The organism is Marinobacterium arenosum (assembly GCF_019795155.1).
Taxonomy (GTDB): Bacteria; Pseudomonadota; Gammaproteobacteria; order Pseudomonadales; family Balneatricaceae; genus Marinobacterium_C; species Marinobacterium_C arenosum.
This window is the reverse complement of sequence record NZ_JAILYN010000008.1, coordinates 1-57671: the sequence shown is the minus strand read 5'-3', so window position 1 is coordinate 57671 and position 57671 is coordinate 1. Positions and strand designations below refer to the sequence as shown.

Below are 57671 nucleotides of genomic sequence, written 5' to 3'. Positions count from 1 at the left end.
TAGTTGCCATTCCAACGGCGGGGCCAATCCGAGCGCCCTGTTCCTGGCGGCCAACGGCTTCGAAGCCGGCCAGTTCAATATGAACCTGAATATCGGCCTGCAGCGGATCAGCGAGACACTCGGCCGGATGATCGCGCCGGATGCCAACCCACCAGACGAAGGCTTTGGACAGGCCAGTAACGGTGACGGCTTCGGCGACGGCACCTTCAACATTCCACGCATCGTCGAAGCCGCCGACAGTGCCCCTTACGGCCATGACAACAGCTTGCTGACGCTGGAATCCTTCCTGGCGTTCTACCTGTCCGACGCCTTCCAGGCATCGCCCGCCGCCGCTCAGCTGAGCCTGGTCGACCCCATACCCGGCACCCAAGTTCTGACGGTGGATAACAGCCAACTGGCGTCGATCGCGGCATTGTTGCGGGTGCTCAACGCCGCAGAAAACATCCGCCAGGTGATGGCAAGCATGGCGACGCTGCCGGATATCGACGACCCTGCCGCTCATGAGCGCGGCCTTCGGGCAACCCTGGCCAATATCGACGATGCGATCGAGGTACTGACTGCGGCCGGGTTGCACCCCAACGCCGTCGAGGCGCTACACATCACCCGAGAGTACGTGGTCGAATCTCAGGGCAGGGACAGGGGAGCGTTGCGGCAGGCGATCAAGCACGCCAAGCTGGCCGGCGAGCTGCTGGTTTTTTAACGGCGCGGCAGAGCCGTTGGCTGAACGTTACAGAGCGGGCCCTACTCTGTCTGCGGTAACGTCGGAGCTGCACCCCGCCGGGCTGCAGCACTGCTGTCGAACCCGCCCAACGCCCGCTGCAACGCCGTCATCAGCGGCTCATCCGGCTGCCAGTCGGTGGCGGACAGCCGCAGCTGCTGGTTGAGTTGCAGGCGCTGCTCCCGCTCCAATCCCCCCTGCAGCTGGCCGACCATCGCCTGCAACCGTTGCCGGGCCGCTTCGCCTGACGGCCCCCTTAGCAGCAGGGCGAACTCGTCGCTGCTGATTCGGCCCAGCAGGTCCTGCGGGCCCAACTGCGTTTCCAGCTGGCGACAGAGCCGGAACAGCATCTCGTCGCCGATCGCATGACCCAGCTGCCGGTTGATCCGCTTCAGCTGGTCGAACTCCAGCACCGCCAGCAGATACGCCTGCGATGGGTCGCGCCGCGACAGCTCGGCCCGCCGCAGGAAGCTTTCGCGGTTGAGCACCCCGGTCGACAGGTCGAGATTGACCAGCCGCTGCTGGGTCTCCTCCGCCTGCTTGCGTTCGGAGATATCGCTGATGGCGGCGAAGATGCGCGGCTTGTCATCGAGGGTGATGGTAGTGGCCGAGAACAGCCCCCAGAAGGATTCGCCCCGGCTGTTACGCAACAGGCACTCGAAGCCCTGCACCTGCACGTTGCTCTGCAGCAGCCGGATCACCCGGGCCCGGTCTTTGGTATCGGCGTAGAAGTCGCGGGCGTTGTAGTTATCGAGCTGGTCGATGCTGAGCTGAAACAACCGCATCGCCTGTTCGTTGCACTGCACCAGGGTGCCGTCGTAGCCGGTGATCACGAATGCCAGCGGCAGTGCCGCCAGGGTCAGATCCAGCCGTTGCTGCTGGCCGCTGATCAGCCGGTGCTGCTGCTTCAACTGCGCCTGCAGGCACTGGTTCTGCTGTTCCAGCCACTGCAGCCGGCAGCTGTGCTGGTAGGCGACGACGAACTGACCGGTGAACACCTCCAGCTGTTGAACCACCGGCTCGCCGAACAGACGATCGCTGTGCTGACTGTCCAGATAGAGAATCTGTTCGCTGTCGTCGATGCCGGTCAGCGGCAGACATAACAGCGAGCGCGGCCGCTGCTGCTGTATATAGGGGTCGGCCATGAACTCGCGCTGGCCGCTTCCCTCATCCAGCACCAGCAGGGCCCGGTTACGGCTGACATAATTGAGCAGCCCGGTCGGCACAGGCTCCTGATGCGACTGTCCATCCTCCGTCAGCTGCCCCTCGATCAGGCTGGCCTGTGGCAGCCAACGCGCCTCGGCCGGCTGCCAACAGAACAGGCAGGCTCGCTGTGCACCGCTGAATTCCGCCACCCGCTGCAGCAACCGACCGATCAACGCCTGCGGCTCGGTGACCAGCAGGCTGGGCCAGTCGCCGAGCCGTTCGTGGATCTGCAACTCGCGCGCCGCCGGTTGTTGCTGCGCGTTGAGGCGTCGCTGCAGCAAAGCCGCCTTGCCCCGCGCGCCCCAGTCACGATAGATATCGACCGCTTCCTGCAGGTAAGCGCCGGCAATGCGCATGTTGCCGCGCCGTTGCCAGAATTCGCCGCAACGCTCGTTGGCCAATGCATGCAACAGCGGAAACTCGGCCTGGCGTGCCTGTTCGATGGCACGGTCATAGTGCACCAACGCCGGCTCGACCTTGCCCTGCAGCTGGTACTGCTCCGCCTGTAGCAGCGAATTGGCCGAGGCGAAGTTGTCGGGACAGTGACTCTGCCAGCGTTTCAGCAGTTTCTCGCCCTCGGCCAGATGCTGCTCGTAACGCTCGCCACAGTACTGCGGTGAGCGGATCTTCAACGCCACGATCGACAGGCAACTGAACAGCGTGAATACCGCCTCGTGAAAGATGCCTTTATCCAGATCGCCCGCTGACAACTCGGGATCCAGTGCGATCTCCAACCCCTGCAGGTAGTGGCCGTCAAGGTAGCTCTGCAACAGCCGGCCGACGATGCGCTCATAGCGGCCGGACATGTAACGGTGCTCGGTAAAGTGGGCCAGCGCGCCGGCCTCGAAGCCGGCCTGATGATCCAGGGAGTGGGGACTGTCCAACTCGCCCTGCAGCCAGAGCACCAGGTTGCGCTGCAGGGTACAGAGATAGACCTGGGCCGGTTGCTTGATCCGTTCGCAGAGTGCGATCAGCTGATCGCAGTTTTCCCGCAGCCGGGCCAGCCGGGGGCTGGTCAGCAGGTCGGCATAGAAACCGAAGATCAACGCATGGATCGCCCAGTAGTGATCGCCCAGTTCCAGGCACTCCTGATGCGCCTGATAGCGCATCGGCACCAGGCTCTGCAACGGCTTGTGCCAGGTCATGATGAAGTTGGCGTAGATCATATGGTAACGGCCGAGCAGCTGGGGATTGGGCAGCCGCTCGTCCATCCGGATCGCTTGCTGGGCCGCTTCCCGGGCGGTGGCGTAATCGCCCAGCCGGCGGGTGCAGAACAACGCATAGCCCATCAACGCATAGGTGGAGTAGCGGTTGTTGCCGTGCTCCATGATCAGCCGCAGCTGGTCGAGCACGGTCAGCGGATAGAGCAGCGAGCCGGCCGTGTAGCAGGCCGGCTGCATTGCCACCAATACCTCCAGCGCCGCCAGCACCCGCGGGTCGTCGGTTTCCGGCTGGTCCACCAGCCGCCGAAACGGTCGGAACCGCAACGCCTGGCGGACCTGGCTGAGTGCCCGCTCCAGATCCGGTTGCTGCGGGGCTTGCGGCAGCGGCTCGCCGAGCCGGCGTAATGCACCAAGGCCATAATCGATGGCGCTTTCCAGCTTGCCCAGCCGGGTCAGCTGGGTAATCAGGATCAGGTCGAGCCGGGTGTGCGCCGACCAGTCATGGCAGTAACTCCGGGCCCGGTTGGCCAGCACCCGGGCCTGCTGAGGCTTGCCCAGCAGATAGCGCACCTCGATCCGGTCCAGCATCAGTTCGAACGCCAGCCCCGACCGCCGCCGGCCGATCGGCAGCAGCAGCCAGCCCCGTTCCAGGTAGTCTCGCGTCGACTGATAGGCGCCTGTTTCCTTGGCTTTCCGGGCCGCTAGCAGGTTCAGCCGCGCCAGTTGCAGCTGCTGTTCGCGCCGTTCGATCAGCGAAACGGCGCTGTTGAGGTGGTCGGCGATATCGAAGCAGTGGTCGTCCAGTTCCTCGACCGTGGTCTCCTGAAGCAACTGATAGCCGATCTTCAGATGCAACCGGGCCTGCTGTTGCTGACTCAGCAGGCCATAGGCCGCCTGCCGGACCCGGTCATGCATGAAGCGCAACTGTCGCGGCGGGCTGCTTTCCTCAACCGGCAGCAACAGCCCCAAGTCGAGCGCCGGCTGCATCCGCAGCCAGACCGCATGGCGGGAGATGCCGCTCAAGCCGCTGAGCAGGCCGAGTGAAAACTGCGGCCCGATGCAGGCCCCCTGCTGCACCAGCTGCCGGCTGCTGTCCGGCAGTTGCTGCAACTTATGCACCAGCAGCCGGACCACGTTGTCCGAGATCCCCTGGCAGCGAATCTCGTCGATCGACCAGTACCAGCAGCGCCGCTGGGCATCGAAGTTAAGCAGCAGCTCCTGGTATAAGGTGCGCAGGAACTGGATCACGAAAAACGGGTTGCCGGCGGTCTTGGCAAAGATCAGCCCGGCCAGTTCGTCCACCTGCTCCGCCGGCTGATGCACCGTATCGGCCAGTAACGCGGTCAGGTCAGCCAGGCTCAACGCCCGCAAGCGGATATGGCTGACCGGCAGCACGGACGGCTCAGCCTGTTGCAGCAGCGGCAGCCGCGCTTCAACCGGGTCTGCCTCGCAATCGCGATAGGCGCCCAGCAGCAGGCAGTGATGCAGCTCGGGTTCGCTCAGCAGCCGCTGCAGCAAGTTCAGGGTGGCCTGATCGGCCCACTGCAGGTCATCAATAAACAGCACCAGCGGCTTGCCGGTATCACAGATCAGCTGCAGGAACTGCACCAACACCCGGTTGAAACGGTTCTGGCTCTCCTCGGCCCCCAGGCTCGTTAGCGGCGCTTGCGGGCCGGTCAGCAGGCGCAGCTCCGGCAACAGCTCCTGCAACACCGCAATGCCACTGCCCAGCTTGAGCTGCAGTTGTTCTCGCCAGCGGGCCAACTCGGCATTCGGCAAGGTCAGCAGGTGACGCAGAAAACCACCCAGCGCCTGCAGCAGCGCACTGTAGGGCTGACTGTGCAGGTACTGGTCGCATTTGCCGGCGATAAAAAGGCCGTCGTTGGTAATAACCGGCTGCTGAATTTCGCGGATCAGTACCGACTTGCCGATACCGGATTCGCCCGACACCAGCAACAGTTCGGCAGCGCCGTCGGCAGCCCGGTTCAATGCCGTCTTCAACTGACTCAGTGGCGCGTCGCGGCCATAAAGTCGACGCGGAATATGCAGTTGGTCGGCAATATCCTGTCGGCAGGGTTTGAAGCTCATCGGCATTGGCTGGCCGGTCAGCAGGCAGGCCAGGCAGTGACGCAGGTCGGCCACCACCCCGTGGGCGCTTTGGTAACGCTTGTCGGGGTCTTTCTGCAGCAACCGCAACAGGATGCTGTCCAACGCCGGCGGCAACAGTGCCCGCTGCGCCACCGGAGTCGGCCGGCGAACGAGGTGGGCATGAATCAACTGGCTGCCGCTCAGCTCGGCAAAGGGCGGCTGGCCGGTGAACAGCCAATACAGAATGCAGCCGGCGGCGTAGAGATCGGTGCGGCCATCGACCGGCTGGCTCAGTTGGTGGGTCTGTTCGGGCGCTATATAGTGCAGGGTGCCGCCGGTCAGGTAGCCGCGGTGGCTGCCCAGCTGACGCAGCGGCTGGTGCAGTGCGTTGCTGAAATCCAGCAGGCAGACCTGCTGACGCAGGCTGTCATAGAGCACCACCTCGGGTCGCAATGCCAGATGAAACACGTTAGCGGCATGCAGCCGTCCCAGGGCCGACATCAGCTGGATCGCCAGGCTCAGCTTGGCGCGCAGATCGGCGGGCTGACACAGCCAGTTCGGCAGCGGTTCGGCGGCGATATCCTCGAAGCAGAGCTGTTGATCGACAATCAGCGGATCGGCGGAAAGCAGACGCGGAACATCGGTTCCGGCCAGGTGCTCCAGCAGCATCGCTTCATGTTGCAGCAGTTCATTGACACGGCTGGGAGGGTAACGGCGGGCCACGCTGCGAACCAACCGGCAGCTGTCGTCCGGCAACCTCTGCCGGAACAGCTGAAACGTCCCTTCCCGAACCACCAGCACCTGCTCTGCCTGAGACTGAGACATCCGGAAATCCTCTCTCTACATCGGCAATTAGGGAAGGCCGGCCTCTGGCCATGAGGCACTGAGCCTGTCGGACGAGTAGAACTCCGACCGCAGCTAAGCCGGCAAGCGACGCTCTATGGTTCAACCTCCCAAAATAGACTTACATTTTATAAGTAATTCAGCACAATACAGAACCGTGTCGATCAAACATAGCTCAAATTCGACGATCCGTCGTTTTTTCATCGGCCTGATGTTGCGCGTCCATATGGGCGACGAAGTGATCCACCAGCACCGAGGCGCTGTGTTTCAACCCGTCGACCGCGCCGATGGCGCCGATATCACGCAACAGCTGGCGGTGCTGCTCGCTGGCGGCATAGACGAAGACCGGCAGGTCCGGCGCCACGGTATTGACCGCCTGGGCCACCAGTATGGCGCGCCTTTCGTTGCTCATCGCTATGATCACGGCACTGGCCTGACCAACCAGCAGTTTTTCCAGCAGCTGCACCCGGGCGGCATCACCGAATACCACCGGCTCGTCCGCCTCGCGGGCGCTGCGATAGGTGTGTCCATCGTGCTCGACGGCAACGAACGGCACCGTCATCTCGGTCAACTGGCTGGCGACCTCCTTGCCCAAGGCGCCATAACCACAGATCAACACGAACGGCGTGTCCGCCGCGACGCGGTCGACCTCGACAGAGTTATCCGGCACCTCTTCCACGGTCGGCAGCAGCCAGTCGATCAACTGGTCGAGATAGCGGAAGATGAACGGCGTCAGCATCATCGTCAGCACCACGGCCATGATCAGCACCTGGCCCCGCTCGGGGTTCAGGAACAGCCCGTTCTGCTGCGCCATGGCGAAGATCACGAACGAGAACTCGCCGGTCTGCGCCAGCAACAGGGCGGTCTTCAACGCGGTACGGGTGCCGTTGAACAGCCGCAGCAGCGCCAGCAGCACCAGCCCCTTGATCGACAGGATCAGCGCCATCGCCGTCAGAATTTGTGGCAGATGGGATACCAAGAACAGCGGATCGAGCTGGATGCCGACGCTGATGAAGAACACCCCCAGCAGCAGGTCCCGGAACGGCGTCAGGTCCGCCTCTACCTGATGCTTGTAGGGCGTCTCGGCGATCACCATGCCGGCCAGGAAGGCACCCAGCGAATAGGAAAAATCGAGCACGTGGGCTAGCTGGGCGGAGCCGACCACGAACAGCAGCACCCCGGTGACGAACAGCTCGTTGGAGCGGGTACCGATCACCTGGCCCATCACGTGCGGGGTCAGGAAACGGCCGCCAAGGAACAGCAGCAGCACCACCACCAAGGCATCCAGCGCGGTATCCAGCAACAGCGAGCCGAGCCCCTGCTGGCCGCCGGCCAGGATCGACACCATCAGCAGGATCGGGATCACCGCGATATCCTGGAACAGTAAAACACCGACCGCGTTGCGGCCGTAGCTGCGATTGATCTTGCGGCTGCGGGTCAGCAAATTCAGCACGATGGCGGTCGACGACAGCGACAGCGCCAGGCTGACGATCAGGTTGATCGAGCGTTCGGCCTGAAACAGCCACTCGCCGAGGGCGAAGAACAGTACGCTGGTCAGCAGCAGCTGGCCGCTGCCGTAAAGGAACACCTCGCGCTTCATCAGGCGCAGTTTCTCGGGCGAGAACTCCAGCCCGATGGTGAACATCAGGAAGGCGACGCCGAACTCGGCGATGGTCTGCAGGGCCGGGCTCTGCTGCAGATGGAAGCCGAAACCGACGATCATGCCGGTCAGGATATAACCGATCAGCGATTCCACCCCGAACCGCTTCAGGAACACGTTCAACGCCAGCGACAGGCCGGCACAGATCAGGATCAGGGTAATCAGATTATCCATTCAGACACCTCTGCGCAGATGCGGCAGCGGGCGGCGCCTCAGGACGGGTCGGAGGTCTCCAACTGCTGCCAGACCGGATTACCCCATAATGGCACCGTCGACATCGAGTGTTTATGGCTGCCCTGCACTTCCTTGGTAGAGTAGCTGATGTAGATCAGTGTTCGGCTCTTCGGGTCCCAGATACGGCGTACTTTCAGCGACTTGAACAGCACGCTCTTGGAGGTTTTGAACACCAGTTCCCCACCCTTGGACTTGTCGATCCGGTCGAGCATCTGCTTGGTGATCGGCCCGGTCTGGCGGCAGGCGATGCCCATATCGGACGGGTCGGCCAGGTCCAGGTTGGCCTCGATATGGCTGATATGGCAGGTCACCCCGCTGACGATCGGATCGTCGACGATCTCCACCTTGATATCCTTGGTGGTAAACAGACCGAGGCTGACATCGCCCACCTCGTTATCGGAACAGCCGGCCAGCAGCAGGGCTGCTGCCGCCAATACAATCTTACGCATCGTCCTTCTCCTTAAATCAGCGCAGCACCTACCAATAAGACCGTTTCCACCAGTTCCACCAGGGCGCCGGCGGTATCGCCGGTGGTGCCGCCAAGCCGATGCTGCATGATCCGTCGCAACAGCAGGTAGGCCAGCCCGACCAGCAGCAGCGGCAGCCAACCCAGCGGATTGAGCGCTAAGGCCGCCGCCAGCCCCAGCAGGCCGATCAGCAGTATCTCCAGATAGCCGGCACGGCTGCCGCGCAGCGCCACCAGCGCCGCGCCCATGCCGTTCTCGCGCACGTAATCGGTCTGCACGAACAGTAACAATAGCAGGGTACGCGCCAGCAGCGGCGTCAGCAGCAGCCAGCCCCAGTGTTGTTTCTCGGCCAGGGTCGCCAGCGCGGCGAACTTCAACAGCAGCACCGCCACCAGCACCACCACCGCCGCCGGACCGCAACGCGGGTCCTTCATGATTGCCAGGGTACGTTCACGGTCGCCGAAACCGCCCAGCCAGGCGTCGGCGCTATCGGCCAGCCCGTCCAGGTGCAGCGCGCCAGTCAGGCCGATCCACAGGATCAGCAGCAGCGCCGCCAGCAGAAGCGGTGGTGCAGCAAGCGTTTGCAGACCGCCCGCCAACAATAGCAACAAACCGCCGATCACCAGCCCAACCAGCGGGTAGTAATAGGAGGATTGGGCGGCGCGCTGGCGGTAGAGTTGATCGTCGATCGGCGCGCTGGCCGGCATCGGCAGCCGGGTCAGCAGCGAAAAGGCGATCTGTAGCGGGGTCATCGCGGATTGCCTTCCACCAGCTGGTCGGCAATCGCCAGCGAGCCGTTCAGCCAGACCAGGTTCTGGCCCACCTGCGGATTGCCCTCCTGATCATGAAAGCGGCTGATCCGCACCCGGCTGAGGCCGGCATAGGGCACCTCCATCCGCAGCATCGCGCTCAGCGGCATCCCCAGCAGACGGCCGAGGATGGTACGGATCACCCCGCCGTGGCAGATCACCAGCAGATGCTCGCCGCGGTGCTGCTCCAGCAGCGTCTGCCAGGCATTCCAGGTGCGGTCGCGGAACTCTCGCAGCCCCTCTCCGCCGGGGGCGCAGTGGCTGACCGGGTCCTGCCAGAAGGCTTCCAGCTGGCCCGGAAAGCGGGCGATGATCTCGGCGGCGGTCAGCCCCTCCCACTGACCGAAGTGCAGTTCGCGCAGGTCATCATGCAGGCAGAGCGGCACCTCCAGCTGTTCGGCGACGGTAGCGGCAAAATCCTGGCAGCGGCGCAACGGCGAGCTGATCACCCGGTCCCACTGGCGGTAGTCGCCGACGCTGGCCTGCATCTGCTGCCAGCCGTTTTCGCTGAGTGGATCGTCCAGGCTGCCACGGAACCGGTTGCCGCCCTCGGGCTGGCCGTGGCGCAGCAGATCCACCATTACCTCGTTGAATTCAGTCACCCCTATCCTCCCTGCGGGTGCTAATGCTGATTGGAGACGCCGGCCTCGTGGAAGGTCGCCATCCCGTTATGAATTGCCAGCGCGGCATCGATCAGCGGCAGGCAGAGCACCGCCCCGCTGCCCTCACCGAGGCGCAGTTCCAGCGCCAGCAGCGGCTCGGCGCCGAGCGCTTCCAGCAGACCGGCATGGCCCTGCTCGGCCGAGCGGTGCGAGAACAGCAGCCAGTCGCTCAGCGCCGGCTGCAATCGGCTGGCGACCAGCGCCGCCGCGCTGCAGATAAAACCGTCCACCAGCGACGGCACGCCGTGCTGGGCGGCGCGCAGGTAAGCGCCGACCAGTGCGGCGAGCTCGAAACCGCCGAGCCGGCGCAGCAGTTCCAGCGGATCGTCAACGCCGCCGTGCAGCGCCAGTGCCCGCTCGATCACCGCCGCCTTGTGGTTGATTCCGGCGCCATCCAGGCCGGTGCCGGCCCCGCAGAACCGCGCTGCCGGCTGTTTCAATAGAGCACAGGCCAGCGCACTGGCGGCACTGGTATTGGCGATCCCCATCTCGCCGCCGATAAACAGCTGCAGGCCGTCGTCGACCAGTGCATCGACCACATCGCGCCCCACCGCCAGCGCCTGGCCGCACTGCGCGGCGCTCATCGCCGGTTGGCGGCTGAAGTTGGCGGTGCCGGCGGCGATACGGGCATCCAATACGCCGTCCAGCGGCTCCAGTTCGGTCAGGGTGCCGACATTGACCACCTGCAGCCGGCAGCGGTGCTGGCGGCAGAGTACAGAAATAGCCGCCCCGCCCCGGGCAAAGTTGCGCACCATCTCCGCCGTCACCGCCTGCGGAAAGGCCGAGACGCCCTCGTCGGCGATACCGTGGTCGGCGGCGAAGATCACCGCCGCGCGCCGTTCAAGCTGCGGCCGGACGGCGCCCTGCCAGCCGGCGAAGCGGATCGCCAGCCGCTCCAGCACGCCGAGCGAGCCGGGCGGCTTGGTCAGCTGGTCCTGGCGCGCCCGGGCGGCGTCGGCGGCCACCTGGTCGACGCTCGCCAGCGGCGCCTGCAGCCAGTCGGTGGCGCTGTTCAACTCGCTCATCGGGATACTCCTGCCGCGGCGGTCTGCGGGATGCTATTGTCTTTCAAAACGTTTGGAATGCCGGCGGTCACGAAAGAAACCCGTTCGCAACGGGCCGCCAGCGCCTGGTGCAGGAAACCGGCCTCGTCGACGAAACGGCGTGCCAGGGCATTGTCCGGCACGATGCCCTGGCCGACCTCGTTGCTGACCAGCAGCAGCTGGCCCGGCAGCTGCGCCAGGCAGTCAAGCAGCGCCTGCCGCTCGCTGGCGAACTGCGCTTCGTTCTCGGCACAGAGCAGGTTGGTCAGCCACAGCGTCAGGCAATCGACCAGCAACAGCTGCCCGGACCGGGCTTCGTGCTGCAGGGTATCCGCCAGATTCAGCGGCGCCTCAACAGTGCGCCAATGGTCCGGCCGATCATCGCGGTGACGCCGGATGCGGGCCGCCATCTCGTCGTCCCAGGCCTGCGCCGTGGCGATGTAGGTCACCGGCAGACCGGAGGCTTGCGCCTGCTGCTCGGCGAAGCGGCTCTTGCCGGAACGGGCGCCGCCCAGAATCAGATGTTTCATCGTTTACTACGTCCACTTCAATGGCTGGCAGTGTACCAGAATTCCGCCGGCCGGCTGCTTCTGCTATGGTGCCTGCCATCTGCCGAAACCGGGCCCACCATGAGCCAGTACCAGTTCAGCGCCGACGAACGCGACGCGCTCTACAAAACCATCTTCCAGCGGCGCGACGTGCGCGGCGAGTTCCTGCCCGAGCCGATCCCCGACGAGGTGCTGGCCCGGCTGCTGCAGGCCGCCCACCACGCGCCCTCGGTCGGTTTCATGCAGCCCTGGGACTTCCTGCTGATCCGTTCAACCGAGGTGAAACGCCGGATCCACCAGGCGTTCCTGCGGGCCAACGCCGAAGCCGCCGAGCAGTTCGACGACCAGCGCGCGCTGCACTACCAGCGGCTCAAGCTGGAGGGCATTGTCGAGTCACCGCTGAACATCTGCATCACCTGCGACCGCGAGCGCGCCGGGCCGGTGGTGCTGGGCCGCACCACGATGCCGGAGATGGACCTGTACAGCAGCGTCTGCGCGGTACAGAACCTCTGGCTGGCGGCCCGCGCCGAAGGGATCGGCGTCGGCTGGGTCAGCATCATCCACCCCGAGGCGCTGCACGAGATCCTGCAAATTCCGGACCGGATCGTGCCGATCGCCTACCTCTGCCTCGGCTACACCAGCCACTTCCACGACCAGCCGGAGCTGCAGCTCAAACGCTGGCGGCAACGGCTGCCGCTGAGCGAACTGGTCAGCTTCGAGCGCTGGCAGGGTGAGCCGCAAGAGCCGCAACAGCAGGCACTGCTGGACCGGCTGGCCGAGCCGCCATTCTCAGTCGACTGACAGCCGCGCCAGTACCTGCGCCAGGCGCTGCCAGTCGGCCTCCCTTGCCGGCAGACCGAAGCGCACCACCCCAGCCTGGTCGAACAGCCGCGTCAGTATCGCGTTCTCCGCCAGCTGCCGATGAAGCTGCCCAGCCCGCTCGGCACAGTCGAAGCTCAGTGTGCAGAAGTAATCGGTGCCGCTCAACTCGACGCCGTACCAGCCCTGGGCACTTAAAAGCGCCTGTAACCGTGCGCCCTGCCCGGCCAGCCGCTGGCGGGCCTCGCGCTGCCAGTCCCGGTCGGCCAACGCTTTCCCGGTCAGCCACTGGGCCGGATGGCTGACCGCCCAGGGGCCGAGCCGCGCGGCCATCCGCTGGCGCAGCTCTACGCTGGCGAACATGAACCCGCTGCGGATGCCGGCCAAGCCGAAGAACTTGCCCACCGAGCGCAGCACGATCAGCCCGTCGGGCCAGTCGCCGTCGATCCGGGCCAGCAGTGACCCGTCCGGCCGGCTGTCGATAAAGGCCTCATCCACCAGCAGCCAGCCGCCGCGCGCCGCCAGCCGCCGATGCCACGCCAGCAAACGCTGCGGGCAGTAGCGCTGGCCTGTCGGGTTGTTCGGGTTGATCAGCAGCAGCACGTCGAGCGCAGCCAGCGCGGCGTCGATCTGTTCCGTAGCCAGCTCGACCAGTTGATGACCGGCCTGCTGCCAGGCCTTACGGTGCTCGTAATAGCCCAGCGCCGCCAACCCGACCCGGCCCGGCGGGCGCAGCTGCGGCAGGGTCTGGATAAACGGCTGCGAACCGGCACCATGCAGCAAGCTGGCGTTGCCGTAGTAATCAGAGGCCGCCCGTTCGAGCGACTCGCTCGGTTCCGGCAGCCGGTTGAACACCTCGGCCGGGATCGGCGGCACAGGCCAGCCGAGCGGGTTGATGCCGGTGGACAGGTCGAGCCAGTCGGCCGGCGCAATGCCGTATCTCTCAGCGGCCGCCCGCAGCTGACCGCCGTGCTGGTGCTGCATCAGAGCGTCCCCCCGGAGAGCCACGGCAGACTGAACAACGCCACCGCTACAAGCCAAAGCACCAGGCTACGCCGCAGCAGCCGGATCGCCCCGTCGATCGCCGCGCCATCGGCCCAGCGGCCGCTGCCCATCGGCGGTTTTTCCACCGCCTTGCCGTGATAGATCACCGTGCCACCAAGCTGTGCATTCAGCGCGCCGGCGCCGGCGCACATCACCGGGCCGCCGTTGGGGCTGGCGCAGGCCGCGGCCTGATCGCGCCAGCAGCGCAACGCCGTGCGGGTATCGCCGGCCAGCGCATAGCTCAGCGCGGTCAGCCGGGCCGGCAGCCAGCCGAGCAGGTCGTCCAGCCGCGCCGCCGCCCAGCCGAAGCGGTGGTAGCGCTCGGTCTTGTAGCCCCACATCGCATCCAGCGTATTGACCAGCCGGAACAGGATCACCGCCGGCGCTCCGCCGATCAGGCACCAGAACAGGGCCGCGAACAGCGCATCGTTGCCATTTTCCAGCACCGACTCCACGGTGGCGATGCTGACCTGGCGCTCGTCCATCGATGCGGTTTCGCGGCTGACGATCCAGCCGACCCGTTTGCGCGCCGCCGCCAGATCGCCCCGGTGCAACGGCACGGCCACCGCTTCGGCATGTTCCACCAGCGAGCGGCCACCCAACGCCAGGTAGAGGCAACCGGCCGCCAGCAGCGCCTGCAGCCACGGCTGCCCGGCCCACTGCAGGTGCAGCCAGAGCAGCAGCACCGGCAACGGCAATACCGCCAATAACAACGTCAGCACGCCGATCAACCGACCGCCGCCACGATTGAGCCGAGATTCCAGCCAGCCGGCCAGCCGGCCGAAACCGACCAGCCAGTGCCAACGGCGCGGCTCGCCCAGCCAGCGGTCCAGCAAGACGCCGAGCAGCAGGGTTGGCAGTAGCAGTTCAATCGGCAGCAATATCCGTTCCTATCTATCCATTTCTAGCCATTGGCCGGTGCGCGCGGGCATTCATTATCGATGCGATACGCAGCGGCTTGAGCGTCCAGCAGCCGGGCCGCAAAAATCGCCCCTTAAAAAAACCGGGCCTAAAAAAACCGGGCCTCAAAAAAACCGGCGGCAGTGTGCCATTTATCCGGCAGCGCTTGAACCGTCGCCAACCGGCAAATTATTCAGCCAGCGATTAATACTGTTCAAGTGAACGCGAGCAATACTCCTTTGCGAATGACAATCGCCCTGCTACCATCCGCTCGTTCGGGTGTCAGGGCTCCATTGTTCCAGCTCTGACTTAATTGGGAAGCAGGTGCGCCCAGCGCTAATCCTGCACTGCCCCCGCAACGGTGAATGACCGGCTAGCGCCGGTACGAAGTCCGATACCAGCCCGACAGACGTGGCCGCGTCCGCTAGACAAGCCGGCCGAAATTTAATCCTTGCATGTGCGGGTGGGCACAGAGGAGATCTATTCATGTCAGTCGCTACCTCCCAAGGCAGCAGCGCCAGCGAAGCGCGCCGTCTTTCTTCCTCGTTCCAGTTGATCGCCAGTGCGGCGCTCGGCCTGTTTATCGTGCTGGCTGTCGGCATGCTGCCGATGGATGCGGTGCATAACGCCGCCCACGATACACGCCACAGCGCGGCCTTCCCCTGCCACTGAACCCGGTGACGGCCGGATTGGCCGCAGCCACCTGATCAACAGGACAAAACCATGCTTTTTCGACGCACCATTACCGCGGCGCTGGCCGTGGGCATCCTGGCCGGCCTGCTGCTGGCCAGCCTGCAACATTTCGCGGTCACCCCGCTGATCATCGAAGCCGAGGTTTTCGAGCTGCCCGAAGCGGCACCGACCAAGCATCATCATGGCGAAGCCGCCGGACACAGTCATAGCCACGGCAACGACGAAGCCTGGGGACCAGCGGATGGCGTCGAGCGCAGCGGCTACACCTACCTGACCAGCAGCCTGCTGGCGATCGGCTTCGCCATGGTGCTGGTCAGCGCGATGAGCGCCCGCCGCCACCAGCAGCTCAAGCAGGGACTGCTGTGGGGGCTGGCCGGTTTCATTACCTTCTTCGGCGCCCCGACTCTGGGGCTGGAACCGGAACTGCCCGGCATGGCGGCCGCCGAACTGGATGGCCGTCAGCTCTGGTGGCTGCTGACCGTGGCACTGACCGGCGCCGGCCTGGCCTGCGCCGCTTTCGCTCCAGGGGCGCTCAAGACGATCGCCCTGCCGTTGCTGGCGCTGCCGCACCTGCTGGGCGCGCCGCAGCCGGCGGAACACGGTTTCCCCGGTCAGCCGGACAGCGCGGTAACGGTGCTGCACGGCCTGCACAGCCAGTTCATCACCGCCACCACGATCAGCCATCTGCTGTTCTGGCTGGCACTGGCGCTGCTTAGCGCGCTGGCGGTGAAGTTCTATATCAAACCGCAACAATACTGAGCGGTCGGGGCGCGGCATGACCAATACCCATAGCCAGCCGACCTTTCCGTTCAGCGCCATCGTTGGTCAGCCGCACCTCAAGCAGGCGCTGTTGCTCTGTGCGGTCGATCCGAAGATCGGCGGCGTGCTGATCAGCGGCCCACGCGGCGCGGCCAAATCCACCCTGGCCCGCGCCTTGGGCGATCTGCTCGATCAGCCTGACGCGGCTAAGAGCGAACGCACAAGACCGTTCGTCAACCTGCCGCTGGGCTGCAGCGAGGAAAAACTGACCGGCTCGCTGGATTTCGACCAGGCGCTGACCGAACAGCGGCTGCAGTTCAGCCCCGGTCTGCTGGCCCGCGCCGACGGCGGTCTGCTCTACGTCGACGAGGTCAACCTGCTGGCCGACGGGCTGGTCGATCTGCTGCTGGACGCCAGTGCCAGCGGCATCAACCATGTCGAGCGCGACGGCATCAGCCACAGCCACCCGGCCCGCTTCGTGTTGATCGGCACCATGAACCCGGACGAGGGCGAGCTGCGCCCGCAACTGCTGGACCGCTTCGGCCTGTTCGTCGACAGCGGCGGCCCACTGAGTATCGAGCAGCGACTGGAAGCCACCGAACGGCGGATCGCCTTCGACGACGATCCGGCCGGGTTCTGCGCTGTCTACCAAGATCAGCAACAACAGCTGCGCGATCAGCTGCGGCGGGCCTCGGTGCTGTTGCCGGAGGTGGCGGTGGATAGCGACAACCGGCGGCTGATCGCCGAGCGCTGCGCCGAGGCCGGGGTGGACGGCCTGCGCGCCGATATCTGCCTGTGGCGGGCCGCCCGCGCCGCCGCCGCGCTGGCCGGCGCAGTGCAGGTTGACGAAAGCCATATCGAGGCGGTCAGCGAGCTGGTGTTGGCCCACCGCCGCCAGTCGACGGATCAGCCGGTGCCGCCAAAACCGCAGCAACCGCCCTCAGCGGATGCTGCGCCGGATAGCTCGCCCGATAGCGGCGACAGCAACCCTCCGCCGAGCAACGGCAGTCAACAGCAGAGCGCAGGCGACTGGGGCGCACTGCCGGCCGAGCCCGCCGCTGCTCCGCAGCAAACCGGCCAGCGACCGCAGTGGCAACCGCAATGGCAGCGGGAGGCCCGTGCGGCAAAAAAGCGCTGAGCCCGGCGGCCGGTAACGGCCGGGCAAGTCGTAGCCGCAGCGGAAGCCCGAGCCGGCAATGCGGCGACAGAGTTGGCGATATTAAAAGGATTGATTGGCCGGCGACCTTGTCGGCCGCTGAAAACCTGCGCCAGCGACAACTGGTGCAATTGAAGAAACGGCGTCAGCGCCCGGCGCCGCAGCGGCTGCACCTGCTGTTGCTGGACAGCTCCGGCTCGGCCGCCGCCAGCCTGCCGCTGGCCAAGGGGGTGATCGCCGAGCTGAGCCGGCACTGCTACCTGCAGCGCGAACAGCTGACGCTGTTCAGCTTCGCCGGCGAGCGGGTCGAGCGGCGGCTGAAACTGCAGCGGGCGCCGAAACGACTGGCACCGCTGCTGCAACGGATCGGCGCCGGCGGCGGCACCCCGCTGGCCGAGGCGATGAACCAGGCGCAGCGGTTTATCCGCCAGGCCCGCGCCCGCCAGCCGGGCTGCGAGATACAACTTTACCTGCTGAGCGACGGCCGCAGCCGGGCACTGGACCAGCTGCAGCCGCCCGAAGCGCCGCTATTGGTCATCGACACCGAATGCCAGCCGGTGCGGCTGGGCCGCTGCCGAACGCTGGCCGCGCGGCTGGGCGCCGACTACCGGCATATCGACAGCCTGCAAACGGCGACCGGCGCCACAGACAATCAGGAGACAGAGAATGAGTGACCAGGAATACGACAGCCCCGAAGCGCGTGAAGAGCGCTACCTGAAACGGCAGAAGAAAAAGAAAGAGATCGTCGATGCGCGGATCGCCTCCGCCACCGAGGAGCGCGGCGTACTGCTGCTGCTGCGCGGCAACGGCAAGGGCAAGAGCAGCTCGGCGTTCGGCATGCTGGCGCGAGCGCTGGGCCACGGCCAGCGCTGCGCGGTGGTGCAGTTCATCAAGGGGCGCGGCAGCACCGGCGAATACAAGTTCTTCAGCGAACTGCCGCAGGTCGATTTCCACGTGATGGGCCACGGCTTCAGCTGGGAGACCCAGGACCTCGACAAGGACCGCGAAGCCGCCCGCCAGGCCTGGCAGCTGACCCTGCCGATGTTGCAGAACCCGGACTACAACCTGATCGTGCTCGACGAGCTGAGCTACATGATCAAGTACGGCCACCTGGATGCGGCCGAGGTGGCCGAGGCGCTGGCCAACCGCCACCGGATGGTCAACGTGGTGGTGACCGGCCGGGTGATGGCCGACGAGCTGCTGGCAGTGGCCGACACCGTCAGCACCATCAAGGACGACGGCCACGCCTTCCGCAAGGGGGTCAAATCCCAGCCGGGTATCGACTGGTAATGAGTTGCGCCACGGTGCCGAGTAGCCGGCTAGCCGGCCAGCTCGCCGTTGAAGATGTCGGCCACCAGCTGCGGCGCCGAATCGAAGTAGCCGTGCAGGTAGGAGGCGGTGATTGCGCCGTGCCGGTAGATCGGCTCGCCGGCGGCGCCGTTGCGCCGGCGGATGCAGTGCGCCAGCGGCGGCAGATCGGTGTCGAGGCGCGAGTGGTGGAAGCTGTGGCCGCGCAGTGTCTGACCGTCCAGGCTGAGTTGCTGCAAGCCGATCGCCTGGAAGCGGGGCTGCATCGCCGCCCGGCCCCGCAGCAGACCGCACATCGGCCATTCCTCGCCGTCGGCGGTCTGCAGGCTGTCCAGCAGGTAGAGCAGCCCGCCGCACTCGGCGAGGATCGGCAGGCCGGCCTGCGCCGCCGTGCGGATGCTGTCGCGGCTGCGATGGTTGCCGCTCAGCAGGGCGGCATGCAGTTCGGGATAACCGCCCGGCAGCCAGAGCGCATCGCACGCCGGCAGCGGTTGGTCGGCCAGCGGCGAAAAGCCGACCAGCTCGGCGCCGAGCCGTATCAGGCACTGGCGGTTGGCGCGGTAGATGAAGCTGAACGCCAGGTCCTCGGCGATGGCGATGGTCTTGCCGGCCAGCGGCCGACCGCCATCAAAATCGGCCAGCGGCGCGCCGGCGCGGAAATCGACCGCCGGCGGCAGCTGCGCCAGCCGGCTGTCCGCCAGCAACTCGGCGGCGATATCCAGCTGGGCGTCCAGCTCGGCCAGCTCGGCGGCGTTGACCAATCCCAGGTGGCGCTCCGGCAGCTGCAGCCTGGCATCGCGTGGCAGCGCCGCCAGCAATGGCAGGGCCCCGCTCAGCGATTGCTGCAGCAGCTCGACATGGTGGCCGCTGCCGACCCGGTTGGCGATCACTCCGTGCCAGTTCAGCCCGTCGCGGAAACCGTGCAGGCCGTGGGCCAGCGCGGCGAAGGTCTGCGCCAGCCCCTGGGCATCGATCACTGCGGCCAGCGGCAGCTGGAAGGTTGCGGCCAGATCGGCGCTGCTGGGGTTGCCGTCGTACAGCCCCATCACCCCTTCGATCAGCAGCAGGTCGTTGTCAGCGGCGGCCTCGGCCAGCAAGCGGCGGCACTGGGCCTCCCCCAGCATCCACAGGTCGAGGTTGTAGACCGGCTGGCCGCTGGCCTGGCGATGCAGGGTACCGTCGAGAAAATCCGGCCCGCACTTGAACACCTGCACCTTGCGGCCGGCGCGTCGGTGCAGCCGGGCCAGCGCCGCGGTCAGCAGTGTCTTGCCCTGGCCGGAGCCCGCCGCGCCGATCATCAGCGCCGGGCAACGGGCGTGCAGGTTGGTCATCGGGTTCGCCGCCTCATCGGTAAAAAGCAAAACGTCAGTATACCGTTTTGTAGTGTCACTTATTCGATTTTGACAGGCGATCGGCCCGGCGCCGACGCACAAGGAACAACAGCATGAACCTGAATAAAGTCCCCGCCACCATCGTCACCGGCTTTCTCGGCAGCGGCAAAACCACCCTGCTGGCCAACCTGCTGAAGCAGGCCCAGGGCAAGCGCATCGCGGTGATCGTCAACGAGTTCGGCGAGCTGGATATCGACGCCGAGCTGATCCGCTCCTGCCCGCTGGACTGCCCGGAAGCGTCCGCCGCCGGCGACGGCGAGGCCGGCAAGATCTACGAGCTGGCCAACGGCTGCATCTGCTGCACCGTCGAGGAGGAGTTCCTGCCGGTGATGCAGCAGCTGGTCGCCCGCCGCGACGAGCTGGACCATATCCTGATCGAGACCTCCGGGCTGGCGCTACCGAAACCGCTGGTGCAGGCGTTCAACTGGCCGGAGGTGAAAGCGCACTGCACCGTCGATGCGGTGATCACGGTAATCGACGGCCCGGCGGTGGCCGCCGGTCGTTATGCCGCCGATCCGCAGCGGGTGCAGGCCCAGCGGCTGGCCGACGACAGTCTGAACCACGACCCGAGCCTGCGCGAACTGCTGGACGACCAGATCGACTCCGCCGACCTGGTGCTGGTCAGCAAGAACGACCTGCTGGACGGCGAGCAGCGCGGCCAGGTGGAACAGCTGGTGCGCGAGCGGGTGAAACCGTCGGTGAAGATCGCCCATATCGAGAACGGTGCCATCGACAGCGAGCTGATCATCGGCCTGCAGGCGGCCAGCGAGGAGCGGATCGATGCGCTGCACACCCATCACGATCACCACCACGCCCACGGCCACCACCACCGCCATGCCCACGACGACTTCGATTCGCTGTCGCTGACGCTCGGCGAGGTGGACGAACAACGGCTGCGCGACAGCCTGCAGCAGCTGCTGCGCGAGCAACCGATCTACCGCGCCAAGGGGTTCGCGGCGGTCAACGGCAAGCCGATGCGCCAGGTTGTGCAGGCGGTCGGCGAACGGCTGGACAGCTACTTCGACCGGCTCTGGCAGGCCGACGAGCCGCGCCAGACCAAGGTGGTGCTGATCGGCCAGCAGCTGGATGCCGAGGCGCTGCGCCGCCGGCTGCAAACCGCCGAGCTCTGAGCAGACGGGAGGAGACTGGACGATGCATCTGCTGGCCGCCAAGCCGGGCGGGTTCAACGATGACGAGGGCATCGTCGACCTGCAGCAAACCGCCGCCGAGCTGGTGATCCTGGCCGCCCAGGACAGCACCCTGTCGCTGCTGGCGCGTCGCGCCGAGCAGCTGCCGGCGGACTATCCCAGCCTGCGGCTGGCCAACCTGCTGCACCTGATGAAACCGGCGGCGTTCGACCTCTACGCCGACCGGGTGCTGGAGCAGGCCAAAGTGATCCTGGTGTCGCTGCTCGGCGGCAGGGCTTATCTGCCCTACGGCGTCGAGCAACTGCAGGCGATCTGCGCCCGCAGCGGCGCCCGACTGGTGCTGGTGCCCGGCGACGACCAGCCAGATCCGGAGCTGACCGAGGCCGGTAACGTCGAGGCCGACTGTGCAGAGCGGATCTGGCGCTACCTGCGCGAGGGCGGCGCCGGCAATATCGATCATCTGTTCCGCTACCTGCAGCAGCGCTTCTTCGCGCCGCAGTTGGTGGAGCCGCCACCGCCGCGCGCCCTGCCCCGCACGCTGATCTGCCAACCGGGGCCGGACGGCCAGTGGCGCCAGCCGACCCTGGACGAGTGGCGCCAAGCGTATCCACAGGCCGATAGTCGCCCGGTGGCGCTGCTGCTGTTCTACCGCAGCCACCTGCAGGACGACAACCTGCGGGCGTTTGACGGCTTTATGCACAGCCTGGAGCAGGCCGGCCTGCGGGTACTGGCGGTGGCGGTGGCCTCGCTCAAGGACGCCGAATGCAAGGCAGTGGTCGACCGGCTGGCGGCACAGGCCGAGGTCAAGGTGGTGCTGAACACCACCAGCTTCGCGATCGGCTCGCCCAGCGCGCTGGCGCAACCGGCGGCCGGCGCACCGAAGCCGTTGTTCGCGGTCAACGCGCCGGTACTGCAGGTGATGCTGGCGGCCAACAGCCGCGACGACTGGCAGCAGTTCAGCCGGGGATTGCGGGCGCGCGATATCGCCATGAACATCGCCCTGCCGGAGATGGACGGCCGCATTATCAGCCGGGCGATCGCCTTCAAGGAGGCGGCCGGGCGCAGCGAGCGCTGCCAGTACGACGCCATCCAGTTCGAACTGCATAACGAGCGGGCGGCGTTCGTCGCCGAGCTGGCGGCACGCTGGGCGGCGCTGACCGGCAAGTCCAACGCCGAGAAGCGGATCGCGCTGGTGCTGGCCAACTACCCGACCCGCGACGGCCGCATCGGCAACGGCGTCGGACTGGACACCCCTCAGTCCACCGTCGAGATCCTGCGGGCGCTGGCCGGGGCCGGTTATCCGGTATCCGATATACCAGCTGACGGCAGCGCATTAGTAAAAGAGCTGCTCGGCAACGTCACCAACAGCGCCGACAGCCTGTGGCTACGCGGCTGCCAGCAGAGCCTGGCGCTGGCCGACTACCAGCGCCACTTCGACGCCCTGCCGAACGAGTGCCGCCAAGCGGTATTGGAACGCTGGGGAATGCCGGAAGACGACCCCAAGGTACGCCAGGGGCGGATCATGATCGCCGGCATCCGACTCGGTGAGACCTTCGTCGGCATCCAGCCGGCGCGCGGCTTCAATATCGACCTGGCCGCCAACTACCACGACCCGGACCTGGTGCCGCCGCACAGCTATTTGGCGTTCTATTTCTGGCTGCGCCACCACTACCGGGTCGACGCCTTTATCCATATCGGCAAGCACGGCAACCTGGAGTGGCTGCCCGGCAAGGGGGTGGCGCTGTCCGGCCAGTGCTGGCCCGATGTCGCATTGGGGCCTATGCCGCACCTCTACCCGTTCATCGTCAACGACCCCGGCGAGGGCGCTCAGGCCAAGCGGCGCGCCCAGGCGGTGATCGTCGACCACCTGATGCCGCCGCTGACCCGCGCCGAGAGCTACGGCGAGCTGCAGCAGCTGGAGCTGTTGGTCGACGAGTACTACCAGGCGCTGGGGCTGGATGCCCGCCGCGAGCAGTACCTGCGCGGCGAGATTCTCAAGCGGCTGCAGCAGAGCCACCTGATCGACGAACTGCCGTTGAGCGAAGCAGAACGGCAGAACGATGACGCGGTGCTGAACGAATTGGACGCCTACCTGTGCGAGCTGAAGGAGGCGCAGATCCGCGACGGCCTGCACTGCTTCGGCGTCTGTCCGCAGGGCGACCAGTTGATCGACACGCTGATCGCGCTGAGCCGGCTGCCCCGTGGCAACGGCGGCAAAAGCGGTGAAGGCGATAAAGGAAACGCAGAGGATGCCGGTATCCTGCATGCCCTGGCCGAGGACCTGGGGATAACCGAGTTCGATCCCCAGTTCGACCCGCTGCTGGCCGAAGGCCGCCAGCCCTGGCAGGGGCCGAAACCGGCGCCGTTGCTGGCGCTGGACAGCAGCCTGTGGCGCACCGACGGCGACACCCGCGAGCGGCTGGAGCGTTACGCCCGGCTGTTGATAAGCCAATTGATCCACAGCCAGGACGCGCTGGCGGCGGAGTTATCCACGCTGCCAAGTACTGCCGCACTATTTGACTTTATCCACAACCGGCTGGCGCAGGCACTGCGCGACAGCGCCCGCGAGGAGATCGGCCAGCTGCTGAACGGCCTGGCCGGCGGCTTCGTGCCGCCCGGCGCCAGCGGCGCACCGTCGCGCGGCCGGCTCGACGTGCTGCCGACCGGCCGCAATTTCTATTCGGTGGACAGCCGCAGCATCCCCAGCCCGGCCGCCTGGGCACTGGGCCAACAGTCGGCCGAGCAGCTGGTGCTGCGCCACCTGCAGGAGCACGGCGACTATCCGCAGCAGATCGGCCTGTCGGTCTGGGGCACCGCCACCATGCGCACCGGCGGCGACGATATCGCCCAGGCCTTTGCGCTGATCGGGGTACGGCCGGTATGGGCGACCGGCTCCAACCGGGTGACCGATTTCGAGATCATCCCGACGATGCTGCTGGGCCGGCCACGGGTGGATGTCACCCTGCGGGTGTCCGGCTTCTTCCGCGACGCCTTCCCGCAGGTGATCGCGTTGTTCGATGCGGCGGTGCAGGCGCTGGCCGAGTTCGACGAACCGGGCGGCAACCCGATCGCCGCGCGGATCGCCGCCGAACGCCAACAGCTGCTCGACCAGGGGCTGGACGCCGAACAGGCCCGCCGCCAGTCGCGCTGGCGGGTGTTCGGCTCAAAACCCGGTGCTTACGGCGCCGGTCTGCAGGGGCTGATCGACGAGCGCTGCTGGGAGGACGCCGCCGACCTGGCCGAGGCCTACGTCAACTGGGGCGGCTACGCCTACGGCCAGCAGGACGAGGGCAGCGAGGCGCGGACCGCGTTCCGGGCGCGGCTCGGCCAGCTCGACGCGGTGGTGCAGAACCAGGACAACCGCGAGCACGACCTACTCGATTCGGACGACTACTACCAGTTCCAGGGCGGCATGAGCAATGCGGCGCGGGTGATTGGCGGCCGGCTGCCGGCGGTCTACCATGGCGACCACAGCAATCCGGCGGCGCCGAAGATCCGCACCCTGAAGGAAGAGCTGAACCGGGTGATCCGCAGCCGGGTCAACAACCCGAAGTGGCTGGCCGGCATGCGCCGCCACGGCTACAAGGGCGCCTTCGAGATGGCGGCGACGGTGGACTACCTGTTCGCCTACGACGCCACCACCGACCTGATCGACGACTACCAGTACGCGATGGTCAGTGAAAGCCTGCTTGGCGATGCCGACAACCGCGCCTTCCTCGAGCAACACAACCCCGATGCGCTGCGCGAGATGGCGGAGCGGCTGATCGAGGCGATCCAGCGCGGCCTGTGGCGCGAACCCGGCGAGCAGGCCGAGATGCTGGAAAACCTGCTGCTGGACTGCGAACACCAACTGGAACAGAACCGTTGAACGACCGACTGAACAATCCGCCCGTACTGAAAAAATTGAAAAAAACGGCCTTTAAAGAAGCGGTATTCAAAAAAGACTGCCGTACGCTGATGGTGCAGGGCTGCACCTCCGACGCCGGCAAGAGCACGCTGATCGCCGGGTTGTGCCGGCTGCTACAGCGGCGCGGCCATGCCATCGCGCCGTTCAAGCCGCAGAACATGGCGCTGAACAGCGCGGTGACCGCCGACGGCGGCGAGATCGGCCGCGCCCAGGCATTGCAGGCGCAGGCCTGCCGGCTGGAGCCGACCACCGATATGAACCCGGTACTGCTGAAGCCGACCTCGGAGCAGGGCTGCCAGGTGATCATCCACGGCCAAGCGATCAGCACCATGCAGGCACAGGCCTACCAAGACTACAAAAAAACCGCCCGCACGGCGGTATTCGACGCCTACCAGCGGCTAAAAGACAGCTACCGGGCGGTACTGGTCGAGGGTGCCGGCAGCCCGGCGGAGATCAACCTGCGCGCCCACGACATCGCCAATATGGGCTTCGCCGAGCAGGCCGACTGCCCGGTGATCCTGGTGGCCGATATCGACCGTGGCGGGGTGTTCGCCCACCTGGTCGGCACCCTGGAGCTGCTGTCCGCCAGCGAACAAGCACGGATCGTCGGCTTCGTGATCAACCGCTTCCGCGGCGACATCAGCCTGCTGCAATCGGGCCTCGACTGGCTGGAGCAGCGCACCGGCAAACCGGTACTGGGGGTGGTGCCGCACCTGGACGGGCTCTACCTGGACGCCGAAGACAGCGTCGGCCTCGGCCAGCATGACGCCAGGCAGGACGCGGCATTACGGGTGGTGATTCCGAAACTGCCACGGATCAGCAACCACACCGATTTCGACCCGCTGATCCAGCATCCCGAAGTATCGGTCAGCTTCATTGGCGAAGGGGACACTCCGCCGCCGGCCGATCTGGTGATCCTGCCCGGCAGCAAGAACGTGCGCCGCGACCTGCAGTGGCTCAAGCACCACGGCTGGGAAAACTACCTGCAGCGCCACCTGCGCTACGGCGGCAAACTGCTCGGCGTCTGCGGCGGCTACCAGATGCTGGGCCGGCGGATCGACGACCCGGCAGGAATCGAAGGCGCCCCCGGCAGCGAAGCCGGCTTTGGCCTACTCGACCATGTCACCGAACTGAAAGCGGTCAAACAGCTCAAGCGCACCGAGGGCCTGCTGCAGCTTCCCGATTGCGAGCCGGTGCAGCTGGAGGGCTACGAGATCCACGCCGGCATCACCGAGGGCCCCGCCCTGCAACGGCCATTCATGACGCTGGCAGAGGGCTGCGACGGCGCGGTCTCTGTGGATAACCAGATCGCCGGAACCTACCTGCACGGCCTGCTCGATCAGCCCGATGCCTGTGGACAACTGCTCCGATGGGCCGGTTTTTCTAATAGTGAAGGGATCGATATCCACGCCCTGCGCGAAGCCTCGCTGGAACGGCTGGCGGATTGTTTGGAGGATAGATTGGATATGGCTGCAATTGAAGAGCTGTTTTTGGCTCCAAACTCCTGATAACCCGCCCCCCATTGCCGGAAGTAGAGGCATGCTTTATCCGGTATCACAACGTGCGGCCCAATGGCCGCCTCCTCCCTTCTCTCTTTTCGTTGAGAATTCGGCTTTTTATACCAGTCCCACCAAACACCAGGCGCGTATATCCGCAGCTCCAAGCATTGGATAGCGATGAACTATCCAAGCGATAGTGCATTTCAATTATCGCAATAATATTTATCGCGATAACCTAATACTCATCCAGTGCAAACACCCAAATCTATCGATCTTAGGAGACTCATCATGCAGGTACTGTACAAAGCCAGCGTTACCTCCACCGGCGGCCGTGACGGCCAGGCACGTTCCAGCGACTGCATCCTGGATGTGAAACTGACCACCCCGAAAGAGCTCGGTGGTGCCGGCGGCGAGGCCAGCAACCCGGAACAGCTGTTTGCCGCCGGCTACTCAGCCTGCTTTATCGGTGCGCTGAAGTTCGTCGCTTCTCAACAGAAGGCGGAGATTCCAGCGGATACATCGGTCCGCGCCGAGGTGGGTATCGGTCAGATTCCGGGCGGTTTCGGGCTCGATATCGACCTGTTCGTCGAGCTGCCGGGGCTGGACCAGGCGCAGGCCAACGATCTGGTCGAGCAGGCGCACCAGGTATGCCCGTATTCCAACGCCACCCGCGGCAACGTCGAGGTGAGGCTGCACACCCGCGTCTAAGCGGCGCCCACCCGAACAATCGCCGAAACACGCCCCCGCCCGCCAACAGGCCGGCGGGGTTTTCTCATTGCGGCTTTTTCATTGGGGAGAATCGGAGTGGCGGATTTACCCCTGTGGACAACCTGAGTTTGTTAAACTGCTCGTTTCCCCGCAAAGACAGGGCGCTGGTCGCCGCAGAGGTAATACCCGGATGGAAAATTCGAGCTGCGAAGCCCTCAAGCTGGACAACCAGCTGTGCTTCGCAATCTACTCAACGTCGCTGACCCTGAACAAGCTGTACAAGCCGTTGCTGCAGCAACTCGGCCTGACCTACCCGCAGTACCTGATCATGCTGGTGCTCTGGGAACAGGACGATATCACCCTGAGCCAGCTGAGCAAGCGGCTCGGCCAAGATATGGGCGCCCTGAGCCCGGTGATCAAGCGGCTTGAGGCCCAGGGACTGATTACCCGGCAGCGCAGCGAGGCGGACGATCGCAAAATCCACCTGCGACTCACTGAAGAAGGTCAGGCGCTGCAACAACAGGCCGAGGCGGTGCCGAGCCATATACTCTGCGCCAGCGGTTTGAGCGTCGAACAGGCGCTGACATTGAAGCAGCAGCTGGATGAACTGCGCCAGACGCTGCAGGAGGTTGGCGTCCAGCCGCTCGACGCAAAAACATAAGGCATAAGGCCGCCGCGCTCTGACAGGGCCGATGGCCACCTGCCTAGCAGAAAAACAGGGTGGGCCCGCCTCAGTATTTCCTAACGGGGTATCGCCCCGCCGGTTCAATTCACCAACAGCGAATGCTGTGCCGGCAGGCTGATGCCGTGGATCTCGGCGAAGGTCTGGGTGGCTGCATACACGCCGATGGCCACCACCAGCCCCATCAGTACCATTCCGATACAGACGATCAGCATCGCCAGCAGTTTGGACAATTTGGTTCTCGGCACCAGATCGCCGTAGCCCAGCGTGGTGGCGGTGACGAACGACCAGTACAGCGCGTCGAAACGGCTCCAGCGTTCACGCCGGCCGACGACCTGCCCCAGCATGAGAATCAGCAGCGCCATGCCGATCAGCAGCGGCGATGCCAGGTAGCAGATCAGAAAAAACAGCTTTAGAAAGGTCAGCGTAATTTCCATCGCAGCCCCGTGTCACGTCCAATGGGAACATTTACCGCGATAAGTATATGGGAACGGCCGGGGTTGGGTTAACGGCGGGGAGTTAACGGCGATAAATTAACAGCTATGAATTAACGGCTATCAATTAACGGGAGTGAGCTGGCCGTGCCGAGATGCACGGCATACCGTGTGTCAGCCACTGTTCGCTGGAAACTTGAAATAAAAAAAGGCACCCATAAAGAGTGCCTGAGCCAAGGGATTGGAAACGAGTTCCAATTACAGCGCCAAGCGACGGATATCACTCAGCAGACTGTTCAGGTAAGTAAGGAAGCGGCCTGCGTCGCCACCGTTGATGGCACGGTGGTCGTAGGACAGGCAGAGCGGCAGCATAGTGCGCGGCTCGAATTCCTTACCGTTCCAACGCGGCTTGATATCCGCCTTGGAGATTCCGAGGATAGCGACTTCCGGGGCGTTGACGATCGGCGTAAAACCGGTACCGCCGATGCCGCCGAGGCTGGAGATGGTAAAGCAGGCGCCCTGCATCTCGTTCGGCTTCAGCTTGCGGTCTTTCGCCTTGCCGGCCAGTTCGATCGCTTCGTTAGACAGTTCGTAGATGCTCTTCTTATCGGCATCTTTGATCACCGGCACCATCAGGCCATTCGGAGTGTCTACCGCGATGCCGATGTTGATGTATTTCTTGTAGACGATGTGCTCGCCGTCGGCGTGCAGCGAAGCGTTGAACTTCGGGTTCGCCGCCAGCGCCTTGGCCACCGCCTTGATCATGAACGGCAGCGGGGTCAGCTTGACGCCGGCCTTGGCCGCTTCGTCCTTCATCGACTTGCGGAACGCTTCCAGCTCGGTGATATCCGCATCGTCGAACTGGGTGACGTGCGGGATGTTCAGCCAGCAGCGCGCCATGTTGTCACGGGTGACCTTGGCGACCTTGCTCAGCTTCTCGACTTCGATCTCACCGAACTTGCTGAAGTCCACTTCCGGAATCGGCGGAATACCGCTGCCGCTGGTGACGGCTGCTGCCGCCGGCTGCTCTTTCAGCTGTTTCAGCGCAGTCTTGACGTAAGCCTGGACGTCCTCTTTGACGATCCGCCCCATGCGACCGGAACCGGTCACCAGCGACAGGTCGACGCCGAATTCGCGGGCCAGGGAACGTACCGCCGGGCCGGCGTGGACAGTCTTGTTCTTCTGCTCCAGCTCGGCCGGAGACAGCTTGGACGCCGCAGCAGCCGGGGCCGCCTGCGGGGCCGCCTTCGGCGCTTCGGCCTTGGCCGGAGCTGCTGCCGGAGCCGGTGCGGCTACCGGGGTCGCTGTCGCAGCCGGAGCCGCGCCCTTAACTTCCAGCACCAGGATCAGGTCGCCTTCGTTGCAGCTGCCGCCTTCGGAGATCTTGACCTCTTTGACGATACCGCCTTTCGGCGCCGGCACTTCCATCGACGCCTTGTCGGTTTCCAGTACGATCAGGCTGTCGCCTTCGTTGATCTCGTCGCCGGCCTTGACCAGCACTTCGACCACATCGACATCGCTGGCGCCGGACAGGTCCGGTACCAGTACGTCTTCGACGCCGCCCGCTACCGCTGCCGGAGCCGGTGCTGCCGCCGGAGCCGCTGCCGGTGCTTCAGCCGCCGGGGTCGGCGCCTCCGCTGCCGGAGCTGCAGCTTCAGCCCCTGACACCTGCAGTTCCAACAGCAGATCGCCTTCGTTACAGGTGTCGCCTTCGTTGATCTTGACCGACACCACCTGGCCGCCTTTCGGGGCCGGTACTTCCATCGACGCCTTGTCGGTTTCCAGCACCATCAGCGAATCGCCTTCGCTGATGGTGTCGCCGGCCTTGACCAGCACTTCCACCACATCGACGTCGGTAGCGCCGGACAGGTCCGGCACCAGTACATTCTCAACAGCGGTAGCCGCTGCCGGAGCTGCAGCCGCTGCGGCAATCGGCGCCGTAGCCACCGGTGCTTCGGCGACCGCCACGTCGGCCTCGTCGGCTTCAACCAGCGGTTCGGGATCGGCCGCAGCCGCTTCGCCGGACAGGCTGAGCTCGACGATCACATCGCCTTCGTTACAGGTATCGCCTTCCTTCACCAGAATATTCTGGATGGTGCCGGCCTTGTCTGCCGGCACTTCCATGGACGCCTTATCGGTTTCCAGCACGATCAGCGAGTCGCCCTCGGCGACCTGGTCGCCGACAGAGACACAAACTTCGACAATATCTACGTCGGACGCGCCGCCAATATCAGGAACGGTAATGGTAGTCACAATCGAATCCTCTTCAGTAAACCTATCAAACGTTCTCAGTCAGCGGATCACAGGGTCCAGGGGGCCGCTTTGTCCGGGTTGATATTAAACTTGTGGATGGCCTTGGCGACAACGGAGCGCTCCAGCTTGCCGTCTTCCTGCAGCGCTTTCAGCGCGGCGACCACCACGTAGTAACGGTTCACTTCGAAGAATTCACGCAGCTTGCTGCGGGTATCCGAGCGACCGAAACCGTCGGTGCCCAGCACCTTGTACGTACGGTCGATATACGGGCGCAGCTGGTCGGCGTACATCCGCATGTAATCGGTGGAGGCGATCACCGGGCCCTGACGATCCTTCAGGCAGTCGGCCAGGTAGGAGGTACGCTCCTCCGCTTCCGGGTTCAGCATGTTCCAGCGCTCGACGGACTGAGCGTCGCGGCGCAGCTCGTTGATCGAGGTGGTGCTCCAGATATCCGCTTCCACACCGAACTCGTCGCGCAGGATGGTCGCCGCTTCGCGCACCTCGCGCAGGATGGTACCGCAGCCGAACAGCTGGACCTTCAGATCGGCGTCTTTGCCCTCTTCCAGCAGGTACATCCCCTTGACGATACCCTCCTCGGCGCCCTGCGGCATCTCCGGATGGTGGTAGTTCTCGTTCATCGTGGTGATGTAGTAGAACTTGTTCTCCTGGTCCTGGTACATCCGCTTCAGGCCGTCCTGCACGATCACGGTCAGCTCGTAGCCGTAGGTCGGATCGTAGGAGACGCAGTTCGGGATCATCTGCGCCATCAGGTGGCTGTGGCCGTCCTGGTGCTGCAGACCTTCACCGTTCAGCGTGGTACGGCCGGAGGTGGCACCGATCAGGAAACCGCGCGCCTGCATATCGCCGGCCGCCCAGGCCAGGTCCATGATGCGCTGGAAGCCGAACATCGAGTAGTAGATGTAGAACGGCACCATGGTGCAGTTGTTGTTGGCGTAGGAGGTCGCTGCCGCGATCCAGGCCGACATCGCACCGGCTTCGTTGATCCCCTCTTCCAGGATCTGACCGGTCTTGGATTCCTTGTAGAACATGATCTGGTCGGCGTCGTGCGGCACGTAACGCTGACCTTCGGAGGTGTAGATGCCCAACTGACGGAACATCCCCTCCATACCGAAGGTACGGGCTTCGTCCGGTACGATCGGTACCACCCGCTCGCCCATGTTCTTGTCTTTCACCAGAGTACTGAGCACGCGGTTCAGCGCCATCTGGGTGGACAGGGTACGCTTGCCGCTCTCCTTCAGGTTATTGGCGAAGGTATCCAGCGGCGGAACTTCCAGTTTTTCGAATTCGGTCCGGCGCACCGGGTAGAAACCACCCAGCTTCTGGCGCCGTTCCATCATGTACTTCATCTCCGGCGAATCCGGCGACGGACGGTAGTACGGCACGTCCTTCAGCTGGTCGTCGCTCAGCGGGATGTTGAAACGATCACGGAAATCGACCAGGTCATCCAGCGCGACCTTCTTCATCGAGTGGGTGTCGTTTTTCGCTTCGCCGGACTTACCGGTGCCGTAGCCCTTGACGGTCTGCGCCAGGATCACGGTCGGCTGGCCCTTGTTGTTCATCGCCTGGTGGTAGGCCGCGTACACCTTGTACGGGTCGTGGCCGCCACGGTTCAGGTTCATGATCTCGTCATCGGACATGTCCTTGACCATCTCGAGCAGCTCCGGGTATTTGCCGAAGAAATGCTCGCGGGTGTAGGCGCCACCGTTAGCCTTGTAGTTCTGCAGTTCACCGTCGCAGACTTCGTCCATGCGCTTCTGCAGCAGGCCCTTGTCGTCTTTTTCGAACAGCGGGTCCCAGTGACGGCCCCACAGGCACTTGATCACGTTCCAGCCGGCGCCGCGGAACACGCCTTCCAGCTCCTGCACGATCTTGCCGTTACCACGTACCGGACCGTCCAGACGCTGCAGGTTACAGTTGATCACGAAGACCAGGTTTTCCAGCTGCTCGCGGCCGGCCAGGGCGATCGCACCGAGGGACTCCGGCTCGTCGCACTCACCGTCGCCGAGGAACGCCCAAACCTTGCGGTCGCCACGGTTGATCAGGCCACGGGCGGACAGGTAACGCATCACGTGCGCCTGGTAGATCGCCTGGATCGGGCCCAGGCCCATGGAGACGGTCGGGAACTGCCAGAAGTCCGGCATCAGCCAGGGGTGCGGGTAGGAGGACAGGCCGTTGCCGTCCACTTCACGACGGAAGTTGTCCAGTTGCTCTTCGGTCAGCCGGCCTTCCAGGTAGGCACGGGCGTAGATACCCGGCGAGATGTGGCCCTGGAAGAACACCATGTCGGCATCCTGTTCGCCGTCGTTACCGCGGAAGAAGTAGTTGAAGCCGATGTCGTACAGCGTGGCGGAAGAGGAGAAGGAGGAGATGTGGCCGCCCAGACCTTCGTCGTTGTCGTTGGCGCGCATCACCATCGCCATCGCGTTCCAGCGGATGAAGGAACGGATACGGCGCTCCATGAACAGATCGCCAGGCATGCGGACTTCATCTTTCGGCGCAATGGTATTGCGGTAGGGCGTGGTCAGCGTGCCCGCTGCGCTCACCCCCAGATCGGAAGCGCGTTCACCCAGCTTACGCAACAGGAACTTGGCTCGGTCGTCGCCTTCGCTCTTGGCAACTGACTCTAGCGCTTCCAGCCACTCTTGCGTTTCGATAGGATCAATGTCTTCGATAAACTCTTGCACTTTGCCTTCTCCACTCTTGGTTTACGCCGTGTTTCCGTATCGGTACCTTATCGGCAGAGCCACGCACCATGCTGCATTGCAGCAAAACGTAGCCGTCCCTTCTTTTTGTAGTAATACTACAGATCAGTCCGAGAACTGTCTACAAAAGTCCGACAGACACCGCCTTACGGGGTATGAGGGCTTCACTTTTTGTAGTTTAAGTACATTCGCCGCGACCGCCCGATTTTCGGGCCGGATTCGACTGCGGCATGTAGCGGCCGTCCGGTTGCAGCGGGCGCCGTCCATCCGTTGGCCTGCCGATCATCCGGCGCTTTTGCTACAACCCGATTACAGCATAGTAGAGCGCGGCAATGCTGCCGCCCCGAGACAACGAGGCGGTCTCACCCGCTGGTGATCTCGGCCCGGCGCAGGGCCCGTTCGACACGGGAGTTCTCCCGGCCCTGCTCCAACAGGGCATCCTCGACGTAGGCCAGGTGGGTATGGGCGGCGTGGCGCGCCCGTTCGGGGTCGCCGTCAAGGATCGCATCCATCAGCAGCTTGTGCTGTTCGTGGATCTTCTGCCGGTAGTCCGCCTTCGGATAGATATTGTGCAGGTTGTCCCAGATATGCTGGCGCAGCAGGCTGAACAGCGCCCGCATCATATGCAGCAGCACCATGTTGTGGGTGGCGGCGGCGATCGACAGGTGGAAGTCGACATCGGCCACCACCTCCTTATCGAACTCCTTGGTGGCGTGGAAGCCCTCAAGCGTCTGGTAACACTTGCGGATCGCCTCCTTGTCGGCGGTGGTACTGCGCAGCGCGGCATAGTAGGCCGACACCCCTTCCAGCGCATGACGGAACTCCAGCAGGTCGTATTGGGCTTCGGGGTGGGTCTTGAACAGCTCCAGCAGCGGGTCGGAGAAGGAGCCGCCCAGATCTTCGGAAACATAGGTACCGCCGCCCTGCCGGCTGACCAGCAGCCCTTTGGCCGCCAGCTTCTGCACCGCTTCACGCAATGAGGGCCGGGACACCTCGAACTCCTTTGCCAGCTCCCGCTCCGGCGGCAGCTTCTGGCCCGGTTTCAGCGTTCCTTCAAGGATCATCGCCTCCATCTGCTGCATGATCACATCAGACAGCTTCGGCTGTTTAACCCGTTGATACGCCATATCAATCTCTCCCGACAACAGGATTGGTAAGACCAATAATCCTACCCTGATCCCGCGCTGACGACCAGTCCACGCCCCGGCAGCGCACCAATTTCAGTGCCGATTCACAAATTGGTCATACCATTATTATTAAAATTTACGCTCAAAGTATCACAAGAATAATCCGTTTCAAGCGGATTTGAGCGGGAATGCGAACACAAAAAAGTCATTGACAGCCTCTGTACGAAAAAAATACAGTAGCCATTCAACCAGTGGGTAAATTGGTATTACCAATATTATCAGACTAGGTTAAAGCCCATGACGCCGCCAGCCTGTGCCGTCATGGCGGTCGTCCCGAACTACATAACAACAACTAGCCTGTAAAGGATGTGTCATGAAAAAGCTTGCGAAAACCGTGCTCTCCACCGCCATCATTTCCGCGGCCGCGCTGTCCGTTACCGCCCCTGCCAACGCCGCAGACAAAATCCTGCTGAAAACACCGGTCGCCTTCGGTACCAACCTTCCTGCGCTGGGCAGCCCGATCCTGTGGGTTGCTGAACAGCTGAAGGTGATGTCGGACGGCAACATCAAGATGAAGATCTACGAGCCGGGCAAACTGGTCAGCCCGCCGGAGATCCTCGACGCGGTCTCCTCAGGCAAAGTGAATTCCGGTTACGCCACCGCCGGTTACTGGCAGGGCAAACTGCCGGCGGCGGCGCTTTTCTCCGCGGTCCCGTTCGGTCCTGAAGCGGGCGAATACATGGCCTGGCTGTACTACGGCAACGGCCTGAAGCTGTACCAGGAGATGTACGACAACGGCGGCTACAACGTTAAGGTCATCCCCTGCACCATCAACTCGCCGGAAACCTCCGGCTGGTTCTCCAAGCCGATCGAGAAGCCGGAAGACCTGAAAGGCCTGAACATGCGCTTCTTCGGCCTGGGCGCCTCGGTGATGGAGAAGCTGGGCGTGGGCACCGTGCAGCTGCCGGGCGGCGAGATCTTCGGCGCACTGGAGAAAGGCGCCATCGACGCCTCCGAGTTCTCCCAGCCGGTGGTCGACCAGCGCCTGGGCTTCCACAAGATCGTCAAGTACAACTACTTCCCGGGCTGGCACCAGCAGGCCACCATCTTCGAGCTGCTGGTTAACAAAGATGCCTGGAATAAGATGAGCAAAGGCCAGCAGGCGATCGTCGAGAACACCTGTAAGGCGTCCATGACCAACTCCCTCGCCGAAGGTGAAGCAATGCAGTTCCCGGTGATGGCCAAAGCCCAGCAGAACGGTGTAGAGATCCGCTACTGGAATCAGACCATGCTGGATACCTTCCAGGCCAAGTGGGACGAGGTGGTTGCCGAGAAATCCGCCGCCGACCCGTTCTTCAAGAAGGTCTGGGATGACATGAGCACCTTCCGCGAAGGCTACGACCTGTGGGAAGCCAACGCCTTCCTGCCGCGCACCCGGAAGAACTGATCCACTGCGTAGCAACAAGCAACACCATCGCAGCGGGCCGCCATCCGGCGGTCCGTCTGCGCTCGCCCGTTCCGGGCACCATAACTATAACGATCTGATTGAATTAAAAGGGTAGGGTCTTCCGGTGACTGAACAAGATAAGCTGCCGCCAGTGCCTCTGGCCGATAGCATCGACCGGCTGATACGGCGGATCGGGCTCAGCGTGGCCTGGGTCTACGTACTGCTGGTGATGGTCATTATTCTGCAGGTGGTGCTGCGCAAGGGATTCTCCAGCGGGCTGATCGCGCTCGAAGAGCTGCAGTGGCACCTCTATGCGCTGGGGGTGATGTTTGGTTTGAGTTATGCGCAGACCACCAACTCGCATATCCGCGTCGACCTGTTCTATTCCCATTTTCGCGCGAAAACCAAACGGATCGTCGAAGTGGTGGGCATTCTGACGCTGGTGCTGCCGTTCATCGCGATCGTATTTTTCCATAGCCTGGATTTCCTGGCCGATTCCTGGCGTATCAATGAACACTCGTCCGCCCCGTCCGGCCTGCCCTGGCGCTGGCTGATCAAGGGCGTTATCCCGATCAGTTTCGCACTGCTGGCATTGGCGATGATCTCCCGCCTGATCCGCGACCTGACGCTGCTTGTACGAGGTGACGATTGATGGAAATTAACGAGATTCTGGTTATCGCGATGTTCCTGTCGTTCATCGCGCTGCTGTTTACCGGTATCCCGGTGGCCTGGGTACTGGGCGGTATCGGCGTACTGTTCGCCGGCATCGGTTACCTGGCCGACACCTATTTCGACACCATCACCGGGCTGGATTACACCACCCTCGGGCTGGTGGTGAACCGGCTGTGGAAGATCATGGACAACTGGATCCTGGTCGCCCTGCCGATGTTTATCTTCATGGGCATCATGCTGGACAAGTCCGGCGTCGCCGAGCGGCTGATGCAGTCGATGCAGGAGCTGTTCGGCCGGGTGCGCGGCGGGCTGGCGATCACCGTCACCGCGATCGGCATCATCCTGGCCGCCTCCACCGGCATCATCGGCGCCTCGGTGGTACTGCTGGCGGTGATGTCGCTGCCGTCGATGACCAAGCAGGGCTACGCGATGCCGCTGGCGCTGGGCACCATCGCCTCGGCCGGCACCCTGGGGATCCTGATCCCGCCATCGATCATGCTGGTGATCATGGCCGACCAGCTCGGCCTGTCGGTCGGCGACCTGTTCATGGGCGCGGTGTTCCCCGGCCTGATGCTGGGCGCCATGTATATCCTCTACATTCTGGTGACCGGCTGGCTGAAGCCGGACGCGGCGCCGATCCCGGCCGACGCCAAGCCGATCACCGCGGCGGCGTTCGTCAACGTAATGAAGGCGGTGCTGCCGACCCTGCTGCTGATCTTCGTGGTGCTGGGCTCGATCTTCGCCGGTATCGCCACACCGACCGAGGCCTCCGGCGTCGGCGCCTTCGGCGCCACCCTGCTGGCGCTGTACAACAGGAAGTTCAACGTCAAGGTACTGAAGGAGGTGGTGGCCGGCACCATGAACACCACCGCCTACATCTTCGCGATCTTCATCGGCGCCACCTGCTTCGCGCTGGTGCTGCGCGAGCTGGGCGGCGACGAGCTGATCGAGTCGTTCCTGACCGGGCTGCCGTTCGGCCCGTACGGCATCATCTTCTTCATCCTCGGGGTGATCTTCCTGCTCGGCTTCTTCCTCGACTGGATCGAGATCACGCTGATCATCCTGCCGCTGCTGGCACCGGTGATCTCGGCGCTGGGGCTGGATATCGACGGCTACGGCGTGGTCGACAACCCGGAGCTGGTGTGGTTCGTGATGCTGGTGGCGATGGCGTTGCAGACCTCGTTCCTGACGCCACCGGTCGGCTTCGCGCTGTTCTACCTGAAGGGGGTCTGCCCGCCGAACGTCAAGCTGACCGATATCTACAAGGGGGTGATCCCGTTCATCTTGCTGCAGCTGCTCGGCCTGCTGATCCTGGTGTTCTGGCCGCAGCTGGTGCTCTGGCTGCCGGCCAACGCCTACAGCTGATCGGCCGAGCCGACGGCCACCCTCGGGGAAGCGTCCGCCTCCCCGCCTTGATCTTTGACGCCCCGGCCAGTCCGGCCGGAGGCGTCTCGCTTCAATCATACTTATAACGATAACGGCCCAGACGGCCCGTGCAGGGCCTGGGCCGAACCCAGGTGAGGTTAGTTGAGCTCATGAAACCGGCATACCAGGCGTTCTACGACCGGCTCAAGACATTCATTCCCGAACAGCGGCTGATCCACGATCCGCTGCGCACCCTGGCCTATGGCACCGACGCCAGCTTCTACCGGCTGATCCCACAACTGGTGGTACGGGTGGAGTCGGAAGCTGAAGTGATCCGCATCGTCCAACTGGCCACCGAACAGCAGATCCCGATCACCTTCCGCGCCGCCGGCACCAGCCTGTCCGGCCAGGCGGTGACCGATTCGGTGCTGATCCAGCTCGGTGACGGTTGGCGCGATCACCGGATCAACGAAGACGCCAGCGAGATCGCCCTGCAGCCGGGCGTGATCGGCGGTCATGCCAACCGCTACCTGGCGCCGTTCAACAAGAAGATCGGCCCCGACCCGGCCTCGATCAACGCCGCCAAGGTCGGCGGCATCGCCGCCAACAACGCCTCCGGCATGTGTTGCGGCACCGCTCAGAACAGCTACCGCACGCTGAAAAGCATGCGCCTGGTGCTGGCCGACGGCAGCCTGTTGGACACCGGCGACAGCGCCTCGGTCGGTCAATTCCGCAGTAGCCACAAAGGGCTGCTGGACGCACTGGACGCACTGGCCCGCCAGACCCGCGCCAACGACACGCTGCGCCAGCGGATCGAGCACAAATACCGGCTCAAGAACACCACCGGCTATGCGCTCAATGCGCTGGTCGACTTCGAAGACCCGATCGATATCCTGCAGCACCTGATGATCGGCTCCGAGGGCACCCTCGGCTTCATGTCGGAGATCACCTACCGCACCGTCGACGAGCATCCGAACAAGGCCTCGGCGCTGATCTTCTTCAACAGCGTGCGCACCACCTGCGAGGCGGTGGCACTGCTGAAGCGGGCCCCGGTGGCGGCGGTCGAGCTGATGGACCGGGCCGGCCTGCGTTCAGTGGAGGCGCAGCCGGGCATGCCGGCGTTCATCCGCGAACTGCCGGAGGACGCCGCCGCACTGCTGGTGGAAACCCGCGCCGCCGATGCCGACAGCCTGGCCCGCCAGGTCGAGCAGATCAAGGCCTCGATCGCCGCGCTGGACACCGCCAAACCGGTCGAATTCTCGACCGATCCGGACGAATGCGCCCGCTACTGGGCGATCCGCAAGGGGCTGTTCCCGGCGGTCGGCGCGGTGCGGCAGACCGGCACCACGGTGATCATCGAGGACGTGGCCTTTCCGGTCGAGCAGCTGGCCCAGGCGGTACACGACCTGCATCAGCTGTTCCAGAAATGGCACTACGACGAGGCGCTGATCTTCGGCCACGCGCTGGAGGGCAACCTGCATTTCGTGTTCACCCAGGCGTTCGACAGCCAGGCGGAGATCGACCGTTACGAGGGGCTGATGGACGATGTCTGCGCGATGGTGGTCGGCCGCTACGACGGCTCGCTGAAGGCGGAACACGGCACCGGCCGCAACATGGCACCCTACGTCGAACTGGAGTGGGGCAGCGAAGCCTACGCGCTGATGTGGCAGCTGAAGGAGCTGCTCGATCCTCACAATATCCTCAACCCCGGCGTGGTGCTGAACCGCAACGACCGGGTGCATGTGGAAAACCTCAAGCCGCTGCCGGCGGCCGACCCGATTGTGGATAAGTGCATCGAGTGCGGTTTCTGCGAACCGAGCTGCCCGTCCCGCGACCTGACCCTGACGCCGCGCCAGCGGATCGTCATCTGGCGCGAGATCGCCCGGCTGGAAGCCAGTGGCGAAGACCCGCAGCGGCTGGCCGAGCTGCGCAAAGAGTACCAGTACCAGGGCGACGAAACCTGCGCCGCCTGCGGGCTCTGCTCTACCGCCTGCCCGGTCGGCATCAACACCGGCAACCTGACCCGTTCGATCCGCAGCCGCAACAACGAGAACCATACCAAGCTGGCCCAGTGGCTGGCCGAACACTACGCCGGCATCGGCCAAGCCTCCCGGGTCGCCTTCAAGGGCGCCGATATGATGCACGGCCTGATCGGCAGCAAGGCGATGTCGGCGATCACCGGCAGCGCCCGCAAGCTCAGCGGCGGCCGGGTGCAGCAGTGGAGCCCGGCGATGCCGACCGCGGCACCGAAGATCAAGCCGCAACCGCCACAACCGTCGGACGGCGATGCACCCCAGGTGGTCTACCTGCCCAGCTGCGCCAGCCGCACCATGGGGCCGGCCCGTGGTGCCGACGATACCCGGTCGCTGGCCGAGGTCACCGAGACGCTGCTGCGCAAGGCCGGCTACCAGGTGATCTACCCACCGCGGCTGGAGCAGCTCTGCTGCGGCATGCCGTTCCAGTCCAAGGGGATGTTCGAGGCGGCCGACTATAAATCCAGCGAGCTGGAGCAGGCGCTGCTGGAAGCGACCGACAACGGCCGCATCCCAGTCTACTCCGATACCAGCCCCTGCTCGCTGCGACTGGGCGAAAAGCTCGATAGCCGGCTTAAACTGTATGACAGCGTCGACTTTATCGACCGATTCCTGCTCGACCGGTTGCTGTTCCAGCCGATCGACGGGCCGGTGGCGTTGCATATCACCTGCTCCGCCAGCCGGATGGGCCAGGCCGAAAAACTGAAACGGATTCTGTCACGCTGCAGTCGTAAACTGGTGGTACCCGACCAGATCACCTGTTGCGGCTTCGCCGGCGACAAGGGCTTCAGTACACCGGAGCTGAATGCATCGGCGCTGCGGACCTTGAAAGATGCGGTGCAGGGCTGCCAGAGCGGTTACTCCACCAGCCGCACCTGCGAGATCGGCCTGAGCCACCACAGCGGCATCGATTACCAATCCATCGTCTACCTGATGGACCGTTGCTCGCAACCCAAACTGAGCGACAGCGCCAGTGAAGACAACCGTCGGATTCAGGCCAAGGAATTCTGAATCTGCTTTTAGGAGGCACAACGCTATGGCACTACCAGAGATCAACACCATCCTCTACACCAGCTCGCTGAGCGAACACACCCGGCCGGTGTTCCGCCAGGCGGTACGCCAGGCACTGGCCAACGACGCCAAGATCCTGATGCTGCACGTGGTGGAGCCGATGGGCGAGATGGGCCAGGCCCTGATCCAGAACTACCTGCCGAACGACCTGGTCAAGAAGGTTCATGACGAGGGGATCGACCAGATCAAGCAGTTGATGCGCGAGCGGGTCAGCAAGTTCTGCGAGGAGGAACTGAGCACGCTCGACCCGCGCCCCGAACTGGATATCGAGATCATCGTCGAAGAGGGCAACCATACCGACCAGATTCTGAATGTCGCCAAGCGCCAGCAGGTTGACCTGATCGTGATGGGCAACGAGAACCGCTTCGGTCACCACAGCCCGACCACCCACCAGGTGACCCGGCACGCCAAGGTACCGGTGCTGGCCGTTCCGACCGGCAAGCAATACGTGTAACCTTAGTCCCCCGCCCGGCAGCTGCGAGTGCTGCCGGGCGGGGCTAGCCTGTTTCCCGCCCTGCCGTCGGAGCCGTACATGGACGCCACCACGCTGAGTTTGCTGGATCGCATCTTCCAGACCGTTTTTCCGCTGACCGCGATCGTCGCCGTGGGCTTTATCTACGCCCGCCGCCATGCGCCGGATATGGCGCTACCCAACAAGCTCAACCTGGATATCTTCATCCCGGCGCTGATCTTCTCGGTGATGTCGGCCAAGTCGTTCCAGCTGGCCGACTACTCGCAACTGGCGATCGGCGCCGGCGCCGTGGTACTCGGCTCCGGACTGCTGCTGTTGCCGGTGTGCAAACTGCTGCACCTGAACCTGAAGACCTTCCTGCCGCCGATGATGTACAACAACAGCGGTAACCTGGGCATTCCGCTGGTGGTGCTGGCGTTCGGCGAGCAGGCGCTGCCGGCGGCGGTGGTGCTGTTCATCGTCGAGAACACCCTGCACTTCACCGTCGGCATCTATACCCTGGATCACCGTACCCGGCTGCTGTCGCTGCTGACCACACCGATCATCCTGGCCAGTGCCGCCGGCATCGGCTGGAGCCTGTCCGGCTGGGTGTTGCCAACCGCGCTGCACACCTTCATCGATATGCTGGGCCAGATCTCGATCCCGTTGATGCTGTTCGCGCTGGGGGTACGGATGACCTACGTGGATTTCGGCCAGTGGCGGATCGGCCTGCTCGGCGCGCTGCTCTGCCCGCTCAGCGGCGTGCTGATGGCACTGCTGGCACAATTGGTGCTGCAGCTGGACCCGGTGCAGTTCGGCTACCTGCTGCTGTTCGGCGCGCTGCCGCCGGCGGTGCTGAACTACATGCTGTCGGAGAAATACCAGCAGGAACCGCAACAGGTCGCCTCGATCGTACTGCTCGGCAATATGGCCAGTTTGCTGTTCATCCCGCTAACGCTGGCGTTTATTTTATGAGTTGAACTAAGGAACCTGTGAACAAGTCCCTTGGGCCTCTGGCTGTCGGAGCGATCAGAGATCAATACCCACACGCAAGGGCATAAAGGCAACGATTACAGGCGTACTGGTTGTCCCCGGAGCGCCGGCCGGACGTAAATCGTTAACGCAGAGCTCTGATTGCCCGGGTGCCGGACCACCGACAGCCCCGGAGGGCGAGTTCTAGAACGGCCATCTGCTTTGTCAGGCAGCTTGGAAAGGACGCGTCATTCCGCTGCGCTGCCTTTCGTGCATCTGACCGTTCTAGAGCCCGCAGAGAACATAAGGGACTTATTCACAGGTTCCCTAACCGGCCGTGCGGTGAGATTCGGTGAGATTCGGTGAGAATCGGTGAGAAAGGGTTATGCGGTTTATTTAAGGAAAGTCACGCGCTGCGCGCATTTACGCACAATAAAGCAGATCCAGAGAAGCGAATGGGGCGACGCCGGCTCAGCGCCGGGCCGCCCGGTTTTACCTAATACACCTAATGCACCTAATGCACCTACTGCGCGTTCGACTGCTGTCCGAGCTGCAGCATGCCTTCGTTCTTGGTCAGGATCGAACGACCCACTCCCTTGACCTCCAGCAACTGCTCAATGGATGTGAACGCACCATGCTCGGTGCGGTACTGCACGATCGCCTGAGCCTTGCTCGGCCCGATACCACGCAGTGCCGTCAACTGTTCAACGGTAGCGCTGTTCAGATCGATCGGCGGCTGGGCCCAGCTCAGGTTGGCGACGACAGCAAAGAGTACAGCCGCCAGCAGGCGGCTCCAATGTGGGTATTTCATCCGTGAATCTCCCATTCGGATTTTGGTAGGTATAAAAAAGGTTGGTTACAATGCAACCAACCCTTCCCTTTCTACCAGAGATTGGCCGAATTTCAACCAATGACGCTCTGCACTTCCGCCTCGATACGTTTCAACGCCTCGTCGGGATTGTCTGCCCGGGTAATCGGTCGACCGATCACCAGGTAGTCACTGCCGGCCCGTAGCGCTTCGGCCGGGGTCATGATCCGCCGCTGATCGCCCTGCTCGGCATCGGCCGGCCGGATACCCGGTGTCACCAGTTTGAAGTCGCGGCCGATGATCTCACGCAACGGCTGCACCTCCTGAGCGGAGCAGACCACGCCGTCCAGACCACTGCGTTCGGTCAGCTGTGCCAGCCGCTTGACCTGCTCCAGCGGGTCGATATCCAGGCCGATATCGGCCAGGTCGCTGCGCTCCATGCTGGTCAGTACGGTCACCGCGATCAGCAGGGTGTTGGCACCATTGACCTTTTCCAGCTCGTCGCGAGCGGCTTCCATCATCCGACGACCACCACAGGCGTGCACGTTGACCATCCAGACGCCCAACTCGGCCGCCGCGCGAACCGCCTTGGCGGTGGTATTGGGGATATCGTGGAATTTCAGGTCCAGAAAGAGTTCGAAGCCCTTGCCCTGCAGTGCCTCAACGATTGCCGGACCGCTACGGGTGAACAGTTCCTTGCCCACCTTGACTCGACAACGGGTCGGATCGAGCCGCTCCGCCATCGCCAGCGCCGCTTCAGAGTCCGCATAATCCAGGGCTACCAGTACTCGGTTCAGATCAACACTCATCTATCATCTCTTCTAACAATTATTCGCCTTCAAGCCCCTGAATCGGCTTGGTCACCCCCCATTTCTGGCAGGAGGGGCACTGCCAATGCAATGTCTTGCCGGAAAAGCCGCAGCTGTTGCAGCGATAAACCGGCTTGGACAACTCCAGTTGGCCGGTCAAGCCACGCAATACCCGCAGGCTGTCGCGGGCACTTTCCGAACCGTGCTCGATATGCATATCGATCAATCGGTTGAAGCCCTTCACCGAGGGCCGCTTTTTCAGCTCCTCGGTGACATAGCTGCCGGCGGCATAAAGCCCCCGCTGCTGCTTGATCTGGTCGGCCAGCATCAACATCACCGAGGTGGACGGTGCCTGGGCCATGCAACTCTGCAGGTAGCGGGCAAACTCTTCACGTCTGCCACACTCAGCATAGCAGTGGCGCAGATCCGCCAGGATTTCCGAGACAAACAGCGGATCCCGTTCGACCACCTGGGTTAGATGACGGATCGCCGTCTTCCACTGTTGCTGGGCCATCGCCAGTCGCGCATCCAGCAGGCCGACCCGCACCGACTGCGGGTCATACTGGGTCGCTTGGCGCAGGTGCCCCTGGGCCTCCTCATAGCCCTGCCGGGCAATCGCCTGCTCGGCCAGTTCACAGCAGTAGTGCGCCAGCTCACGATGCAATGGCTTCAGCTCATCCAGCGTCATCCGGGCGGCAGTATCCAGCGCCTGGTGCCACTCGCCCTCCTTCTCATACAACTTGATCAGCAGCGACAGCGCCTTGAAGCGACTCTCCTTCGGTGGATTCTGACGGATGATCTCGTCAAGCAGGTTCTCCGCCCGATCGAGCAGGCCAACAGCAAAATAATCCCGCGCCAGCGCCATCTGGATTCGGATGAAATCGTTGCGCGACAGGTCAGGACGGGCCAGCAGATTCTGGTGCAGCTTGATCGCCCGGTCGACATCGCCCTTGCGCCGAAACAGCTTGGCCAATGCCAGATGGGCGGGAATGGTATCAGAATTGATTTCCAGCGCACGGATGAAGCTTTCAATCGCTTCATCCATCCGCTCGTTCAGCAGGTAATCCAGACCGGTGAAGTATTCGTTGCTCAGATTGGCCGCCGGGCGGTGGTCGACCTTTTTCTGGCGACGGCCGAGCCACCAGCCGATCGCGACGGCCAGGAACAGTGGAACGATGAAAAGATAGCTCTGAAAATCAGGCGCCATCTTTCAGCGCTGCGGTGCGCAGCTGGTCCAGCTCTTTCTGGGCGTGGTTGAAACGGCGCCTGGCGGCACCCAGCCGGGTGCGCAGCACCAGCAAGGCCATCAGGCTGACCAGCATGCCGAGCGCGGCTCCGAGCAGCAGGAAGGCCATCAACCAGAGCGACAGGCTGGCTTGCGGTAGTTGCACAAACACCAGGTCGATCGCAACGGTCTGGGTATTATGGATGGTGAACAGAACCCCGACCAGCAGGGCAATAAGGCACAGAGCGCCGATAAGCAGAGTTTTTAACCAACGCACAGAGGGTGGTCTCCATTGTGTATCCGGCCAGCAGGGCCATGTTAATCGCGCAGCAGGCTGTCGTTAACCTGTTCACGCAGTTCCTTGCCGGGTTTGAAATGCGGTACGTACTTAGCGGTCAGTGAAACCGAAGCACCGGTTTTCGGGTTGCGACCGACCCGCGGTGCCCGGTAATGCAGTGAAAAACTGCCAAAGCCACGGATCTCGATACGGTCGCCATGCGAAAGCGCCTCGGTCATCTGGTCCAACATCGTTTTAACGGCCAACTCGACATCCTTAACCGACAACTGCTCATGCCGATCGACGAGGCGTTCTATCAGCTCAGACTTGGTCATGCGTTCCCCTCCGGACTATCGTTCGCCACAGCGTACATCCAACGGCCGCTGTCCCGGCGCCTCTCAGATTCAGGAATCCTTCTTCATCTGGGCCTTGATCAGGTCACCGATGGTGGTCGGCCCGGCAGTTTCCGCTTCCTGTTCTTTCATCGACTGCATCGCCTGTTTTTCCTGCTGCAGCTCCAACTGCTTGACGGACAGGTTCAACGCCCGGTTACGGCGGTCGACACTGGCGACCACCGCTTCAATTTCATCGCCGACATGGTACAGGCTGGTCAGGTTGTCGGTGCGGTCGCGGGCCGCTTCGGCCACCTTCAGAATGCCCTCGACAGAATCCGCCAGCTCAACCCGTGCCAGCCGCGGCGTTACCTCGATCACCGTGCCTTTGACCAGGCTGCCCTTGCTATGTTCGCCGGCAAAGGCGTTGAACGGATCTTCGTTCAGCTGCTTGATGCCCAGGGCGATACGTTCGCGCTCCGGGTCGATCGACAGAATCATCGCTTCGACCTCGTCACCTTTCTGGTACGCCTTGACCGCCTCTTCGCCCGTCTCGTCCCAGGACAGATCGGACAGGTGCACCAGACCATCAATGCCTTCTTCCAGGCCGATAAAGACCCCGAAATCGGTGATCGAGCGGATCGTACCGGTGTAACGGTCCCCTTTGCGGTGGCTGGTGGCAAACGCCTGCCAGGGGTTCTCACGGCACTGTTTCATACCCAGCGAGATGCGGCGCCGTTCATTATCGATATCGAGCACCATCACCTCGATCTCGTCACCGACCTGTACCACCTTGGACGGGTGGACATTCTTGTTGGTCCAGTCCATTTCGGAAACATGCACCAGCCCCTCGATGCCGTCGGCGATCTCGGCGAAACAGCCGTAATCGGCCAGGTTGGTCACCTTGGCCTTGACCTTCGAGCCGACCTGGTAGTCCTTGATCAAGGCGGTCCAGGGGTCATCGGTCAGCTGCTTCATACCGAGCGACACCCGGTTGCGTTCGCGGTCGAACTTGAGCACCTTGACGTCGATCTCATCGCCGATGGTCAGCATTTCGCTCGGATGCTTGACCCGCTTCCAGGCGATATCGGTGATATGCAGCAGGCCGTCGATACCGCCGAGATCGATGAAGGCGCCGTAGTCGGTCAGGTTCTTGACCAGCCCCTTGACCACCGCGCCCTCTTCCAGGCTTTCCAGCAGCTTGGCGCGTTCTTCGGAGAAGGCCGCTTCCAGTACCGCCCGGCGGGAAACCACGATGTTGTTGCGCTTGGCGTCCAGCTTGACCAGCTTGAACTCCAGCTCGCGCTGCTCCAGGTGGGAGGTGTCGCGCACCGGCCGGATATCGACCAGCGAGCCGGGCAGGAAGGCGTGGATGTTGTTGACGTTGACGGTGAAACCGCCGCGCACCTTGCCGATGATCGCGCCCTTGACCACTTCGTCGGCGGCAAAGGCTTTCTCCAGCTCGGCCCAGGCTTCGGCCCGCTTGGCCTTCTCGCGTGACAGTTGGGTAGCGCCGAAGCCATCTTCGACCGCCTCCAGTGCCACCCGGACTTCGTCGCCGACGGCGACAGTCAGTTCGCCATCGGCGTCCTCGAACTGACCACGAGCGATGATACCCTCAGACTTGAGACCGGCGTTGACGATGACGAAGTCGTTTTCGATCGCCATCACGGTGCCGGTTACGATGGCGCCGGGCGCCATCTCCAGGTCTTTCAGACTCTCTTCGAAGAGATCGGCAAAACTCTCGCTCATGGTCAGTACCATCCTCGCTTATTCAGCTGCTCACATCAGCGCAGACCTTTGTGTCTGGCATGTTCTAGCACGGCCGCTAAAACTTCGTCGATCGACAACTGCGTACTATCGAGGATGACGGCATCCGGTGCTGGCTTTAGCGGCGCTACGGCGCGGTTCATGTCACGCGAATCGCGGGCTTTTATGTCCTCTAATATAGCCTGAAGACTAGCACCCACCCCCTTGTTAATCAACTGGTTATAGCGGCGCTTGGCGCGCTCCTCGGGACTCGCGTCGAGGTAGATCTTGAGCTCCGCATCGGGGAAAACCACGGTGCCCATATCACGCCCGTCGGCGATCAGGCCGGGCTCGTCGGCGAACGCCCGCTGGCGCTCCAACAGCGCCTCGCGCACCTCGCCGATCGCCGCCACCTGGGAGGCGATCGCCCCCACCTGTTCGGTGCGGATCGCGTCGGTAACATCCTCACCCTCCAGGATGATGCGCAGCTCCTGGTCCTTTTCGGCCACGAACTGCACATCCAGGTGGGCAGCCAGTACCTGCAGCGCCGGCACGTCATCGGCCTTGACGCCATGATGCTGGGCGGCCAGCGCCACCAGCCGGTACAGCGCACCGCTGTCCAGCAGATCCCAATTCAAAGACTCCGCCAGCAGCTTGCACAGCGTTCCCTTGCCGGACCCGCTGGGACCGTCAACCGTAATAACCGGTACCGTTCCGGTAGCCAAGGACATCAGCCCTCCTCCTTCGTTACCTTGATACCAACCTGCTGGGCCAGTTCGACAAAGCCCGGGAACGAGGTGGCAACATTGGCACATTCATTAACTTTGATCTCACCGTCGGCGCGCAGGGCCGCCACGGTGAACGCCATCGCAATCCGATGGTCGTCGTGGCTTTCGATCACCCCGCCACCCAGCTTGCCGGCACCGCGAATGATCGCGCCGTCCGGGGTGCCCTGGATATCGACACCCAAGGTCTGCAGGCCATCGACCATCGCCTGGATGCGGTCGCTCTCCTTGACGCGCAGCTCCTCGGCGCCGGTCACCACCGTTTCGCCTTCGGCGCAGGCCGCCGCCACGAACAGCGCCGGGAACTCGTCGATCGCCAGCGGCACCTGGTCCTCCGGTACCTGGATACCTTTCAGCGGCGCGTAACGCACCCGGATATCCGCCACCGGCTCACCGCCCACCTCGCGCTCGTCGAGCAGCTCGAGATCGGCGCCCATCAGCCGCAGGATGTTGATCACGCCGATGCGGGTCGGGTTGATACCGACATGCTGCAGGGTGATATCGGAGCCCGGGCAGATCGCCGCCGCCACCATGAAGAAGGTGGCCGACGAGATATCGGACGGCACGTCGATCTGACAGGACTGCAGACGGTGGCCGGATTCTACCGTCACTTTGTTACCATCCTGTTCAACCGGGTAGCCGAAGCCGCGCAGCATCCGCTCGGAGTGGTCGCGGGTCGGCGCCGGCTCGGTCACCGAGGTCTGGCCCTCGGCGTACAGGCCGGCCAGCATCAGGCAGGATTTAACCTGGGCGCTGGCCATCGGCATGTCGTAGTGGATGCCGGTCAGCGACTGGCCTCCCTTGATCTTCAGCGGCGGCCGACCGCCCTCGGCGGTTTCGATCTGCGCGCCCATCTGGCGCAGCGGCTTGGCGACCCGCTCCATCGGCCGCTTGGTCAACGACGCATCGCCGGTCAGTTCGCTATCAAACGGCTGTGCCGCCAGCAGACCGGTCAACAGCCGCATCGAGGTGCCGGAGTTGCCGACATACAGCGGCCCCGGTGCGGCCTGCAGGCCATGCAGTCCCACCCCGTAGATCTTCACTTCGCCCTGGTAGGGGCCTTCGATCACCACCCCCATATCACGGAACGCCTGCAGCGTCGCCAGGCTGTCCTCGCCCTCCAGGAAACCGCTGACCTCGGTGATACCGTCGGCCAGCGAGCCGAGCATGATGGAACGGTGAGAGATAGACTTGTCGCCCGGCACGCGAATGGTTCCATTAACCGTGCCGCCCGGCTGAACATGAAAGGTTACGTTTCTTGTTGTCATTGCTTGAGAGTACGCCGTAGAAGTTAGAATTCGGGAAAAGTGCTGCCGGGCCGACTGAGCCCGGGTAAAGATACCGGTCATGGTTTCGCCGTCACCCTGCTCGATGGCGGCCCGCAGCCGCGCCACACCGGCAGTAAAACGGTCGATCTGCTTCAGCACCGCCTGCTTGTTGGCCAGACCGATATCGCGCCACATCACCGGATCGCTGGCAGCGATACGGGTGAAATCGCGGAAGCCGCCGGCGGCATAGCGGAAGATCTCGGTACTGTCCTCCTCCTGCGCCAGGGTATCGACCAGCGAAAACGCCAGCAGATGCGGCAGATGACTGGTCGCCGCCAATACTTCATCGTGTCGGCGGACCTCCATCTGCAACACCTCGGCACCGGTCACCAGCCACATCCGGGCGACCTGGCGCACCGCCTCGGGGCTGCTGTTCGGCAGCGGGGTCAGGATTACCTTATGACGCCGGAACAGCTCGGCATCAGCGGCGGCCACCCCGCTCTTCTCCGAGCCGGCAATCGGGTGACCCGGCACGAAGGTCGGCGGCAGCTCGCCGAGGATACGGCCGGCCGCCTCGACCAGATTGCTCTTGGTGCTGCCGACATCGGTCAGCAGGGTGTCGGCCCGCAGGAATGGCGCGATATCGGTCAGCACCCGCTCCATCGCCTTGACCGGCACCGCCAGCACCACAATATCGGCGCTGGCCACCGCGTCGGGTAGCGCCAACGCGGCTTCATCGATCACACCAAGACTGACCCCGGCGGCCAATTCCATCGCATTGCGATCATAGCCGACCACCTTGCGACAGAAGCCGCTGCGGCGCAACGCCTTGCCCAGCGAGCCGCCGATCAGCCCCAGGCCGATGATCAGAACTTCATTTACTGCTGCATTCACAGGTTCAATACCTTCAGTCCGGCATCACTGACACCGGTAAACCTGGCAAGCCGACCGTCAGGCCGGCCCGCCTTTGATGTCCCGTCCGCACGCGCCCGTCGCGACTAGAGTACGCAGCGTGGATAGGAGCCGAGCAGCTTCAACTCGACGCTTTCGGCTTCCAGTTCGCTGAGCACTTCATCGACCGCATCGTCGCTGTAGTGCCCTTCGAAATCGATATAGAACAGGTAACCGACGCTGGCCGGCCGGGTCTCGATCCGGGTCAGGCTGATGCCGTGACGGTAGAACGGTTCCAGCAACTGATAGAGCGCACCCGGCTCATGGTGCGCCTGCACCAGAATCGAGGTCTTGTCCTGGCCGCTCGGGCCGACCTCCTGATCGGCAATGATCAGGAAGCGGGTGACATTGTCCGGCTGGTCTTCGACGTTGCGCACCACCACCGCCAACTCATAGAGCTCGGCCGCCATATCGCTGGCCAACGCGGCCGTGCCGGCGCCCTCGTCAGCGACCCGTCGGGCCGCCTCGGCATTGGAGATCACCTCGACCCGTTCGACCGACGGATAGTGGGCATCCAGCCAGCTGCGGCACTGAGTGAACGACTGCTGATGGGCATAGATCCGCTTGATCTCGCCGTCGTCGTCCGCCTTGCGCATCAGGTGCTGGTGCACCGGCAGCTCGACCTCGCCGCAGATCCGCAGGCTGTACTGCTTGAACAGGTCCAGGGTATGGCTGACCACCCCCTCGGTGGAATTCTCGATCGGCACCACGCCGTAGTGCGCGGTGCCGGAGGAGACTTCGCGGAACACCTGGTCCAGCGAAGCCAGCGGCACCGACAGTACCGAGTGACCGAAGTGCTTCAGCGCCGCCTGCTGGGTGAAGGTACCCTCCGGCCCCAGGAAAGCGACCCGCATCGGCTCCTCCAGCGCCAGACAGACCGACATGATCTCGCGGAACAGACGCGCCACCTCTTTGTCGGCCAACGGGCCGGGGTTGCGCGCCATCACCGCACGCAGCACCTGGGCCTCGCGCTCCGGCCGGTAGAACACCGCCTCGCGCTGGCCCTGGTGCTTCAGTTTCACATCGGCCACCTGCTGGGCACAGCGGGCACGTTCGTTCAGCAGTTCGTGGATCTGCTTGTCGATGCGGTCGATCTGCTGACGCAGTACGCCCAGCTCCTTTTCCTGATCACTCATCGCAACCTCCGGATCAGCCCTGGGTACGTTCGAACTCGGCCATGAAGTCGATCAGCGCGTCGACGGCGGCTTCCGGTACCGCGTTGTACAGGCTGGCACGCATGCCGCCGACCGAACGGTGGCCCTGCAGGTTCAGCAGCCCGGCCGCTTCGGACTGTTGCAGGAACAATGCGTCGAGCTTGTCGTCCGCCAGGGTAAACGGCACGTTCATCAGTGAGCGGTTGGCAACGGCCACCGGGTTGGCGTAGAAAGCGCTGCGGTCGACAAAGTCGTACAGCTTACCGGCCTTGCGACGGTTACACTCGGCCATCGCCGTAACGCCGCCCTGGCGCTTGAGCCACTGGAATACCAGGCCGGCCAGGTACCAGCCGAAGGTCGGCGGGGTGTTCAGCATCGAACCGGCCTTGGCGTGCGGCTGGTAATCCAGCATGGTCGGCGTGCCCGGTCGGGCGTTGCCCAGCAGATCTTCGCGGATGATCACCACGGTCAGCCCGGCCGGACCGATATTCTTCTGGGCGCCGGCATAGATCAGCCCGAAGCGGCTGACATCGAGCGGTTCAGACAGGATGCTGGAGGAGTAGTCGGCCACCAGCGGTACCTCGCCGCTGTCCGGGATGTAGTCGTACGCCACACCGCCGATGGTTTCGTTCGGGGTGTAGTGCAGGTAGGCCGCATCGCTGCGCAGCGCCAGTTCGGCCTGGGCCGGCACCGACGAGAAGTTGTCGGCCTCGGTGGAGCCGGCCACGTGGATATCGCCGTACAGGCGGGCTTCCTTGATCGCCTTGCTCGACCAGACACCGGTGTTGATGTAATCGGCCTTGCCGTTTTCGCCCAGCAGGTTCAGCGGAATCATCGCGAACTGGCCGGTGGCGCCGCCCTGCAGGAACAGTACCCGGTAGTTGTCGGGCACCGCCATCAGCTCGCGCAGGTCCTGTTCGGCCTGCTCGGCAACCGCCACGAACTCATCGCTGCGATGGCTCATCTCCATGATGGAGAGCCCCTTACCCTGCCAATCGAGCAATTCCTGCTGCGCCTGCAGCAGCACTTCATCCGGCAAACCGGCCGGACCGGCGCTGAAATTGTACTTACGTGTCATGAGCTTGATCTACAACCCCTTGGCTACAGATAAAAATGCGGCCGCCAGGGCCGCATTGAAATAATTATTCGGAGCGATCATCCGCCTGATCGCCGATCGGTTCTGCATCGGCACCCTGGCCGTCCTGCAACGCCGCCTCAGCGCCCTGCGCCACCTCGTCGTCAACCTCGTCAGGTTCCTCGATGCGTGCCAGGCCGACCAGGTTCTCCTCTTCGGCCACCCGGATCAACATCACCCCCTGGGTGTTACGGCCCAGTACCGAGATCTCCTCGATACGGGTACGCACCAGGGTGCCGCGATCGCTGATCAGCATCACGTCGTCGCCGTCGAACACCTGCACCGCACCGGCCAGTTGGCCGTTCCGCTCGGTGCACTGCTGGGCGATAACGCCCAGGCCACCGCGCCCCTTGCACGGGAAGTCGTCGACCGCGGTGCGCTTGCCGTAGCCCCGCTCGGAGGCGGTCAGCACGGTGCCGTTCTGCTGCGGGATGATCAGCGAGATCACGCTGACGCCTTCATCCATGCGGATACCGCGTACGCCACGGGCGGTACGGCCCATCGCCCGCACCTGTTCCTCTTCGAAGCGCATCGCCTTACCGGCCGAGGTGATCAGCATGATGTGATCCTCGCCGCCGGTGATCGCCGCGCCGATCAGGGTGTCGCCCTCATCCAGGCCCAGCGCGATCAGACCGCTGGTGCGCGGCCGCGAGAAGGCGCTCAGCGGGGTCTTCTTGACGGTGCCGTTGGCGGTCGCCATGAAGATGAAGCGGTCTTCGCTGTATTCGTTGACCGGCAGGATGGTGGTGATCCGTTCCTCTTCATCCAGCGGCAGAATGTTGACGATCGGCCGGCCACGCGCGGTGCGGCTGGCTGGCGGAATCTCGTAGACCTTCAGCCAGTACACCTTGCCGCGGTTGCTGAACAGCAGGATGGTGTCGTGGGTGTTGGCGATCAGCAGGTGTTCGACGAAGTCCTCGTCCTTCACCGCCGCCGCCGCCTTGCCCTTACCGCCGCGGCGCTGGGCCTGGTAATCGGACAGCGGCTGGGTCTTGGCGTAACCGGAGTGGGAGATGGTGACCACCATATCCTCTTCGGTGATCAGGTCCGCCACGGTCAGGTCCTGGCGGCTGGCGACGATCTCGGTACGGCGCTCGTCACCGTAGGTTTCCAGGATCAGCTCCAGCTCCTCGCGGATCACTTCCATCAACCGCTCGTGGGAACCCAGGATCTTCAGCAGCTCGGCGATCTTCTCCAGCAGCTCGCGGTATTCGTTGATCAGCTTCTCGTGCTCGAGACCGGTCAGGCGGTGCAGACGCAGGTCCAGTATCGCCTGGGCCTGGGCCGGCGACAGGTGGTACATGCCGTCGCGCAGGCCGAACTCCTCGCCCAGGTCATCCGGCCGGCAGGCGTCTTCACCGGCCCGTTCCAGCATGTCGACCACGCTGCCCGGCTGCCACGGCGTCGCCAGCAGGCGTTCCTTGGCTTCGGCCGGGGTCGGCGAGCTCTTGATGGTCTCGATCACCGGATCGATATTGGCCAGCGCCACGGTCAGACCTTCCAGGATGTGGCCGCGTTCGCGCGCCTTGCGCAGCTCGTAGACGGTACGGCGGGTGACCACTTCGCGGCGGTGGCGGACGAAGGCTTCCAGCAGCGACTTGAGGTCCAGGGTACGCGGCTGGCCGTCGACCAGTGCCACCACGTTGATGCCGAACACGCTCTCCATCTGCGTCTGCGAATAGAGGTTGTTCATGATCACTTCGGGCACTTCGCCACGACGCAATTCGATGGCGATCCGCATACCGTCCTTGTCGGACTCGTCGCGCAGGTTGGTGATCCCTTCCAGCTTCTTCTCTTTCACCAGCTCGGCGATCTTCTCGATCAAGCGGGCCTTGTTCAACTGGTAGGGGATCTCGGTGACCACCAGGGTGGCCTTGCCGTTCTTGTCCTCTTCGATATGGTACTTGGCACGCACGTAGATGCGGCCACGACCTGTGCGGTAGGCCTGCAGAATACCGGCCCGGCCGTTGATGATGCCGCCGGTCGGGAAGTCGGGCCCCGGGATGTACTCCATCAACTGGTCGCAATCCAGGCTCGGATCGTCGATCAGCGCGATACAGCCTTTGACCACTTCGGACAGGTTGTGCGGCGGAATATTGGTCGCCATGCCCACCGCGATACCGGCGGAGCCGTTGACCAGCAGGTTCGGCACCCGGGTCGGCAGCACATCGGGAATCTGCTCGGTGCCGTCGTAGTTGTCGACGAAATCGACCGTTTCCTTGTCCAGGTCGGCCAGCATCTCGTGTGAGATCTTGTCCATGCGGATCTCGGTGTAACGCATGGCCGCGGCCGAGTCGCCATCGATGGAGCCGAAGTTGCCCTGGCCATCGACCAGCGTGTAGCGCATCGAGAAATCCTGCGCCATCCGCACGATGGTGTCGTATACCGCGCTGTCGCCGTGCGGATGGTATTTACCGATCACGTCACCGACCACACGGGCGGACTTCTTATAGGGTTTGTTCCAATCGTTGCCCAGTTCATGCATCGCAAACAGGACACGACGATGCACCGGTTTCAGGCCATCGCGGACGTCCGGCAGGGCTCGCCCGACGATGACGCTCATCGCGTAGTCGAGGTAGGACTGCTTCAGTTCGTCCTCGATATTGACCGGCAGAATCTCTTTGGCTAGATCACCCATTCGTATTGGCTATCCTAGGTTCAAGGTCCAGGCACAGTTATGGTGCCGATTTCATAACCGCCGGAGTATACCACAATCTGCAAACAAGAACCCTGCGAAAAGAACGCCTTAGGCCAACCCGGCCGGGCAGTGGCGACTGTCTTCACCCCGGTGCCGGTGTTAGAATGGCGCCCCATCTAACAGTGGATGACGACAGAGCCATGACCGACCAGCACAGCCTGAATATCGACCCCAGTGAAATTGCCAAGTTTGAAGAGCTGGCCACCAAGTGGTGGGACCGCAACAGCGAGTTCAAGCCGCTGCACGATATCAACCCGTTGCGGGTCGGCTTCATCGATCGGATCGCCCACCTGGCCGGCAAGAAGGTGCTCGACGTCGGCTGCGGCGGCGGCATCCTGTCCGAGTCGATGGCCCAGCGCGGCGCCGAGGTAACCGGCATCGACATGGGCGAGGCGCCGCTGAAGGTCGCCAAGCTGCACGGTCTGGAGAGCGGCGTGAAGGTCGACTACCGACGGATCACCGTCGAGCAGTTGGCCGAGGAGCTGCCCGGCAGCTTCGACGTGGTGACCTGCATGGAGATGCTGGAGCACGTGCCGGACCCGGCCTCGATCGTGCAGGCCTGCGCCAAATTGGCCAAACCGGGCGGCAAGCTGTTCTTCTCGACGCTGAACCGCAACCCGAAAAGCTACCTGTTCGCCATCGTCGGCGCCGAGCAGCTGCTCAAACTGGTCCCCAAGGGCACCCACGACTTCAAGAAATTCATCCGCCCATCGGAACTGGGCGGCTGGATCCGCCAGGCCGGCCTGCAATCGACCGAGCTGACCGGCCTGGTGTACAACCCGCTGACCAAGAGCTACCGACTCAATCCGCGCGACCTGGACGTCAACTACATGATCGCCAGCCAGAAGCCGGAATAAGCGGATGCAGCCGACACTTGAAGCGGTGCTGTTCGACCTGGACGGCACCCTGATCGACACCGCACCCGACTTTCACTGGGTGATCAACCGACTGCTGGAAGAGGAGGGCCGACCGCCGGTCGAGTTCCCGTTCCTGCGCAGCCAGGTCTCCAACGGCGCCCGGGCGATGGTCTGCGCCGCCTTCGAGATCGATATCGACCACCCCGACTTCAGCGATCTGCTGCAACGGATGCTGCGGCTGTATCAACAACACCTGGCGGTAGACAGCGCCCTGTTCCCCGGCCTGGAATCCTTGCTGGACCGGCTGGAGCAGCACGCCATCCCCTGGGGGATCGTCACCAACAAGCCGGCCCTCTATGCCGAACCGATGCTGCGGGGGCTGAACCTGGCCGAGCGTAGCGCCACGCTGATCTGCCCGGAGCACGTCAACCAGCGCAAACCGCACCCGGAATCGCTGTTCACCGCCTGTCGCCAGATCGACCGCCAGCCGCAGCATTGCGTCTACGTCGGCGACCATATCCGCGACATCGAAGCAGGCCGCCGCGCCGGTATGCGCACCGTGGCCGCCGGCTACGGCTACATCGACAGCGACGACAACATCGAACTCTGGCAGGCCGACCACTGCATCCAGCGGGCGGACCAACTGCTGCCGCTGCTACAATCACTCTATTCATTCGACGACCGATAGGATGCCGCCTTATGTACAGCTACCAAGCCCCTGAAGACCTGCTGAAGGACCGCGTCATCATGGTAACGGGCGCCGGTGACGGCATCGGCCGGGCCGCCGCCAAAGCGTACGCCGCGCACGGCGCCACGGTGATCCTGCTGGGCCGCACGCTGGAAAAGCTGGAACAGGTCTACGACGAGATCGAACGGGCCTGCCACCCGCAGCCGGCCATCGTGCCGATGAACCTGGAAGGCGCCAGCGAACACGAGTACCAGGAGCTGGCCGCCACTCTGGAGCAGGAGTTCGGCCGCCTGGACGGCCTGCTGAACAACGCCGGTATCCTCGGCCTGCGCACCCCGATCGACAGCTACGACCCGACGGTCTGGCAGCAGGTGATGCAGGTCAACGTCAACGGCACCTTCATGCTGACCCAGGCGCTGCTGCCGCTGCTGAAGCAATCCGAGGACGCCTCGATCATCTTCAGCTCTTCCGGCGTCGGCCGCCAGGGACGTGCCTACTGGGGCGCCTACAGCGTCTCCAAGTTCGCCACCGAGGGGATGATGCAGGTACTGGCCGACGAAGTGGAAAACGTCTGCAAGATCCGCGTCAACTGCATCAACCCGGGCGCCACCCGCACCAACATGCGCACCACCGCCTATCCGGGCGAGCCGCCGACCAACAACCCGACGCCGAGCCAGATCATGCCGCTGTACCTGTATCTGATGGGGCCGGACAGCCAGGGGGTCAACGGTCAGTCACTGGATGCCCAGGGTTGAGCAAACACCGCCCAGGTAGTTAAAAACGCAGATATAAAAACGCAGCCAACCGGCTAATGCCGATCAGTTAAGCTCTTTAACTTGCTGATCAGGCAAGAGAAAATCCGGAATCCATGTTAAGGGTTCCGGATTTTTTTATGCATTTCAGTCAGGCAGTGGATGCCATCTCTCGCGTTT

Annotated in this window: 46 protein-coding genes and 1 riboswitch (1 of these 47 running past the window's edge); of the genes, 21 read left to right on the top strand and 25 right to left on the bottom strand. The window is 63.7% G+C overall.

Annotated elements, in window-relative coordinates; all coding sequences use genetic code 11:
• Positions 1 to 700 carry the 3' end of a hypothetical protein gene (locus K6T12_RS05565; RefSeq protein WP_222220307.1) on the top strand. 1340 nt of this gene lie to the left of the window's left edge, so only the last 700 of its 2040 coding nucleotides appear in the window; its start codon lies off the left edge, out of view; its stop codon occupies positions 698 to 700.
• Between the two features lie 41 nt (positions 701 to 741).
• Here K6T12_RS05565 and K6T12_RS05560 read toward each other — a convergent pair whose 3' ends face one another.
• The 7 genes from K6T12_RS05560 to cobU form a co-directional block, all read right to left on the bottom strand.
• A complete protein-coding gene (locus tag K6T12_RS05560) occupies positions 742 to 6000 on the bottom strand; it encodes an AAA family ATPase (protein ID WP_222220305.1) in 5259 nt (1752 codons plus the stop codon).
• Positions 6001 to 6193: 193 nt separating this feature from the next.
• On the bottom strand, positions 6194 to 7852 hold the full coding sequence (locus tag K6T12_RS05555; RefSeq protein WP_222220303.1) for a cation:proton antiporter: 1659 nt from the start codon (positions 7850 to 7852) through the stop codon (positions 6194 to 6196).
• 38 nt (positions 7853 to 7890) lie between these two features.
• Positions 7891 to 8361 carry a CreA family protein gene (locus K6T12_RS05550; protein WP_222220301.1) on the bottom strand — a complete coding sequence of 157 codons (471 nt, stop codon included), beginning with the start codon at positions 8359 to 8361 and terminating at the stop codon, positions 7891 to 7893.
• An 11-nt stretch (positions 8362 to 8372) separates the two neighbouring features.
• The gene (locus K6T12_RS05545; protein WP_222220299.1) at positions 8373 to 9131 is read right to left on the bottom strand and encodes an adenosylcobinamide-GDP ribazoletransferase; all 759 of its coding nucleotides are present in this window, start codon (positions 9129 to 9131) and stop codon (positions 8373 to 8375) included.
• Entirely contained in the window at positions 9128 to 9790 is a 663-nt protein-coding gene (locus K6T12_RS05540) for a histidine phosphatase family protein (RefSeq protein WP_222220297.1), read from the bottom strand. Before K6T12_RS05540 ends, K6T12_RS05545 begins: the two co-directional genes overlap by 4 nt.
• A 20-nt stretch (positions 9791 to 9810) precedes the next feature.
• Positions 9811 to 10875 (bottom strand): nicotinate-nucleotide--dimethylbenzimidazole phosphoribosyltransferase, encoded by a 1065-nt coding sequence (gene cobT, locus K6T12_RS05535; RefSeq protein WP_222220295.1) that lies wholly within the window; start codon positions 10873 to 10875, stop codon positions 9811 to 9813.
• On the bottom strand, positions 10872 to 11423 hold the full coding sequence (gene cobU / locus K6T12_RS05530; protein WP_222220293.1) for a bifunctional adenosylcobinamide kinase/adenosylcobinamide-phosphate guanylyltransferase: 552 nt from the start codon (positions 11421 to 11423) through the stop codon (positions 10872 to 10874). Before cobU ends, cobT begins: the two co-directional genes overlap by 4 nt.
• A gap of 99 nt (positions 11424 to 11522) precedes the next feature.
• Here cobU and bluB point away from each other — a divergent pair, with 99 nt between their 5' ends.
• The gene (bluB, locus tag K6T12_RS05525; protein WP_222220291.1) at positions 11523 to 12242 is read left to right on the top strand and encodes a 5,6-dimethylbenzimidazole synthase; all 720 of its coding nucleotides are present in this window, start codon (positions 11523 to 11525) and stop codon (positions 12240 to 12242) included.
• Here bluB and cobD read toward each other — a convergent pair.
• Entirely contained in the window at positions 12231 to 13244 is a 1014-nt protein-coding gene (cobD, locus tag K6T12_RS05520) for a threonine-phosphate decarboxylase CobD (protein WP_222220289.1), read from the bottom strand. The two genes, bluB and cobD, sit on opposite strands and share 12 nt — an antisense overlap.
• On the bottom strand, positions 13244 to 14185 hold the full coding sequence (cbiB, locus tag K6T12_RS05515; protein ID WP_255611567.1) for an adenosylcobinamide-phosphate synthase CbiB: 942 nt from the start codon (positions 14183 to 14185) through the stop codon (positions 13244 to 13246). The genes cobD and cbiB overlap by 1 nt, the downstream gene beginning before the upstream one ends.
• Before the next feature lie 279 nt (positions 14186 to 14464).
• Positions 14465 to 14623, top strand: a riboswitch (cobalamin riboswitch).
• 67 nt (positions 14624 to 14690) lie between these two features.
• On the opposite strand from cbiB, the gene K6T12_RS05510 reads away from it, so the two are divergent.
• Genes K6T12_RS05510 through cobO form a run of 5 tightly spaced genes read left to right on the top strand, consistent with a single transcriptional unit; the run spans position 14691 to position 18102 of the window.
• The gene (locus K6T12_RS05510; protein WP_222220287.1) at positions 14691 to 14876 is read left to right on the top strand and encodes a CbtB domain-containing protein; all 186 of its coding nucleotides are present in this window, start codon (positions 14691 to 14693) and stop codon (positions 14874 to 14876) included.
• A 51-nt stretch (positions 14877 to 14927) separates the two neighbouring features.
• Positions 14928 to 15656, top strand: coding sequence for a CbtA family protein (locus K6T12_RS05505; protein ID WP_222220285.1), 729 nt, complete (start codon positions 14928 to 14930; stop codon positions 15654 to 15656).
• Positions 15657 to 15672: 16 nt separating this feature from the next.
• Positions 15673 to 16794: an ATP-binding protein gene (locus K6T12_RS05500; protein ID WP_222220283.1), complete on the top strand. Its 1122-nt coding sequence runs from the start codon at positions 15673 to 15675 to the stop codon at positions 16792 to 16794.
• Positions 16758 to 17486, top strand: a complete 729-nt coding sequence (locus K6T12_RS05495; protein ID WP_255611566.1) for a vWA domain-containing protein — start codon at positions 16758 to 16760, stop codon at positions 17484 to 17486. Before K6T12_RS05500 ends, K6T12_RS05495 begins: the two co-directional genes overlap by 37 nt.
• Complete coding sequence (cobO, locus tag K6T12_RS05490; RefSeq protein WP_222220279.1) at positions 17479 to 18102, top strand: cob(I)yrinic acid a,c-diamide adenosyltransferase; 624 nt, start codon at positions 17479 to 17481, stop codon at positions 18100 to 18102. Before K6T12_RS05495 ends, cobO begins: the two co-directional genes overlap by 8 nt.
• A 29-nt stretch (positions 18103 to 18131) precedes the next feature.
• Here cobO and K6T12_RS05485 read toward each other — a convergent pair whose 3' ends face one another.
• The gene (locus tag K6T12_RS05485; protein ID WP_222220277.1) at positions 18132 to 19451 is read right to left on the bottom strand and encodes a cobyrinate a,c-diamide synthase; all 1320 of its coding nucleotides are present in this window, start codon (positions 19449 to 19451) and stop codon (positions 18132 to 18134) included.
• 113 nt (positions 19452 to 19564) lie between these two features.
• Between K6T12_RS05485 and cobW the strand changes: the two genes are divergently transcribed.
• The 5 genes from cobW (at position 19565) to K6T12_RS05460 (ending at position 27434) form a co-directional block, all read left to right on the top strand.
• Complete coding sequence (gene cobW, locus K6T12_RS05480; RefSeq protein WP_222220275.1) at positions 19565 to 20641, top strand: cobalamin biosynthesis protein CobW; 1077 nt, start codon at positions 19565 to 19567, stop codon at positions 20639 to 20641.
• 22 nt (positions 20642 to 20663) lie between these two features.
• Positions 20664 to 24527: a cobaltochelatase subunit CobN gene (gene cobN, locus K6T12_RS05475; protein ID WP_222220273.1), complete on the top strand. Its 3864-nt coding sequence runs from the start codon at positions 20664 to 20666 to the stop codon at positions 24525 to 24527.
• Between the two features lie 89 nt (positions 24528 to 24616).
• A complete protein-coding gene (locus K6T12_RS05470; protein WP_222220429.1) occupies positions 24617 to 26074 on the top strand; it encodes a cobyric acid synthase in 1458 nt (485 codons plus the stop codon).
• A gap of 279 nt (positions 26075 to 26353) precedes the next feature.
• A complete protein-coding gene (locus tag K6T12_RS05465; RefSeq protein WP_222220271.1) occupies positions 26354 to 26773 on the top strand; it encodes an organic hydroperoxide resistance protein in 420 nt (139 codons plus the stop codon).
• A gap of 190 nt (positions 26774 to 26963) precedes the next feature.
• Positions 26964 to 27434, top strand: coding sequence for a MarR family winged helix-turn-helix transcriptional regulator (locus K6T12_RS05460; protein ID WP_222220269.1), 471 nt, complete (start codon positions 26964 to 26966; stop codon positions 27432 to 27434).
• A gap of 104 nt (positions 27435 to 27538) precedes the next feature.
• Here K6T12_RS05460 and K6T12_RS05455 read toward each other — a convergent pair whose 3' ends face one another.
• From K6T12_RS05455 to pdhR, 4 genes are all read right to left on the bottom strand, one after another.
• Positions 27539 to 27892 (bottom strand): potassium channel family protein, encoded by a 354-nt coding sequence (locus K6T12_RS05455; RefSeq protein ID WP_222220267.1) that lies wholly within the window; start codon positions 27890 to 27892, stop codon positions 27539 to 27541.
• A 255-nt stretch (positions 27893 to 28147) separates the two neighbouring features.
• The gene (aceF, locus tag K6T12_RS05450; RefSeq protein ID WP_222220265.1) at positions 28148 to 30142 is read right to left on the bottom strand and encodes a dihydrolipoyllysine-residue acetyltransferase; all 1995 of its coding nucleotides are present in this window, start codon (positions 30140 to 30142) and stop codon (positions 28148 to 28150) included.
• Positions 30143 to 30189: 47 nt separating this feature from the next.
• Positions 30190 to 32847, bottom strand: coding sequence for a pyruvate dehydrogenase (acetyl-transferring), homodimeric type (gene aceE / locus K6T12_RS05445; RefSeq protein ID WP_222220263.1), 2658 nt, complete (start codon positions 32845 to 32847; stop codon positions 30190 to 30192).
• Positions 32848 to 33227: 380 nt separating this feature from the next.
• Positions 33228 to 33992, bottom strand: coding sequence for a pyruvate dehydrogenase complex transcriptional repressor PdhR (gene pdhR / locus K6T12_RS05440; protein ID WP_222220261.1), 765 nt, complete (start codon positions 33990 to 33992; stop codon positions 33228 to 33230).
• 373 nt (positions 33993 to 34365) lie between these two features.
• Here pdhR and K6T12_RS05435 point away from each other — a divergent pair, with 373 nt between their 5' ends.
• From K6T12_RS05435 to K6T12_RS05410, 6 genes are all read left to right on the top strand, one after another.
• Positions 34366 to 35439, top strand: a complete 1074-nt coding sequence (locus K6T12_RS05435; RefSeq protein WP_222220259.1) for a TRAP transporter substrate-binding protein — start codon at positions 34366 to 34368, stop codon at positions 35437 to 35439.
• A 124-nt stretch (positions 35440 to 35563) separates the two neighbouring features.
• Positions 35564 to 36091 carry a TRAP transporter small permease subunit gene (locus tag K6T12_RS05430; protein ID WP_315853567.1) on the top strand — a complete coding sequence of 176 codons (528 nt, stop codon included), beginning with the start codon at positions 35564 to 35566 and terminating at the stop codon, positions 36089 to 36091.
• Complete coding sequence (locus tag K6T12_RS05425) at positions 36091 to 37476, top strand: TRAP transporter large permease (protein WP_222220257.1); 1386 nt, start codon at positions 36091 to 36093, stop codon at positions 37474 to 37476. Before K6T12_RS05430 ends, K6T12_RS05425 begins: the two co-directional genes overlap by 1 nt.
• Positions 37477 to 37646: 170 nt before the next feature.
• Positions 37647 to 40520 carry an FAD-binding and (Fe-S)-binding domain-containing protein gene (locus K6T12_RS05420; RefSeq protein ID WP_222220255.1) on the top strand — a complete coding sequence of 958 codons (2874 nt, stop codon included), beginning with the start codon at positions 37647 to 37649 and terminating at the stop codon, positions 40518 to 40520.
• A gap of 25 nt (positions 40521 to 40545) precedes the next feature.
• Positions 40546 to 41034, top strand: a complete 489-nt coding sequence (locus K6T12_RS05415) for a universal stress protein (protein ID WP_222220254.1) — start codon at positions 40546 to 40548, stop codon at positions 41032 to 41034.
• A 78-nt stretch (positions 41035 to 41112) separates the two neighbouring features.
• A complete protein-coding gene (locus K6T12_RS05410; RefSeq protein ID WP_222220252.1) occupies positions 41113 to 42006 on the top strand; it encodes an AEC family transporter in 894 nt (297 codons plus the stop codon).
• Positions 42007 to 42526: 520 nt separating this feature from the next.
• Here K6T12_RS05410 and K6T12_RS05405 read toward each other — a convergent pair.
• The 11 genes from K6T12_RS05405 to gyrA all read right to left on the bottom strand — a co-directional run bounded on the left by K6T12_RS05405 (position 42527) and on the right by gyrA (position 55134).
• Positions 42527 to 42814: a ComEA family DNA-binding protein gene (locus tag K6T12_RS05405; protein WP_222220250.1), complete on the bottom strand. Its 288-nt coding sequence runs from the start codon at positions 42812 to 42814 to the stop codon at positions 42527 to 42529.
• 92 nt (positions 42815 to 42906) lie between these two features.
• Entirely contained in the window at positions 42907 to 43620 is a 714-nt protein-coding gene (gene pyrF, locus K6T12_RS05400; protein WP_222220248.1) for an orotidine-5'-phosphate decarboxylase, read from the bottom strand.
• Between the two features lie 19 nt (positions 43621 to 43639).
• Positions 43640 to 44827: a lipopolysaccharide assembly protein LapB gene (lapB, locus tag K6T12_RS05395; protein ID WP_222220246.1), complete on the bottom strand. Its 1188-nt coding sequence runs from the start codon at positions 44825 to 44827 to the stop codon at positions 43640 to 43642.
• A complete protein-coding gene (locus K6T12_RS05390; protein ID WP_222220244.1) occupies positions 44817 to 45122 on the bottom strand; it encodes a LapA family protein in 306 nt (101 codons plus the stop codon). The genes lapB and K6T12_RS05390 overlap by 11 nt, the downstream gene beginning before the upstream one ends.
• A gap of 41 nt (positions 45123 to 45163) precedes the next feature.
• Entirely contained in the window at positions 45164 to 45457 is a 294-nt protein-coding gene (gene ihfB / locus K6T12_RS05385) for an integration host factor subunit beta (protein WP_222220242.1), read from the bottom strand.
• Between the two features lie 69 nt (positions 45458 to 45526).
• Complete coding sequence (gene rpsA, locus K6T12_RS05380) at positions 45527 to 47206, bottom strand: 30S ribosomal protein S1 (protein ID WP_222220240.1); 1680 nt, start codon at positions 47204 to 47206, stop codon at positions 45527 to 45529.
• Positions 47207 to 47241: 35 nt separating this feature from the next.
• On the bottom strand, positions 47242 to 47934 hold the full coding sequence (gene cmk, locus K6T12_RS05375; RefSeq protein ID WP_222220238.1) for a (d)CMP kinase: 693 nt from the start codon (positions 47932 to 47934) through the stop codon (positions 47242 to 47244).
• Positions 47934 to 50150 (bottom strand): bifunctional prephenate dehydrogenase/3-phosphoshikimate 1-carboxyvinyltransferase, encoded by a 2217-nt coding sequence (locus tag K6T12_RS05370; RefSeq protein WP_222220236.1) that lies wholly within the window; start codon positions 50148 to 50150, stop codon positions 47934 to 47936. The genes cmk and K6T12_RS05370 overlap by 1 nt, the downstream gene beginning before the upstream one ends.
• A gap of 104 nt (positions 50151 to 50254) precedes the next feature.
• Positions 50255 to 51343, bottom strand: a complete 1089-nt coding sequence (gene pheA / locus K6T12_RS05365) for a prephenate dehydratase (RefSeq protein WP_222220234.1) — start codon at positions 51341 to 51343, stop codon at positions 50255 to 50257.
• A 13-nt stretch (positions 51344 to 51356) separates the two neighbouring features.
• Positions 51357 to 52439: a 3-phosphoserine/phosphohydroxythreonine transaminase gene (serC, locus tag K6T12_RS05360; RefSeq protein ID WP_222220232.1), complete on the bottom strand. Its 1083-nt coding sequence runs from the start codon at positions 52437 to 52439 to the stop codon at positions 51357 to 51359.
• Positions 52440 to 52503: 64 nt separating this feature from the next.
• Positions 52504 to 55134 carry a DNA gyrase subunit A gene (gene gyrA, locus K6T12_RS05355; protein ID WP_222220230.1) on the bottom strand — a complete coding sequence of 877 codons (2631 nt, stop codon included), beginning with the start codon at positions 55132 to 55134 and terminating at the stop codon, positions 52504 to 52506.
• Between the two features lie 200 nt (positions 55135 to 55334).
• On the opposite strand from gyrA, the gene ubiG reads away from it, so the two are divergent.
• The 3 genes from ubiG to K6T12_RS05340 are packed head-to-tail and all read left to right on the top strand — an operon-like array spanning position 55335 to position 57494.
• Entirely contained in the window at positions 55335 to 56051 is a 717-nt protein-coding gene (gene ubiG / locus K6T12_RS05350; protein ID WP_222220228.1) for a bifunctional 2-polyprenyl-6-hydroxyphenol methylase/3-demethylubiquinol 3-O-methyltransferase UbiG, read from the top strand.
• 4 nt (positions 56052 to 56055) lie between these two features.
• The gene (locus K6T12_RS05345) at positions 56056 to 56739 is read left to right on the top strand and encodes an HAD-IA family hydrolase (protein WP_222220226.1); all 684 of its coding nucleotides are present in this window, start codon (positions 56056 to 56058) and stop codon (positions 56737 to 56739) included.
• A gap of 11 nt (positions 56740 to 56750) precedes the next feature.
• Positions 56751 to 57494, top strand: a complete 744-nt coding sequence (locus K6T12_RS05340) for a YciK family oxidoreductase (RefSeq protein ID WP_222220224.1) — start codon at positions 56751 to 56753, stop codon at positions 57492 to 57494.
• Positions 57495 to 57671 lie beyond the last annotated feature (177 nt).

Coding starts and splice junctions, on each gene's coding strand:
- K6T12_RS05560 (WP_222220305.1), bottom strand. CDS start 6,000: ATGTCTCAGTCTCAGGCAGAGCAGGTGCTGGTGGTTCGGGAAGGGACG.
- cobO (WP_222220279.1), top strand. CDS start 17,479: ATGAGTGACCAGGAATACGACAGCCCCGAAGCGCGTGAAGAGCGCTAC.
- serC (WP_222220232.1), bottom strand. CDS start 52,439: ATGACACGTAAGTACAATTTCAGCGCCGGTCCGGCCGGTTTGCCGGAT.
- K6T12_RS05465 (WP_222220271.1), top strand. CDS start 26,354: ATGCAGGTACTGTACAAAGCCAGCGTTACCTCCACCGGCGGCCGTGAC.
- gyrA (WP_222220230.1), bottom strand. CDS start 55,134: ATGGGTGATCTAGCCAAAGAGATTCTGCCGGTCAATATCGAGGACGAA.
- K6T12_RS05405 (WP_222220250.1), bottom strand. CDS start 42,814: ATGAAATACCCACATTGGAGCCGCCTGCTGGCGGCTGTACTCTTTGCT.
- K6T12_RS05485 (WP_222220277.1), bottom strand. CDS start 19,451: ATGACCAACCTGCACGCCCGTTGCCCGGCGCTGATGATCGGCGCGGCG.
- K6T12_RS05415 (WP_222220254.1), top strand. CDS start 40,546: ATGGCACTACCAGAGATCAACACCATCCTCTACACCAGCTCGCTGAGC.
- K6T12_RS05345 (WP_222220226.1), top strand. CDS start 56,056: ATGCAGCCGACACTTGAAGCGGTGCTGTTCGACCTGGACGGCACCCTG.
- cobT (WP_222220295.1), bottom strand. CDS start 10,875: ATGAGCGAGTTGAACAGCGCCACCGACTGGCTGCAGGCGCCGCTGGCG.
- pyrF (WP_222220248.1), bottom strand. CDS start 43,620: ATGAGTGTTGATCTGAACCGAGTACTGGTAGCCCTGGATTATGCGGAC.
- cobN (WP_222220273.1), top strand. CDS start 20,664: ATGCATCTGCTGGCCGCCAAGCCGGGCGGGTTCAACGATGACGAGGGC.
- cobW (WP_222220275.1), top strand. CDS start 19,565: ATGAACCTGAATAAAGTCCCCGCCACCATCGTCACCGGCTTTCTCGGC.
- K6T12_RS05340 (WP_222220224.1), top strand. CDS start 56,751: ATGTACAGCTACCAAGCCCCTGAAGACCTGCTGAAGGACCGCGTCATC.
- ubiG (WP_222220228.1), top strand. CDS start 55,335: ATGACCGACCAGCACAGCCTGAATATCGACCCCAGTGAAATTGCCAAG.
- K6T12_RS05460 (WP_222220269.1), top strand. CDS start 26,964: ATGGAAAATTCGAGCTGCGAAGCCCTCAAGCTGGACAACCAGCTGTGC.
- ihfB (WP_222220242.1), bottom strand. CDS start 45,457: ATGACCAAGTCTGAGCTGATAGAACGCCTCGTCGATCGGCATGAGCAG.
- K6T12_RS05555 (WP_222220303.1), bottom strand. CDS start 7,852: ATGGATAATCTGATTACCCTGATCCTGATCTGTGCCGGCCTGTCGCTG.
- cobU (WP_222220293.1), bottom strand. CDS start 11,423: ATGAAACATCTGATTCTGGGCGGCGCCCGTTCCGGCAAGAGCCGCTTC.
- cobD (WP_222220289.1), bottom strand. CDS start 13,244: ATGCAGCACCAGCACGGCGGTCAGCTGCGGGCGGCCGCTGAGAGATAC.
- pheA (WP_222220234.1), bottom strand. CDS start 51,343: ATGAGTGATCAGGAAAAGGAGCTGGGCGTACTGCGTCAGCAGATCGAC.
- K6T12_RS05420 (WP_222220255.1), top strand. CDS start 37,647: ATGAAACCGGCATACCAGGCGTTCTACGACCGGCTCAAGACATTCATT.
- K6T12_RS05550 (WP_222220301.1), bottom strand. CDS start 8,361: ATGCGTAAGATTGTATTGGCGGCAGCAGCCCTGCTGCTGGCCGGCTGT.
- K6T12_RS05410 (WP_222220252.1), top strand. CDS start 41,113: ATGGACGCCACCACGCTGAGTTTGCTGGATCGCATCTTCCAGACCGTT.
- bluB (WP_222220291.1), top strand. CDS start 11,523: ATGAGCCAGTACCAGTTCAGCGCCGACGAACGCGACGCGCTCTACAAA.
- K6T12_RS05435 (WP_222220259.1), top strand. CDS start 34,366: ATGAAAAAGCTTGCGAAAACCGTGCTCTCCACCGCCATCATTTCCGCG.
- K6T12_RS05510 (WP_222220287.1), top strand. CDS start 14,691: ATGTCAGTCGCTACCTCCCAAGGCAGCAGCGCCAGCGAAGCGCGCCGT.
- K6T12_RS05545 (WP_222220299.1), bottom strand. CDS start 9,131: ATGACCCCGCTACAGATCGCCTTTTCGCTGCTGACCCGGCTGCCGATG.
- cmk (WP_222220238.1), bottom strand. CDS start 47,934: ATGTCCTTGGCTACCGGAACGGTACCGGTTATTACGGTTGACGGTCCC.
- K6T12_RS05505 (WP_222220285.1), top strand. CDS start 14,928: ATGCTTTTTCGACGCACCATTACCGCGGCGCTGGCCGTGGGCATCCTG.
- K6T12_RS05470 (WP_222220429.1), top strand. CDS start 24,617: ATGGTGCAGGGCTGCACCTCCGACGCCGGCAAGAGCACGCTGATCGCC.
- K6T12_RS05495 (WP_255611566.1), top strand. CDS start 16,758: ATGGCAGCGGGAGGCCCGTGCGGCAAAAAAGCGCTGAGCCCGGCGGCC.
- K6T12_RS05425 (WP_222220257.1), top strand. CDS start 36,091: ATGGAAATTAACGAGATTCTGGTTATCGCGATGTTCCTGTCGTTCATC.
- K6T12_RS05455 (WP_222220267.1), bottom strand. CDS start 27,892: ATGGAAATTACGCTGACCTTTCTAAAGCTGTTTTTTCTGATCTGCTAC.
- pdhR (WP_222220261.1), bottom strand. CDS start 33,992: ATGGCGTATCAACGGGTTAAACAGCCGAAGCTGTCTGATGTGATCATG.
- lapB (WP_222220246.1), bottom strand. CDS start 44,827: ATGGCGCCTGATTTTCAGAGCTATCTTTTCATCGTTCCACTGTTCCTG.
- rpsA (WP_222220240.1), bottom strand. CDS start 47,206: ATGAGCGAGAGTTTTGCCGATCTCTTCGAAGAGAGTCTGAAAGACCTG.
- K6T12_RS05500 (WP_222220283.1), top strand. CDS start 15,673: ATGACCAATACCCATAGCCAGCCGACCTTTCCGTTCAGCGCCATCGTT.